Source organism: Corynebacterium stercoris (assembly GCF_024160105.1).
GTDB classification, from domain to species: Bacteria; Actinomycetota; Actinomycetes; order Mycobacteriales; family Mycobacteriaceae; genus Corynebacterium; species Corynebacterium stercoris.
In genome coordinates this window covers 56,210-113,131 of sequence record NZ_JAMFTQ010000001.1, presented here as the reverse complement: position 1 = coordinate 113,131, position 56,922 = coordinate 56,210, and the positions used below count along the sequence as shown (strand labels likewise).

Genomic DNA, 56,922 nt, shown 5'->3' with positions numbered 1-56,922 from the left:
CAACGAGGCAGTCAAGCCCGCTGCCCAGGTGGTGCCGGGCGACCACGTCCGGGTGTGGAAGGACCACCGCTACTTAGAGTTCGACGTCACCGCAACGGTGCGCAAGCGCGTCGGCGCCCCGATTGCCAAGCAGTGCTACGTGGACGTCTCGCCGCCGCCCCCGCCGATGGACATCTTCGCCACCATGCCGAAGCGCGACCGCGGCGCGGGCCGGCCGACGAAGAAAGAGCGGCGCGAAACCGACCGCCTGCTCGGCCGCTAGCGCGCCGCACGCAGCCGCTCCAGGCGCTGCGTGAGCTTCGCGCGGCGCAGTTTAGGCCGGTTGCCGGCGTCCCACGTCCGCTCGATGTGCTCCTGCCCGAAGCGGTTGAGCAACACGTCGTCGACAAGCCTCACCTGGCCCGGCACGAAGGGGTAGTTCAACGAGTTGGCGACAGCCTCGAGATCGGCCGGGTTGAGCAAGTCGCGCAACTGCGCCACCCGCTCGATGCCGTGCGTGCGCAGCAACTCCATGAGGAAGCGGTAATCGTTGGCGCGCGAGAGAGGATAGTGCGAACCCAGCAGCAGGGTGAGGATGCCGGGGAGCGTCTCCGGGGTCAGCTCCGCATCGCCGGCACCGGCAGTCGCAGCCAACTGCGGTTCCGGCTCCTTCGGCGCGGGCGCGGTGATGTCGGCGATCTGGTCGAACTGCTGGTCCGCCAGCTCGATGAGACCGGCCGCGAGGGTGAACGCCCGGTCCACGCGCGGATCCAGGCTGCCGCCGGAGCGCTTGTAGCGGATGTCGTGCTCGAACTCCGCCCACGCATGCTGCAGCACCGTGCGCAGCTGCATCTCGAAGACGGTGCCCGCGTAGAGCTCCAAGCCCTCGGATTTGTCGGTGACGCGCAGCACCAGGTGGTGCGAGCCGTAGCCGAAACCGCCCGCGATGCGGGTCTCCTCCGCCTTGTCCACGCTGCGCAGCACATCGAACTGGTCGGCCAAGAGCCGCTGCACCGCCGGGATCTCGGTGGAGTGCAGCACGGTTACGCGCGCACCGATGATGTCGCGGATGTCGTTCCACGGATCCGGGTACATCGGGGCGCCGTCGGCGGTGAGCTTGCGCGCTTTAGCTTTCAGCGACGGCCAGGTTTTCACGCGCACGTCGACGCGATCGAAGGTGATGCCGGCGTCCCGCATCAGCTCGTGCAGCGCGCCGCGGAACGTGGTCGCGATGTCCGGGTGGGCGTCCAGCCAGGCGAAGTACGTCGAGCCGAGCCGCGCGATCGTGGCATCCGGGACTCGGGGAGCGTTCATTCGAGTCCCCCTTAGAGCTTGCTCGACTCGGTCAGGCTCGCTGAGACTAGGAGTGCCGCGGGCAGGGTCGCCAGCACGTCCGCCACCGGCACCGCGCCGCTGAAGGTGCGGCCGGTGAGGCGGTCGGTCCACTCGCCGTCGGGCAGCTGCACTGTGGTGTCGCCCCAGCCGCCCCGGGCTTCAAGCTCGAGCGGCAGGCGGGTCGCCAGCGCGATCACGCTCAACCCCTTCGCGCCGCCAACGGAGGCGTCGCCGCGCGCGATACCCACGAGGTGGTCGTGCGCCTTGCCGACGGCGAAGACCGCCTGGTGCTCGCCACGCAGGAACACGTCCGAATATTGCCGGCGCAGGTGCAGACCTTCACGGACAATGATCTGCTTCGCAAGATCCGCGATGCGGCCGTCGAGGCCCGGGTAGCAGCCCTCGCGCGCCTCCTCCGGCTGCTCCTCGGTATCGCCGTAGAGGTAGCTGGCCAGGTCGAAGTCCTCCGCCTCGCGTGCCTCCAGGTATTGGGTGAGGGACTGCACGCGCGCCGTGTAATCCACGAACCGGCGGTTATCCGGATCCACCAGCGAAAAGTCCATGAATTCCTGGCCCTGGTAGGTATCCGGCACGCCCGCGCCGGCGAGCTGCAGCACCTTGCGGCCCAGCGAGACCTGCACGCCGCCGCGGTGCAGCCGCTGCACGTGGGTGGTAATCAGGCCCGTGACCGGACCCATCAGCAAGGCGTCGATCCAGTCGGTCACCGCCTGCTCGTAGGCCGCATCCTGGTCGAACCAGCTCGACTTCACACCCGCCTCGCGCACGGCCTTGACCGCGTAGAGGTGCAGGCGCTCCTGCAGCGCCTCGGTGATCTGGCCGTCGGCAGGCCATACGCCGAGGATGTTCTGCATCAGGAAGTGTCCGGTCGCGGTGTCCGGCGGCGGCACCATGGCGGCCACTTGCCGCACCAGCTCCGCGAAATCGTTGGGCATCTCAGTGAGCTCGATCATCCGGGCGCGGGTGTCCTCGGTGCGCTTGGTGTCGTGCGTGGTCAGCGACGTCATTGCGCGCGGCCACAGCTGCGCGCGCTCTTGCTGCAGCAGGTGGAACTCCGCGACACCCACGCCGAAGCGCCCGGGCGCCCCGCCGACCTCCTGCAGCGCCACAAGGCGGCTCGCGCGGTAGAACAGCGTGTCCTCCACGCCCTTCGCCATCACGGCGCCGCACACCTGCGCGAAGCGGGTCTTCGCCTCGCCCTCCGCGAGCATCGCGGCCGCGATCAGGTCCAGGGCATCGCTTCTCGACGGAAACTTCCTGGCCATCTCCGCAATCACCGACGAGGTAATACGGGACAGGGAGCGGTAATCCGCGCGGTAGACCGGCATTGCCGCCACCAGCTCGATCACGGTCGAGGTGAGGTCTTCGTCGGAGACTTCCTGGCCCGCAGTGGAGAAGTTGTCGCGGCGGATTGCGCGCACCAGCCTGCGGATCTCCGCGCCGAGCTCGGCACTTGCCACCTCACGCTTGAGCTGGTGCTCGGCGGCCTCAATGGCAGCCTCGTCCCAGGTGGAGCCGGACTGCTGCAGGGCCAGCATGCTCAGGCTGTCCTCGGCGGAGCGGTCGACGAACACTCCGTCGAGTTCGCGCATCGCGTCGTAGCCGGTCGTGCCGTCCACGCTCAGGCGCGGGTCGAGCGGTTCCGTGACGCCGAGGATTTTCTCCACGACCAGCCAGCGGTCCTCCCCGATGAGGTCGCGCAGGCGCGTCAGATAGTCGAAGGGGTTGGTCAAGCCGTCCGGGTGGTCCACACGAATGCCGTCGATCAAGTCCTCCGCGATGATCTGGCGCAGCGCGCGGTGCGTGTGCTCGAAGACCAGCGGGTCCTCCTGGCGGATGCCGGCCAACCCGTTCACGGAGAAGAAACGGCGGTAGGAAATAACGCCGTCGCGCCAGTACATGAGGCGGTACGCCTGGCGCTCGTACACCTCGCGGGGGTCGTCGTCGAGGGATTCGTAGCTGCCCGGGGCGAGCGGGAAGTAGTGGTCGTAATACTTCAGCACATCCTCGCCGTCCGGCGCGGCCCCCTCCGGGAACTCCTCCGGCCCCAGGTGCGCGAGCTCGAGCTTGTCCTCGTCGCCCTCGGTGCCCAGCACCGGCATGCCGAGTTTCCCGCCCGCACCGTTGTCCTCGTGCCAGTCGATGTCGAAGTAACACTCGAACTCGGAATCCCGGCCGTGTTTCAGCACATCCCACCACCACCGGTTTGTGCGGGGCGTTTCCACACCCAAGTGGTTGGGCACGATGTCGAGGACAATGCCGATGCCGGCCTCATGTGCTGCGTCGGCAAGCGTACGAAGCCCTTCGATGCCGCCGAGCTCGGGGTTGACCTGCGTGGGGTCGGTAACGTCGTAGTTGTGGTTGGATTCGCGCACCGCGGCGAAAATGGGGGAGAGGTAGATGTGCGACACGCCGAGTGCGCGCAGGTACGGGATCTGCTCGGCCGCGTCGGCAAAACCGAAACCGCGTCCCGAGGGGTCGGCTTGGGGGCCGCGGAGTTGGACGCGGTAAGTGGACGTGATCGGCCGACGCATGATTTTGCAGGCTCCTTGTTGTAGAGAATCGTGCCGCGCTTTACGGCGCGCGGCGCACCCGACCAAGCGTAGCTACAGGTTCGCCGCCATGGCGCTTTCCTGCTTGACGACGAGCGGAAACCCCAGCGAATAGCGCAACACGCCGCGCGCGCCGAGGAGCGCCACCACCTCATCCTCCGGGGAGGTGAAGACGAAGAGCTCGCGCTGATCCCGCGAGTAGTACGTGAGCGGGGATTGGGTATCCCACACCGCGGCGAAGTGCGCGTTGATGGTGGCGAAGGTGAGCGGGTGCGCGAGCCAGCTCGCCGGAGGGGAGTCTAAGCCCCGGACCTCGACACCCTCCGGGGCCGCGGGACCCAATGCGACGGAGGCGGGCCGGACGTGGAACTCGATGCCGGTCGCGCGCACCGCGGTGGTGCGCAGCGCGCGTGCGGCCGCGTTCCACGCCATGTGGGCGCTCGCCCCCAGCTTGCCGATCTGCTGGTGGGTGAGCCCCGAGCACTCCGGGCTGTCGAAGACGCACACCAGCCCCGGCGACAGGCTGATGTAGGCGGTGGAGGCTCCGAAGCCGGGCGTGATCCAGGCGCGGGAGCCGGAGGCGGTGAGATCGTTGCGCAGCGCCAAGCGGGGGCGCAGCGCGTCGAGGGGCGTGAAGGTTCGGGTACGAACGAGGGCGGGTGGTGGTGTTGGGCGCATAAGTATTAGACGCGCCGAACACCGCCTCGGTTCCCTCCGACGGGGAAATTCAGCCGCTAGCTCGAGATGCCGAGGGCATCGAAAAGCTGCTGGGCGGACCAAATCTCAATGTCCTGGCCCTTGTCCTGCAGCTCCCGTGCGCGCTTTTCCTTCGACGTCATCGTCGCCCACTCGCCGGCCACCAGGATGGTGGTCTTCTTGGTCACGTTCTTGCCCACCTGGCCGCCGAGCTCCGCGATGCCGGACCACAGTTCGCCCTTGTCGTAGGGCTCGAAATCCCCGGTGAGGGTGACGTTCTGGCCGTAGAGCGGGGAGTTGGGGTCGGCCTCCGCGTTGACCTCCGGCACCTCGTCCGGTGTCGCAACCGCCTGCCACGGAGCCTGGTTGTGGCGCTGGGTTTTCGGCTTTTCCGGGGCAGCGTCGCCACTCGGACCGCCCTGGTTCGAGCCCTGGGGCGCAGTCACCGCATCGATGGCGGCCCGCATGCCGCCGTCGGCAACCCTGCTCGCCTGCAGTGCGCGGGTGGCGCCGGAACGGTCGCGCAGCACCGGGGTGACGCGTGCGTCGTCGATCGAGCCGAGCGCGAAGCCCGTGTTGTGCACGAAGCTCATCAACGAGCCCTCGTGTGCGGCGCGGCGGGCGAGGCCCACCATGATGCCGGCGCACGCAGCGGCATCGGCGGCCGCGTCGTGGTGCTTGTCCAACCCCACACCGAAGAATTCGGCGAGGGTGGGTAAGCGGTGGTTCAGCACGTCCAGCTTTGTCGCGCGCGCCTGCGCCAACGTGCAGGCGAACATGATGGGCGGGATGGCGCGGCCGGTGGCAACGCAGGCGTTGCGCAGCGCGGTCGCGTCGAACTGGGCGTTGTGCGCCACCATCGGCAAATCGCCGACGAAGGCGGTCAGTTCCTCGATGAGGTCCCCGACGTTCGGCGATGCCGAGACCGACTCGCGGGTGATGCCGTGAATCCGCACGTTGTAGGGGTCGAATTCATCGAGGCCCGCCGGCGGCATGCACAGCCACGACACGCGCTCGATTTCCTCGCCGTCGACAACCTTCACCATGCCGATCTGGCAGATCGACCCCCACTGCTGGTTCGCGGTCTCCACGTCGAGGGCGACGAAGCTGAAGCCGGGAATGCCTGCGTGGGCGTCGACAAGCTCGGCGGCGGGACCCTCGCCGCGGGATGCGGCAGCAATGAGCTGCTCGAGCGCGCCCGGCCCCTCACCGTCGCCCGGCGCGAAGCTGATGCGCACCGTACCGTCGCCGGTGTCGATGTCCGCGTAGGACGCGTTCCACGCATCGCCGGCGGTCACGTGCACGCCGCGCACCGTGTCGATTGGGATGGTGCGGGGCTCGCCGTCGCCGGTGAGCGAGGCGGCGAGCGGGGTCGGGCTGATGGTCACCGCATCGTTGGTCACCGTGATGGTGGCACCGTGCGCTGAGATCACGTCGAGGAGCTCCTTTTCTTGTTCAGGGTTAGTCGCGGACCGGCGGCTCAACCTGCTTCAGCACAGCGGTCGAGCGAGCTGCCACGGTGATGGTGTCGCCGGCGGAGAGCACCGCCTTCTCCATCGGGTAGCCGAGGGGTTCGGTGGTGTCGACGATGATCTCCCAGCTGCCGCCGAACTGCTGCGGCGGCACGGTGAACTCGATGTCCTCGAAGTGGGCGTTGAACATCAGGACGAAGGAATCGTCGCTGACCTTGCGTCCGCGGCGGTCCTCCTCGGTGATGGCGTCGCCGTTGAGGTACACCATCAGGGCCTTGCCGAAGGCGTAGTCCCAGTCGGACTGGGTCATGAGCTGGCCGTCCGGGACCAGCCAGGCGATCTCGCGATCCACCACGTCCTCGCCGAGCGCGCCGCCGGAGAGGAAGCGGCGGCGGCGGAACACCGGGTGCTTCTTGCGGATTGCGATGAGGCGCTTGGTGAAGTCGTGCAGGTCCTGCGCTTCTTCCAGGCGATCCCAGTCCATCCAGGCGATTTCGTTGTCCTGGCAGTAGACGTTGTTGTTGCCGCCCTGGGTGCGGGCGAACTCATCGCCGTGGGCAATCATCGGGGTGCCCTGGGACAGCAGCAGGGTGGTCAGGAAGTTGCGGCGCTGCTGGGCGCGCAGTTGCTGGATCTTCGGGTCCTCGGTCGGGCCCTCCTCGCCGCAGTTCCAGGAACGGTTGTGGCTCTCACCGTCGCGGTTGTCCTCGCCGTTGGCCTCGTTGTGCTTCTCGTTGTAGCTGACCAGGTCGTTGAGGGTGAAGCCGTCGTGGGCGGTGATGAAGTTGATGGATGCCGACGGGCGGCGGCCGTTGTGCTGGTACAGGTCAGAAGAACCCGTCAGGCGGGAGGCGAACTCGCCGAGGGTGGATGCCTCGCCGCGCCAGAAGTCGCGCATGGTGTCGCGGTATTTGCCGTTCCACTCGCTCCACAGCGACGGGAAGTTGCCCACCTGGTAGCCGTTCTCGCCCACATCCCACGGCTCGGCGATGAGCTTGACCTGGGATACGACTGGGTCCTGCTGGACGAGGTCGAAGAAGGTGGCCAGGCGGTCCACGTCGGAGAACTCGCGCGCCAGGGTGGAGGCGAGGTCGAAGCGGAAGCCGTCGACGTGCATCTCGGTGACCCAGTAGCGCAGCGAGTCCATGATCAGTTGCAGGGAGTGCGGGTCGCGCACGTTGAAGGAGTTGCCGGTGCCGGTGTAGTCCATGTAGTGGAAGCGGTCGCCGTCGACGAGGCGGTAGTAGGCCTCGTTGTCGATGCCGCGGAACGCGATGGTGGGGCCGAGGTGGTTGCCCTCGGCGGTGTGGTTGTACACCACGTCGAGGATGATCTCCATGCCCGCCTCGTGGTAGGCGCGCACCATCTGCTTGAACTCCGCCACCGCGTCACCGGGCTTGTCGGAGGAGGCATAGTTGTGCTCCGGCGCGAAGAAGCCGAAGGTGTTGTAGCCCCAGTAGTTGCGCAGCCCCAGGTCGCGGAGGCGGTCATCCTGCAGGAACTGGTGCACCGGCAACAGCTCCACGGAGGTCACGCCCAGGTCGGAGAGGTACTCGATCATCGCGGGGTGCGCCATGCCGGCATAGGTGCCGCGCAGGTTCTCCGGGATGTCCGGGTGCAGCTGCGTCATGCCCTTCACGTGGCACTCGTAAATCACCGCTTCCTCGTCCGGGATGTTCGGGGAACGGTCATCGCCCCAGTCGAAGAACGGGTTGATCACCACGGAAAGCATGGTGTGGCCCAGCGAGTCCTCCTCGTTTCTGCCCTCGCCCGGCTCAGCCGCGTGGATGTCGTAGGAGAACAGGGAAGAGTGCTGGTCAAACTCGCCGTCGAAGGCACGTGCGTAGGGGTCTACCAGCAGCTTGGTGGCGTCGCAGCGCTTGCCGTTGTGCGGGTCCCACGGTCCGTGCACGCGGTAGCCGTACCGCTGGCCGGGGGAAACACCAGGCAGGTAGGCGTGCCAGACGTAGTTATCCACTTCTTGGAGCTCGACGCGGGTCTCCGCGCCGTCCTCGTCAATAAGGCACAGTTCCACCTTTTCGGCGACAGCGGAGAAGAGGGCGAAGTTGGTGCCTGCACCGTCGTAGGTCGAGCCGAGGGGATACGCAGAGCCCGGCCACGTCTCCGGCGCAGGCGCCTGCGCAGCGTCCTGATTGGTAGTTTCAGTCATGCCGACTAATCGTAGTGCACCGCGGGCGAATCACCGTGTTGAGCAGCTAGGCCACGCAGCATGAGCCGCACCGCGGCCGCGTGCTCCGCTGCTGCGTCGCGCTCGCCCGCCGCAGCGCCAGCCTCACCCGTCGCCTGTGCGAGCTGGCGTCCGGACTGCTGCACCGCGGCGGCCCCCAGCGTCAGGTGAATGAGGCCGTGCGCGGCGGCGCGCACATCGCGTGCCGACGCTTGGTTTCCGGCCACGCCGGCAACAACCCGCGTGAACGTCTCCGACAGCGCGCCGCCGATCTGCGCCTCGGGCTGGCCGATGGCGGTAACCACCACCTCCGCGCCGTCCTGCACCCCGAGCACCGCCCGCCTGAGCGCGGCGCAGAGTGCTTCCGGGTCCGCGGGTGGGTTCTCCACGACGGGCGCGGCAATGGCCGCGGCCATCGACGCGATCAGCTCCTGCTTGTTCTCGATGTGCCAGTACAGTGCACCGGGCGCGACGCCGAGGGTGGTGGCGAGGCGGCGCATCGAGACGTCGGCAAGCCCGTAGGTGCCCAAGATCTCGAGTGCGGCGGCGGTGATTGCCTCGCGGGACAGTTGCATGAGGCCTCACTGTAGTCCCCGCTCCCTGTGCGCGAGCCGGGTTCGGTTACAGGTGACCTCACAGAAACCCTCCAGACCTTTAGCAAGATGACTGTACTCAAGCTCCAGCTTGGCGTTGTTAGAATGCCCGGTGTACAACTCCCTGAGGTCGAGCCACGGCTCACCTCAAGTGACCACGCCCGGGCCGCGGAGGCAAGACGCGGCCCGGGCTTATTTGAGGAGAGATATTCGTGACGCTTACCACCACTCCGATGAAGGCTGCTGCGGCAGCGGTGACCGCGCTTGCGCTCACCTTCTCGCTGAGCGCGTGCGGCGAGAAGCAGGAGACCGCAAGCGGCGGCCTGTCTACGGCCGCAACCGCTCCGGGCGCTGCGACCGCTGAGGAAGCTGCTGGCGAGGCTACCGAGGCAGTGGAGAACGAGGCCTCCGACGCGGAGACCACCGAGGAGAATACGGCTAAGGACAAGGACAAGAAGGAGCCGGCTGCTTCCTCCTCCGCGAAGCCGAAGACCACCACCAAGGCGAACAACAGCGGCAACAACGCGGGTGCCGCGGCGGTGCCGACGATTGCGAACCCTTTCGAGAACGGCCAAGTCGAGGTGCCGACGTACGAGCCGATCGCGAACGGCCAGGCCGGTTCTGAGGCTGACCGCAAGCAGATGGAGGACGTGGTGCGCAAGGTGACCAACCCGGATTCCTTCGCCACCTGGACCCGCACCATCCTGGACAACTCCTGCGCAGCCGTGCGCGAGCCGGCGCTGGAGGAGTTCGAGCGCCAAGGCCTCACCCTCGACATGGTTGAGCAGATGATGCGCGCCCAGGAGGCGCAGGGCGGCACCATCAACATCCCGAAGACCGACGTGAAGGTCACCGACGTGCGCATCGACGGCAACCGCGCGTCCGCTACGGTGTCCACCTCGAACTCCGAGGGCAACGCGTCCCAGGTCCAGCTCTTCGCCAAGGAAGACGGCCGCTGGAAGGTCTGCAACGGCTAATGGCATCTGAGGCGCCCCGTTACCCGCGCGCGTTCGGCGCGGGTGCGGGGCTTTTGGCTGGTGGTCTCATCCTGGGACTGATCGGCGGCGTGGCGTGGGGCTTCGTGCGCCCCACCTATACCGTCTCCTTTCAGGACGGGGCCGCGGTAGTTGACCCTGCGGCAAGCGCGCCGAGCGCGGATTTTGCCGCGATCGGCTGGCTCGCGATAATCACCGCTGTCCTGGGCATGATCTTGGCCGCGGTTGCCCTCCTGCAGACTCGCAAAGGCGAGGTTGCGGGCGGATTCAGCGAGCTCGTCTGGCTCATCCTGGTCGCCGGGGCCACAAGCTTGACGACGTTCGCGGTCGGCGAGATGACCGTTCGCGCCCTCTACCCGGTGCCATCGCACAGCGAGACACCGACAACTGAGCCGTTCGCGCTGGCCCCCTCGGTGGAACCCCACGTGGCGCTCCTCGTCGCCCCGCTGGTGGCGGCGGCGATGTTCTGGATGGCGAATTTCTTCGAACTGACCCGGCTCACCCGCGAGCAGGCGCGGGTGGAGGCCCGATCCGAAGCGCCTGCACTGGGGGCCTAAACTAGAGCGGGTAACGTCCCACCAATCACGCCCACCTGCTGCGGGAGGCTTCACATGCTGCACTTGACGGATCTGCGGGGGCAAACCCCGTCCACTGCTGAACTTCGCCGGGTGCTGCCCCGCGGCGGTGTCGACGTCGCCAGCGTGCTGCCCACTGTGGCCCCGATCGTCGAGGCTGTGCACGAGGGCGGCGCGGCGAAAGCGCTGGAGTACGGTGAGCGTTTTGACGGCATCGTGCCAGCGTCGGTACGCGTGCCCGCCGAGGTGATCGCGGAGGCGGAGGCCAGCTTGGCGCCGCGTCTGCGCGAGGCGCTGGAAGCGGCGATCGACCGCATCCGCGCTGTGCACGCCGACCAGAAACCCGCGGAGCACACGACCACGCTCGCACCGGGCGCGACTGTGACGGAGCGCTTCATCCCTGTCGCCCGTGTCGGCCTGTACGTGCCGGGCGGCAAGGCGGTGTACCCCTCCAGCGTGCTCATGAACGTGATCCCGGCGCAGGAGGCGGGAGCGTCTTCGATGGTGGTGTGCACCCCGCCGCAGACCGACTTCGGCGGCTGGCCGCACCCGACGATCCTGGCGGCGTGCGCGCTCCTCGGCGTCGACGAGGTGTGGGCGGTCGGCGGCGCGCAGGCTGTGGCGCTCATGGCCTACGGCGACGACACGGCGGGCCTTGAACCGGTGGACATGGTCACCGGCCCCGGCAACATCTTTGTCGCTGCGGCGAAGCGCCTGGTCAACGGCGTGGTGGGCATCGACGCGGAGGCCGGCCCGAGCGAGATCGCGATCATCGCCGATAAGGACGCCGACGCCGACTACGTGGCTGTCGACCTCATCTCCCAGGCCGAGCACGACGAGCAGGCGGCGAGCGTGCTCATCACCGACTCGGAGGAGCTTGCGGGCGCGGTGGACGCGATCGTCGAGAAGCGGGCGGCGGGGACGCTGAACGCGGAGCGCGCCGCCTCTGCGCTCGGCGGGTCGCAGTCGGGCATCGTGCTTGTCGACGATCTGGAGGCCGCCATCGCCGTCGCGAACGCCTACGCCGCGGAGCATCTTGAAATCCACACTGCGAACGCCGCGGACGTGGCGGCGCGAATCACGAACGCGGGCGCGATCTTCGTGGGCCCGTACTCGCCGGTGCCGCTCGGTGACTACGCGGCGGGCTCGAACCACGTGCTGCCGACATCCGGCACCGCCCGGTTTAACGCGGGGTTATCCACCCACACCTTCCTCAAGCCGGTGAACTTCATCGAGTACGACAAGGCCGCGCTGGGGGAGATCAGCGAGCACATCATCGCGCTTGCCGACGATGAGCAGCTGCCAGCCCACGGCGAATCCATCGCCGCGCGCTTCGCAGGCGAGACGGAAGCATAAGGAGTCACCGCGATGGAATTTCAGCAAGGAACACTCGCGGCCGGCACGAGCATCGACGCGCTTCCGCTGCGCGAAGAGTTGCGCGGCCAGCAGGCCTACGGAGCCCCGCAGCTCGGGGTCCCGGTCGCGCTGAACACGAACGAGAACCCGTACCCGCCCTCGCAGGCGCTCATCGACGATCTGGTGGCAGAGGTGACCAAGGTCGCCTCCACCCTCAACCGCTACCCGGAGCGCGACTCCGTGGAGCTGCGCGACGCGCTCGCGGCGTATCTCACGCGCCACACCGGCGTGGCGGTGACCAGGGACAACGTATGGGCCGCGAACGGGTCGAACGAGATCCTCCAGCAGCTGCTGCAGGCCTTCGGCGGTCCCGGCCGCAGCGCGATGGGCTTCGTGCCCAGCTACTCGATGCACCCGATCTTGTCCTCCGGCACGCAAACCGAATTCATCGGCATCCCGCGCGGTGCGGACTTCCGCATCGACATGGACGCGGCACTTGCCGCGATCGCGGAGCACGCTCCCGACGTCGTCTTCATCACCACGCCCAACAATCCGACAGGCGATGTCACGGCGCTTGACGATATTGAGCGCATTATCCAGGCCGCGCCGGGCATCGTGATTGTGGATGAGGCGTACGCGGAGTTCTCTCCGTCGCCGTCTGCAGCGGTGCTGCTTGAGCGCTACCCGGAGAAGCTGGTCGTTTCGCGCACGATGAGCAAGGCCTTCGACTTCGCGGGCGGACGCCTCGGCTACTTCGTCGCGGCCCCGGCGTTCATCGAGGCTGTCATGCTGGTGCGCCTGCCGTACCACCTCTCTGTGCTGTCGCAGGCGGCGGCGATTGTGGCGCTGCGGCACGCAGACGACACGCTCGCAACCGTCGAGAAGCTCGCTCGCGAGCGCGAACGAGTCCAGAGCGCACTCCTCGATTTCGGCTACGATGTCGTGCCGAGCGAGTCGAACTTCCTGTTCTTCGGGCGTTTCGACGACGCGCACGAGGCGTGGCAGCAGTTCCTCGACCGGGGCGTGCTCATCCGCGACGTCGGCGTGCCCGGCTACCTGCGCGTGACCATCGGACTGGATTTGGAAAACGACGCCTTCTTGGGCGCGGCGAAGGAGATCATCAATGGCTGACCGCATCGGCGTGGCGCGCCGCACCACCAAAGAATCCGACATTGAGGTGGAGATCAACCTCGACGGCACCGGCCAAGTCGACGTGGACACGGGCCTGCCGTTCTTCGACCACATGCTCGGCGCGTTTGGCGCGCACGGCGCGTTCGACCTGAAGGTGCTTGCGAAGGGCGACATCGAGATCGACGCGCACCACACGGTGGAGGACACGGCGATCACGCTCGGATGGGCGCTCGCGGACGCGGTCGGCGACAAGGCCGGCATCCGCCGCTTCGGTTCGGCGCTGCTGCCGATGGATGAGACGCTGGTCGAATCCGTCATCGACATTTCCGGCCGCCCGTACTTTGTCATGCACGGCGAGCCGGAAAACATGGACTGGCAGATTATCGGCGGGCACTACGCCACGGTGATTAACCGCCACTTCTTTGAAACGTTGGCGTACAACGCCCGGGTAACGCTGCACGTCAATGTGCGGTATGGTCGCGATCCGCACCACATCACGGAAGCCGAGTACAAGGCCGTGGCCCGCGCACTGCGCGAGGCGGTGGAGAAGGATCCGCGGATCACGGGCGTACCCTCGACGAAGGGTGCGCTCTAAACACGACGAGGGAGGTACGACGCACGTATGGCAGGAGCACGGTGGATCACACGTTCCCGGGCGCCGCTGACGAGCAGCGAGGTTGAGGCGCTGACCAACCCTTGGCGGGCCCGCGGGTTGCTGCCCGTGCTCGTCGCCGTCGGAGCCGCCTTCGGCGCGTGGGCGATGCTGCTGCCGGTGGTCCCCACCGCCGTGCTCGATGCCGGGCATTCCGAGACCCTCGCCGGACTGAGCACCGGCGTGTTCATGCTCGCCACCGTGCTCACCCAAATCTTCACCCCGTGGCTGTTGCGCACCGTGGGCTACCGCCGCGTTATGGCAGTGTCCTCGCTGCTGCTCGGCGCGCCCGCGTTCGGCTACATGCTGGGCATGGACCAGACCGTACTGCTCACCGTCAGCGCCATCCGCGGCGTCGGTTTCGGCGCGCTCTCGGTGGCGGAGGCCGCGATCATCGCCGAGCTCGTCCCGCTGCGCCTATTGGGCCGGGCGACCGGCGCACTCGGCCTCGTCGTCGGCGCCGCGCAGATGGTGGCGCTGCCGCTGGGCCTCGCGCTAGTGGATGTGCTGGGCTACAACGCCGTGTACGCGATCGGTGCCGGTGTCGGCTTGATCGCGCTCGTCGCATCCTTGCTCATCCCGTCCATCCCGCCGCCGGAGGCGGAGCCGCAGGCCGCGAACGCGGTGCACGTGCCCACCTGGCACCTCGTGCTGGTGCCCGCACTGGCGCTCATGTTTGTCACTACCGCGTACGGCGCGATCACGAACTTCCTGCCGGCATCCATGCGCGAGTTGGATCCGGTGCGCGGCGCCGCACTCGGCGGCGTGATGCTCGGCGTGCTCAACCTGGCGGTAATGATCTCCCGCTACTACGCGGGCCGGGTCATGGACCGCAAGGGCCAGCCCGGCACCGTCCTCATCCCGTTCCAGGTGTGCGCCGCGGTGGGCGTGCTCATGATGGCCGTGATCCTGGCGCTGCAGCTGCCGGTGTGGACCATGGTCATCGCCGTGTTCTTCTACGGCGCGGGCTTCGGCGCAGCGCAGAACGAGTCGCTGACGCTGATGTTCTACCGCCTGCCCCGCAACAGGGCCTCCCAGGCTTCGGCAATCTGGAACATCGCCTTCGACGGCGGCACCGGCATCGGCTCCACGTTCTACGGCATGGTGCTGACCACGATGGCGTTCGCGCCGATGTTCGGCCTCGCCAGCGGTGTCATCCTCCTCGGCCTTGGGGTGACGCTGCTGGACCGCCAGCTCGGCCGCCACCGCGTGGTGGAAGTGAACAACCTCGCCGTGCGCCTGAAGTCCGTCCAGCCGCCGCGCCGCTACAAGGCGGGGGAGCGCGCCGCGAGGCCGCCGCGCCCGGGGCGCTAAACTCTCGCAGCATGACAGCTGCATCTTCCGCCGCCGGACGCCTCCCGCGCGTCGCGCTCCTCGACTACGGCGCAGGCAACATCCGCTCCGCCCAGCGCGCCTTGGAGCACGTCGGCGCGCACGTGGAAGTCACCCAGGACCCGCATGTCGCGGTGGAAGCTGACGGCTTGGTCGTGCCCGGGGTGGGCGCGTTCGCCGCCTGCATGCGCGGCCTGAATGCGGTACAGGCGCCGCGCATCGTGGGCCAGCGCCTCGCGGGCGGTCGCCCGGTGCTGGGCATCTGCGTTGGCATGCAGGTGATGTTCGAGCGCGGTGTGGAGCACGGGGTGGATGCGCAGGGGCTGGGGGAGTGGCCCGGTACCGTCGAAAAGCTCGAAGCCCCGGTGCTGCCGCACATGGGCTGGAACACGCTCGAGATCCCCGAGGGCAGCGCGATGTTTTCGGGGCTCGACGCCGATACACGTTTCTACTTTGTGCACTCCTACGGCGTGCGCGAGTTTCCGCTGGAGGCCGACGAGTACATCGAGTACCCGCGCATCGCCTGGGCCGAGCACGGGCCGAGCAGGTTCATTGCGGCTGTGGAGAATGGCCCGTTGTGGGCCACGCAATTCCACCCCGAGAAGTCCGGCGACGCGGGCCTGGCGCTGCTGGGAAACTGGGTGCGCACCCTGGCGTAGCTTCAGGCGGGGGATAAGCTGGGACGCATGACGTTTACTCTGCTGCCAGCTGTTGACGTGGTGGACGGGCGCGCCGTCCGCCTGGACCAGGGCGAGGCCGGGACCGAGAAGGTCTACGGCGCTCCGCTCGAGGCGGCTCTCGAGTGGCAGGAGCAGGGCGCGACTTGGCTGCACTTCGTGGACTTGGATGCGGCGTTCGGACGCGGCTCCAACCACGAGCTGATGGCCGAGATCACCCGCACCCTGGACATCGATGTCGAGCTCACCGGCGGCATCCGGGACGACGAATCGCTCGAGCGCGCCCTGGCCACCGGCGCGCGCCGCGTGAACATCGGCACCGCCGCGCTGAAGAACCCGGAGTGGACGGTGGACGCGATCCGCCGCTACGGCGACCAAATCGCCATCGACATTGCGGTGCGCGAGGAAGACGGACAGTGGCGCACCAAGGGCAACGGCTGGACCAGCGACGGCGGGGACCTGTGGGAGGTGCTCGAGCGTTTCGACGCCGCCGGTTGCGCCCGCTTCGTGGTCACCGACGTGAGCAAGGACGGCACCCTCGCCGGGCCCAACGTGGACCTGCTGCGCGATGTCTCCGCAGCGACCGACGCCTCCGTCACCGCTTCCGGGGGCATTGCCACGCTTGACGACGTCACCGGGCTGGCCGCGTTCCAAGACGAGGGCATCGATTCCGTAATCATCGGCAAGGCGCTGTACGAGCGCCGCTTCACGCTGCGCGAGGCGCTCGACGCGGTTTCGGCGTTACAGTAAGCCCTATGCTCTCCCAGTACGCCGAGATTGCGCTCGCTGCCGCCGATGAGGCGCGGGATATCTTCGTCGACAAGCTCGGTGCTGCTCCAGCGCTGGTGAAGGGCAAGGGGGATTTTGCGACGGAGGCGGATCTTGCCATTGAGCAGCTACTGCGCGAGCGGCTGGGGGAAGCCACCGGCATCCCTGTGTTCGGCGAGGAGCAGGGCGGCAAGCTGGACCCGGAGGCGTGCTGGGTGGTCGACCCGATTGACGGCACGTCGAATTACAGCTCCGGCAACCCGAACTGCGCGATCCTCATCGCCCTGATTCAAAAGGGTCAGCCGGTGCTCGCGGTGACCGATATTCCGTTGCTGGGCATGCGCCTGCACACGGTAGGGGACGGGCCGGTTATGTTGAACGGCGAGGTGCTGCCCGCGATCGGGCAGGAGACGGCCGCGGCGGCGCAGATCGGTGTCGGCTCGGTGGGTTCCGATGACAGGCAGCGATTCCCGGCGCAGGTGCGCCTCGATCTGGTCGGCGCGCTCGCCGAGACCGAGCTGCGCCCGCGTATCTGCGGGTCTGTTGGCGTGGACCTCGCGTTTGTGGCGCTCGGCATCTACCAGGCCGCCGTGAGCTTCTCGCCGCACATCTGGGACAACGCGGCAGGCGTGCTGCTCGGACGCAACGCGGGCGGCGTGGTCACCGACGTCACCGGGGAAGAGTGGCGCATCGGCGCGGCCGGCGCGATCTCGGGTACGCCGGCGGCGCACCGCACGGCCCTGAGTACGATGTTGCGCGTACAGTAACCGCGCGCGGCGGCGAGCGCCGCGGCCAAAAAGGAGTTGCACACATGGCTGTCGCCATCCGAATCATCCCGTGCCTCGACGTGGACAACGGCCGCGTGGTCAAAGGCGTGAACTTTGACAACCTGCGCGACGCCGGCGACCCGGTGGAGCTGGCCAAGCGCTACGGCGAAGAGGGCGCGGATGAGCTGACCTTCCTCGACGTGACCGCGTCCAAAGAGGGGCGCGGCACGATGCTCGAGGTGGTGCGCCGCACCGCGGAGCAGGTGTTCATCCCGCTCACCGTCGGCGGCGGTGTCCGCAGCGCCGACGACGTGCGCGAACTGCTGCGCGCCGGTGCGGACAAGGTCAGCGTCAACACCGCCGCGATCGCGCGCCCAGAGCTGCTGCGCGAACTGGCGTCGGAGTTCGGCTCCCAGTGCATCGTGCTCTCCGTCGACGCGCGCCGCGTGCCCGCAGACGGCACGCCGCAGCCCTCCGGGTTCGAGGTGACCACCCACGGCGGCACGAAGTCCGCCGGCATCGACGCCATCGAATGGGCGCGCACCGGCCAGGACCTCGGCGTGGGTGAAATCTTGCTCAACTCCATGGACGGCGACGGCACTAAGGGCGGCTTCGACCTGGAGCTTCTGCGCCTCGTCCGCGACGCCGTCCACATTCCCGTCATCGCTTCAGGCGGCGCGGGCGCGGCCGAGCACTTCCCGCCGGCGGTCGCCGCCGGCGCCGACGCGGTGCTCGCGGCATCCATCTTCCACTTCGGGGAAGTCTCCATCCCCGAAGTGAAGCAGGTGCTTGCCGACGCAGGGTACGAGGTGCGCTAGATGGCAGTGAGCGATTACGTGCTGGATGCGAGCGTCGGCACGCGTTTGAAGCGCAATGAACAGGGCCTAGTGCCGGCGATCGTGCAGGCGGCGGACACCGGCGAGGTGCTCATGCTGGCGTGGATGGATGACCACGCGCTGGCGCACACCCTGGAGACGCGCCGGGGAACGTACTATTCGCGCTCCCGCGGCGAGTACTGGATCAAGGGAGAGACCAGCGGCAACGTGCAACACGTGGAGTCCGTGGCCTTGGACTGCGACGGGGACACCATCCTGCTCAAGGTCTCCCAGACCGGCGGCGCTTGCCACACCGGGGACCGCACCTGTTTCGACGCCGACGTGCTCATGGATCAGCCATGAGCGGTAACAAGGGCCTGAGCCGCCTCGGCGCGGCGTTGACCGGCGCGGGTGCCGCGGCATTGTGGGCGTTCTCCCGCGGGACCTGGGTGAGCGCGGTCTACGAGGACACGTTGGCGGGCGGCGGCACCGCCATGATCTCCGGTGCCGAGTGGTCTGCGGAACTCACCGCGGTGGCGCTCTTGCTGCTCGTCGGCACTATTGGACTGCTGAGCCTGCGGCGCGTCGGCCGGCGCATCGTCGGCGCAGTGAGCGCCCTGGCGGCGCTCGGCGCGGCGGTGTCCCCGGCGACGCTCCTTCTCCGCGGCGCTGATCCGGAGCGCGCGCACGCGATCCTCTCGTCCGGCTCGGACGGTTCCGCCACCGGCGCGACCACGGCCGCGATTTCGGAGTGGGCGGATATTACTGCCGTCGATACAGCGAACCTGTTTCCCGTGCTCACGCTCCTCGGTTGCCTGCTCGCCGTCGTCGGCGGCGTGTGCGCTGTGGCGCGCCCGGGCGAGGATGCCCCGAAGATGAACAAATACGAAAAGGAGGCCGTGCGCCGCGAGCACATCCGCGAGGACCTCGACGCCCGCCCGGACTCGGGCCGCGTCATGTGGGACGCGCTCGACGCGGACATCGACCCGACCGAGGATGCGTCGCGGGGGTAATTTCCTCTCGCAGGTAGCGGGCCACTAACCTAACTCCTTGAATGCCCTTGACCCTGCACGACGCTTCAGCGGGAGGTGGTCATGCTCGCACCAAGCTCGGTGAACGAGGTTGTCGCCGCCGTCTTGCGCGACGTTGCCAAGCGTGAAGCATGCGTGCCGTTTCAGGAGATCAAGGCCAAGTCCCGCGCCCTGCCGGACCCCACCCGTGACGTTCGCGCCGCGCTGTTGCGCTCCGGCTGCGGCGTGATTGCGGAGATCAAGCTCAACTCGCCCGTGTACGGCCCCACCGGTGTCGCGCGCCGCGAGATCGCGGATGTGGCCCGCGCTATCGAGGAGGGCGGTGCCCACCTCATCGCGTGCCAGACCGAGCGCCTGCGTTTCGACGGCTCCCTGCACGACATGGCCGCCGCCCGCGCCGCAGTCGCGCTGCCCATGGTGTGCCGCGACGTGATCGTGGACCCCTACCAAATTCACGAGGCCCGGTGTTACGGCGCCGACGCGGTGCCCTTGCAGGTGGGCATTCTCGAGCAGGCCCGCCTCATTGCGTTGATTGACCGCGCGGAGTCCCTCGGCATGGCAGTTATGGCCGAGGTTCGCACCCCCCAGGAGGCGGACCGGGCGCTTGACGCTGGAGCCAGCATCATCGCCGTCAACTCCTGGACCTTCGACACCAACAACCTTCGCCCCGGCACGTTCGCTGAGATCGCGCCGGGGCTTCCCAGTGACGTGATCAAGATCAGCCTCGGCGGTGTCACGAGCGTCCGCGACCTCATCGACGCCGCCTCCAGCGGCGCCGACGCCGTCCTCGCCGCGGAGGCCATCATGAGCGGCGACGATATCTTCGCCGCCACCCGCAAGCTCGCCGCCGCCGGCCAGCACCCGTCCTGCCCCTCGCGGCGATAGCGCGGAGAGCCGGGTGCGTTAGGGCATACTGTTCTGCGTGCAAACGATGATCCTGGCCAACATCCCGTCGCCGCCGCAGGGCGTGTGGTACCTCGGTCCCATTCCCATCCGCGCGTACGCGCTGTGCATCATGACCGGTATCGCGCTAGCGATGTGGATTGGCATCCGCCGCTACGAAGCCCGCGGAGGCAACCCCGACACGGTGTGGGACGCCGCGGTTGTGGCCATTCCTGCCGGCATCGTCGGCGGCCGGTTGTACCACGTGATCACGGATTACGACAAGTACTTCGGTCCCGGAAAGAACCCGTGGCAGGCGTTCAACATTTCCGGCGGCGGCCTGGGGATTTGGGGTGCCGTGATGCTCGGCGCACTCGCGATTTGGCTGCTCATGCGCCACAAGGGCCTGCCGCTGGCGCCGCTGACGGACGCACTCGCGCCCGGCGTGATTCTGGCGCAGGCCGTCGGCCGCCTCGGCAACTGGTTCAACCAGGAGCTTTACGGCGCGCCGACGGACCTGCCGTGGGCGCTGGACCTCTACTACCGCGTCGACGAAGCGGGCAACTACGCGCCGCTCACCGGCCGATCCACCGGCGAGGTCATTGCCAGCGTGCACCCGACGTTCCTCTACGAACTGGTCTGGAACGTGCTCATCTTCGCTTTGCTCATCTGGGCCGACCGCCGCTTCCGCCTCGGCCACGGCCGCGTCACCTGGCTTTATGTTGCCGGTTACACCTTCGGCAGGTTCTTCATCGAGCTCATGCGTACCGACGAAGCGAACCTCATCCTCGGGCTTCGCGTGAACACGTGGGTGTCTGCTATCTTGTTCATCCTCGCTGTGGTGATGGTCCTGCGTTCGAAACCGGGCAGGGAAACTCCGGAGGAGGTCGATCCGGGATATAGCCAAGGTCGCGAGGCCGCCAAGCACGAGAACTAGAAAGCGATTAGGTTAGGGGGACGTGGACAGAAGAACCAAGATCGTATGTACGCTCGGCCCCGCAGTGGCCAGCAAAGACGCAATTCTGGGACTTGTTCGTGACGGGATGGACGTTGCTCGCCTGAACTTCTCCCACGGTGACTACCCAGACCACGAGCAGAACTACCGCTGGGTCCGCGAGGCCACGGATGAGACCGGCCACGCCGTCGGCATCCTGGCTGACCTGCAGGGCCCGAAGATCCGCCTCGGCCGCTTTGAGGGCGATGGCAAGACCTACTGGGAGACGGGCGAGATCGTCCGCATCACGGTTGATGATGTTGAGGGCACGCACGACCGCGTCTCCACCACCTACAAGAACCTCGCGCAGGACGCGAAGCCGGGCGACCGCCTGCTTGTTGACGATGGCAAGGTCGGCCTCGTCTGCGTCGAGGTCGACGGCAACGATGTTGTCTGCCGCGTGACCGAGGGCGGCCCGGTTTCCAACAACAAGGGCGTTTCCCTCCCGGGCATGGACATTTCCGTGCCGGCGCTCTCCGAGAAAGACAAGGAAGACCTCCGCTTCGCGCTGCGTCTCGGCGTGGACATGATCGCGCTGTCCTTCGTGCGCTCACCATCCGACGTGGATCTGGTCCACGAGATCATGGATGAGGTTGGCCGCCGCGTGCCGGTCATCGCCAAGCTGGAGAAGCCGGAGGCAGTGGACGCGCTCGAGTCCATCGTGCTGTCCTTCGACGCCATCATGGTCGCCCGAGGTGACCTAGGCGTGGAGATCCCGCTCGAGCAGGTGCCGCTTGTGCAGAAGCGCGTGATCCAGATCGCCCGTGAGAACGCGAAGCCGGTCATCGTGGCTACCCAGATGCTCGATTCCATGATCGAGAACTCGCGCCCGACCCGCGCCGAGGCGTCCGACGTCGCGAACGCCGTGCTCGATGGTGCCGACGCTGTCATGCTCTCCGGCGAGACCTCCGTTGGCGTTGACCCGCATAACGTTGTCCGCACCATGGCCCGCATCGTCCGCTCCGCAGAGACGATGGGCACCGTCCCGCCGCTGAACCACATCCCGCGCACCAAGCGCGGCGTGATCTCGTTCTCGGCGAACGACATTGCGAACCGCCTCAATGCGCGCGCGATTGTCACCTTCACCACCTCCGGTGACACCGCCCGCCGCGTGGCCCGCCTGCACCCGGAGCTGCCGCTGCTGGTGTTCACCCCAGTTCAGCAGGTGCGTTCCCAGCTGGCCGTGACCTGGGGCGTGGAGACCTTCCTCTGCCCGGAGGTCCACAACACCGACGACATGCTGAAGACTGTCGACGCATCCCTGCTGGCTATCGAGGAATACAACCCGGGCGACACCATGGTTGTCGTCGCCGGCATCCCGCCGGGGGTTGCTGGCACCACCAACACAATTCACGTGCACCAGCTCGGTGAGGACACGCGCAACCCGCAGTTCTAAAACGAGCGTCGGAAAGCACCGCTCGGCTCTTGCCAGCGGTGCTTTTTCGTGCGATACTGCAGCCATGCGCCTCCCGTTTACCCTGGAGCAAATCATCGGGGCCGTCGCCGCGCTGCTCACCGCGGTGGGCATTGTCGCAGCGTTGGGCACGTCGCTTACCGACGGCAGCTCCAAGGCCACCTCCGCAGAATCAACCGAGACCACGCTGCCGCACCCGGGCATCGGCAGCGGGATTCCCCAGCCGTTCCCAGGCGTGAACGGTGGCACCGGGCCCGCCGTGCGCCCGGGCGACACCCTGCCAAACCGCGATCTTGTCGCTGTGAGCGAGCGGAGCTGGGACTCTTGGGAGCGGGTCGCGGGGAAGCCGAACGCCGTGCGCATCTTCTACTGGGGCGGCGCGCCCGCCTGCTCAGGGGAGTACGTCGAGGTGGAGGAGACCAGCGCAAGCGTGAACGTGCGACTGTTCGCCGGCGCGCCGAAGGGCGGGCCTGACGCTTGCATTGCGGTTGCGGTGGCCCGCAGCATGGTGGTGACCCTCGATGTATCTCTCGGGGATCGCGTCGTCACCCAGACCCGAGGGGTGAAGCCGCCCCGCCGCGACATCATTCCGATGCCTACGGTGCCGGTTGTGGTGGCCACCCAGTAGCGAATCCGCTGCCTGCATAGTTCCGTACACTCGGGCCAATGGCTGGCATTGAGATCCGCGACGCGCACCTGCATAACCTCAAAAACGTCGACGTGGATATTCCGCGCGGCAAGTTGGTGGCGGTGACCGGGGTGTCCGGATCGGGAAAGTCGTCGCTGGCGTTCGGCACGATTCACGGCGAGGGCCAGCGCCGCTACTTCGAATCGGTGGCGCCGTTCGCGCGGCGGCTGATCGGCTCCGCGGTGGACCCGCAGGTGGGCCAGGTGGAGGGTCTGCCGCCGACCGTCGCGCTCGAGCAGTCCACCTCCGGCGGCGGGGCACGCTCGACGGTGGGCACGGTCTCGGCGCTGTCGAACAGCGTCCGCCTCCTCTACTCCCGCGCCGGCGACAACCCGCACGGGTTGTACTCCGACTCCTTTTCTCCGAACACCCCGGAGGGCATGTGCCCGACCTGCCAGGGCACCGGCGTGGTGCACGAACCCACGGAAGCGACGATGGTGCCGGACCCGACGAAGTCGATCGAAGAAGGCGCCATCGCCGCGTGGCCCGGCGCGTGGGCGGGGAAGAACTTCCACGACATTTTGCAGACGCTGGGCTACGATCTGGATTCGCCGTGGAAGGACCTGCCGGAAGCGGATCGGCATTGGATCCTGTTTACGGAGGAACGCCCCGTCGTCACGGTGAAGCCCCTGCGCGGCGCGGACCAGATCCAGCGCAACTACGAGGGCACGTGGCGCTCGGTGGCGAGTTACCTCACGAACACCCTGGCCGAGACGCAGTCCGACACGCTGCGCAAGCGTGTCTTGTCATTCATGGAGTCGCGCACGTGCCCCACGTGTCACGGCCGCCGCTTGAACCCGCGGGCGCTTGAGGTCACCTATGCGGGGCTGCCCATCGATGAACTTGGCGCCCTGCCGCTCGACCGCGTCCACGAACTCCTCGCCGCGCAATCGCCGGATCCGAACACCGCCGAGGCGCTCCTGCTCAAGCAGATCCTCCCGGCCCTGCAGTCGGCGCTCGATCTCGGGCTGGGGCATCTGAGCCTGGATAGGCCATCGCGGAGCCTGAGCGCGGGCGAGCTCCAGCGCATCCGCCTCGCCGCGCAGCTGCGCTCGGGTCTCTTCGGCGTGGCCTACGTGCTCGACGAGCCTTCGGCGGGCCTGCACCCGGCGGAGCGCGGCGCGGTGCTGGACATTTGCCGCCAGTTCGTGGCCGCGGGTAACTCCGTGCTGCTGGTGGAGCACGACATGGACCTTGTCGCCCAGGCCGATTGGCTCGTCGACGTCGGCCCGCTGGCCGGTGAGCGCGGCGGCGAGGTGGTCTATTCCGGGCCGGTGGGGGAGTACGACGCGGACACACCCACGGCGCGCGCCCTGAACAACAGGGAGCTTTCGCTTAACGACGCCGCCCGCAGCCCGTTCGCGTCACTCTCCCTGCAAGGTGTTCACGCGCGCACGATCGACAACCTCGACGTGGAGTTCGGCCTCGGCCAGTTCACGGCGGTGGCGGGCGTGTCCGGGTCCGGCAAGTCCACGCTGGTGAGCACGGTGCTGGCAGGTGTCTTGCGTGAGGGTGCATCAGCAGTGACTGATGAGGATGAGGCGGACGATGCTGGCGGGGACACTGCATTCAGCGTCGGTGCACGCGCGGGATTCGACGAGGTCAGCCGCGTTGTGCAGATCACGCAGAAGCCGATTGGCCGCACGCCACGCTCGACTTTGGCTACGTACACGGGGCTTTTCGACGGCGTGCGCAAGCTCTTCGCTGCCACAGATGAGGCGGAACGGCGCAAGTGGACCGTCTCGCGCTTTTCCTACAACGTGAAGCAGGGCCAGTGCCCGACGTGCGGCGGCGCAGGCAAGATCGAGGTGGAGCTGGTCTTTCTGCCCGGCTCCTACACCACCTGTCCGGATTGCGGCGGCGCGCGCTACAACGACGAGACGTTGGAGGTGACCTGGCAGGGCATGAACATCGCTGAGGTGCTCGACCTCACCGTCGACGAGGCGGCTGACGTGTTCGCGGAGGAGCCCAAGGTCCTGCGCGCCGTGGAGACCCTGCAGGCTGTCGGGCTGGGCTACCTGCGTCTCGGGCAGGGCGCTCCGGAGCTCTCGGGTGGTGAGGCGCAGCGCATCAAGCTGGCCACCGAGCTGCAGCGGTCCCGGAATTCGCGCCGCGGACACACTGTGTATCTCCTTGACGAACCCACCACCGGCCTCCACCCAGCGGATGTGGAGCTCCTCGTCGCCGAGCTGAATTCGCTTGTCGACGCTGGCCAAACCGTGATCGTGGTCGAGCACAACTTAGACGTCCTCGCCCAGGCGGACCGCATCATCGAGATGGGTCCGGGCGCCGGCGCCGAGGGCGGTCGCATCATCGCCGACGGAACCCCGGCGGAAGTGGCTGCGCAAAACACAGCGACGGGACGGGTCCTGCGCTAGCGGACCTGCGCCCGCGGACTTCCGCGGGGCGGTAGCCGCTCCGCGATCAGCGATGATCCTGATCGGCGGCAGGGCAGTCCGCCGGGCGGACAACCATGAAGCAGGGGTTGAGAGATGTCCGCCGCGCGGACAACCATGACGCGAAGGTTCAGAGTGCTCCGCCGGGCGGGCTTCCGCCGCGCGGACAACTGTGAAGCGGGGTTGAGGGATGTCCGCCGCGCGGACAACCGGGAAGCGGGGGTTGAGAGATGTCCACCGCGCGGACTCCGCCGCGCGGACAACTATGAAGTAGCGGTTGAGAGAGTTCCGCCGGGCGGACAACCGTGAAGCTGCGGTTGAGGGATGTCCGCCGCGCGGACAACTGTGAAGCAACCGTTGAGAGAGTTCCACCGCGCGGACTTCCGCCGCGCGGACAACCGTGAAGCGGGGGTTGAGAGATGTCCACCGCGCGGACTTCCGCGCCGCGGACAACCGTGAACCAGAGGCTAAGACTATTCCGCCGCGCGGAATCCGCCCCACCACCAGCGTTGCCATTCGTCGGCGGCGGGGTGCGAGGGAGGCGTGATCACGTCGTGGCCAACCCGGATTTCGCTGACCGGGCTGATGCCGTGGAGGGAGTTTAGGAACCACAAGGGGCGCTCGGCGGCGAGCTCAAGAGTGAGTGCGCGGCGCTCCACCACAAGACCGAGGGACCGCGCCCGCTCGGCCACTTGATGCATGGTTACGCTCGGCAACCGCACACCGTCCGGAACTACGAGCGCGTCCCCATCCCACGCAACCAGTGCCCCGGTGGTAGTTTCCAGCATCGCGCCGGTGCGATCCGCGATCACGGTGTCGTCGGTGCCCTCGCGCTGGTAGCGGGAGCGGTAGGCCCGCAGCGCACCGAAGTCGGGGCCCTTCACTGCAGGCTGCGTCCGCGGGTCGGGGGCTGCCAAAGACGGCTCGACAAACGTCAACGTTGTAAACGGGCGAGGGGGAGGGGCGGGGCGAACGTCGAGAAGCAAAAGCCCCTGCGAGAGCGCGATGCGGGGAAAGAGTTCCCCGGCGCCAAGCAGGGGCAGCATCGCGTCGACGAAGCCTTCGGGCAGCGGGCCGGCGTTGCGGGTGAATCGTGCGAAGTGCAGGTCGAGGCCGTTGGCGCGGCCGGAAGAATGGCGCCACGAGTCGGCGACGTCGAGCGGCCCGTCCGGGACGTCGCGCGGGACGAAGCGGCCGTGCCAGGCGAACTTACGCATCCCACGCCCCCAGCACGGACCGCGCTTTGAGGTCGCGCTCGGCGAGCTCGGCATGCGCGTCGCTGGCCAGCACAATCGCGCCGCCGGCGCCGACGGTCAGCTCGTCGCCAACGCGGACAGCAGTGCGGATGACCACGCTGAGATCCGCCTGGCCGTCGAAACCCAGGTATCCGAGCGCACCGGAGTACACGCCACGCGGCCCGGTCTCGAGACGCTCGATGATTTCGCAGGTGCGCAGCTTCGGCGCGCCGGTCATGGAACCCGGCGGGAATGCGGCGCGGAGAAGGTCGATCAGGGAAGCGTCGGCGCGCAAACGCCCCGTCACGGTGGATACGAGCTGGTGGACGGTGGCGAAGCTCTCAACAGCCATGAGCTTCGGTACCTCGACGCTGCCGGGTTCGCAGACGCGGCCGAGGTCGTTGCGCAGCAGATCGACGATCATGAGGTTCTCCGCACGCGATTTCGGGTCGCGTGCCAGCTCGTCTGGGTCCGCCGAGCGCGGCACAGTGCCCTTGATCGGCTTCGCCTCGACCGCGCTGTCGCGGACGGTGAGGAAACGCTCCGGCGAGGCGCTCATGACCTCCACCTCGCCGAACTGCAGGTGCGCCGCGTACGGCGCGGGGTTGTTGGCCCTGAGCTGCGGATACACGTCGCCAGTCGCGCGTGTCTCGTACGTATCCGTCAGGCACACCTCGTAGCTCTCGCCCGCGCGCAGCTCCTCCTGCGCCCGCTCGACCCGCTCGCGGTAATCCGGCACTCTCCAGGAACCCCCGCTTATCGACGCTCCCTCAACCCCAACCTCAACACCATTCAGCGCAGCAGCGAGCCGACCCAGCAGCCGCTCGGTTTCAACGTTCGCCTCGCCAGTGTGCAAGCAGCACAGGTGCGCGACTTCCGCCTCGTGGTCGTACACAATCCACGACTGCGGCCGCACGAAGTATGCGTCAGGGTACGACGACCGGTGCCGCCCGAGATCCGCTCCGGGCAGGGTGAGCTGCGCGCACTCGTACCCCAAGTAGCCCACGACCCCGCCCGTGAACGGCAGGTCGGGCGGGTTCGCGATACCCGCGGCAAGCTCCTCGTCCAGCGCCGCGAGCACGTCCGGCTCGTCCCCCAGGCGGTACCGAATGACCCGGCTCAGGCTGCCCGCCGCGTCCCCGATGATCGAGTACCGCCCACGCGGATCAGCCGAGTCCAGCCAAAACGCGTGATCGGACTCGCCGATTGCGCGGAGCGCATCAGCGACACCCTGGCAATCGATCGGGCCAGCAACTGCGCGGTGCTCCAGGTACCAGTGCTTTTCGACGTTTGTTTTCTGCCGCTCGGCGGGTAAAAGAGCGTCGGCAAGCGGGGCAAGCGCGATGAAGTTGCGGACCAGCTGCTCGCCGTATTCGGAGAGGACGGACTCGGGGTGGAACTGCACGCCCCAGTGTGGCTGACCTGTGACTTCGAGACCTTGGATGATGCCGTCCTCGCTGCGCGCGTGGACGGTGATGCCGGGGGTTTCCTCGATATGCAGCGAGTGGTAGCGCACCACGTCGAAATCCTGGGGGATGCCGGTAAAGATGCCCTCGCCACTGTGGTTGATCTGGCTGATGAAGCCGTGCCGCGGCTCAGGCGCGCGAGTGACCGCGGCGCCGGCGAGGACTGCGAGGCCCTGGTGACCGAGGCACACGCCGAGAACAGGGACGCCCTCGGCGGCCTGGATCACCGCGCGGGAGCCGCCGAAGTCTGCGTCACGGTCGGGGCTGCCGGGGCCCGGGGAGATGACGACGTGGGTGAACTCTCCGGCGGTGACACGCTCCGGGATGCGTTCGGCCGCGACCTCGTCAGCGGTAATCACTTGCGGCCACTGGCCGGAGGCGCAGTGGATCAGGTGCGCGAGGTTGAACGTGTACGAGTCCCGGTTATCAACGAGGAGGATCACGGGGCGCTCGTGCTTTCGAGCAGCTCGCTCAAGTTGCGGGGAAACACAAGGGGAGCATACCCCGATGGAATGAGAGACCTGTGTGCACCGGTCTGATCCCGACCCCGTGCTAAGCGGCGGGATTAAAACCCAACCGTCTCATTGATCAGGGTGACCTTGCGGTTGCCCAGCGGTTCCTTGAGCGTCACCGGCCACTCAATGCGTACCGCGATGTCGTGGCACAGAAAGGGAGCGTCCACTTTGGGTCGGCTCCCGTAACGGATGACAACCTCAGTAGGACTCTCCTCGGCGTTGGCCACGACAACCGAGCATTTCGGGTCGCCCATTGCAATGGGGACCACGATGGTTGTCTCGTCCATAACGGTGTACCCCTTGTCCGCCGGCTGCGAGGACGCGTCCAGCTGAGTACCAAAGCCGAACAACAGGCCCAAAACGGCGGCAAGAATGGCAAACGCTGGCCCGGCGAAACGCTGGGCCAAATCAACAAAGGCGCGGGGATTCACGCATGCAGCGTACCCCGCGCCTTTATCTATTTCCCGTTAAACGTGATCCCGGCGTTAGTGGATGGGAGTCGGCTCGATCTTCCAGACCTCTTCCGCGTAGTCGCGGATGGTGCGGTCGGAGGAGAAGCGGCCGGACTCGCAGATGTTGATCCAGCACTTGCGTGCCCATGCGTCCGGGTCGGCGTAGTAGTCCTGCGCCATGCGGTCGCGGGTCTCGCGGTAGGAGGCGTAGTCACCGATTACGTAGTACACATCCGGCTCGCCGTAGCCGAAGCCGTCGAGAAGCGAGGTGCGGATGTCGTGGAAGGCGCCGGTTCCCTGGTCGTCGAGGGTGCCGTCGGTCAGCGCGTCAAGGGTGCGCATCAGGCCTGGGGTCTCCTGGGCCACCATGCGCGGGTTGTAGTTGCGCTTCAGCTCAGGCAGCTCCTCCTCGAAGGCGCCGAAGATGTAGGCGTTCTCGTTGCCCACGGCGTCGACGATTTCCACGTTTGCGCCGTCCATGGTGCCCAGGGTGAGCGCACCGTTCATCATGAACTTCATGTTGGAGGTGCCGGAGGCCTCCTTGCCGGCGGTGGAGATCTGCTCAGAAACGTCGGAAGCCGGGATGATCTGCTCAGCCGGGGAGACGTTGTAGTTCTCCACGAACACGACGTGGATGAACTGGCTGACCTCCGGGTCGTTGTTCACCAGCTCGCCGATGGCGTTGATGAGCTTGATGATGCCCTTGGCCATCGTGTAGCCCGGGGCGGCCTTCGCGCCGAAGATGAAGGTGCGCTTCGGCACGTCGCGCTCGCCGTCCTCCTTGATCCGGAAGTACAGGTCGAGGACGTACAGGGCGTTCATCAGCTGGCGCTTGTACTCGTGCAGGCGCTTGATCTGGGCGTCGAAGATGGAGTCCGGGTCCACCTCCACGCCCTGGCGCTCCGAAATCCAGGCGGCGAAGTCGCGCTTGTTCTCGGTCTTGATCTCGCGCAGCTCGCGGAGCACCTCGGCGTCGTCGGCGAAACCGCGCAGGTCCTTCAACTTGGACAGGTCGGTGACCCAATCGTCGTTACCCGCGAGGCGGTCGAGCAGCGCGGACAGGCGCGGGTTGCACATGCGCAACCAGCGGCGCGGGGTGACGCCGTTGGTCTTGTTGTTGAAGACCTCCGGCTTGATGTCGTTCCAGAAGCCCAGGGTGTCGCGCTTGATGATCTCGGTGTGGATCGCCGCCACGCCGTTGATGGAGTACGCCGCGTAGCAGGCGATCCACGCCATGTGGACGGTGCCGTCGTGAACCGGGGAGAAGTGGTGGGCAACGTCCGGGGCGACGCCGCGGGCCTGCATGTCGAGGCGGTAGCGGCGGTCGATCTCCTGCACGATCTCCCAAATGCGCCAGAACAGCTGCTTGAAGATGGACTCTTCCCAGGTCTCCAGCGCTTCCTGCAGCACGGTGTGGTTGGTGTAGGCGAAGGTCTTCGAGGTGACCTCCCAAGCCTCCTCCCAGCCCATGCCGTGCTCGTCGAGCAGGATGCGCATGAGTTCCGGGATGCCCAGCACCGGGTGGGTGTCGTTGAGCTGGATGGAGTTGTACTTGTGGAAGTCGCGCAGGTCCGTGCCGTGGTGCTCGATGTAGTTGTCCACCAGCTCCTGCAGGGATGCGGAGACGAAGAAGTACTGCTGGCGCACGCGCAGCAGCTTGCCGGCGTAGCTGGAGTCGTTCGGGTACAGCACGCGGGTGATGTCGTGCACTGCCTCGCGCTCCAGAATGGCGTCGGTGAAGCGCTGGGAAGAGAACGCGTCGTAGTCGAACTCGTGCATCGGCAGCGCGTCCCACAGGCGCAGGGTGCCCACGTTGTCAGTGCCGTAGCCGGTGATCGGCATGTCGTACGGCACGGCGCGGACCTGCATGTCGTCGAACTTCACGAAACGCTGCTGAGTGCCGCGCTGGATGATGAAGGGGTAGAAGGACTCCTTCCACGCATCCGGGTGCTCCTTCTGGAAGCCGTCCACGAACTCTTGGCGGAACAGGCCGTAGCGGTACAGCAGGCCGTAGCCGGTCAGCGGGTAATCCTGCGTCACTGCGGAATCGAGGAAGCAGGCGGCGAGGCGGCCGAGGCCGCCGTTACCCAGCGCCGCATCGTGCTCTGCCTCGAGCACGTCGGAAAGGTTGTGGCCGTACGCCTGGGTCAGCTCTTCGGCTTGCTCGACGAGGCCCAGGTTGGTCAGGTTGTTCAGCAGTGCTCGGCCCTGCAGGAACTCGGCAGAGAAGTACGCGGCCTGGCGGGTGGCGGCGTAGGTCTTGCGGGTCTGCTCCCAATTATCGGCCAGCTGCTCGACGACGGCTGCGGACAGGCCCGTCCAGAACTTCTTCACCGTGGACGTCTCTGGGGAACGGCCGGAGAAACTCTTGACATGGCCACCGAGGGTCTGCTCGAGCGGCGGGGTCGGAGTGGGGTTAGCAGGCGTAGTCATGTCTCAAACCTTTCTCGGGGTTTCAACTCGCGGCCCAGCCTACAGCCGCCGGCGGACTCTCTCAGCGCAGCGGGGCTCAGTTGCTTTCCGACGCTCCCAGATACGCCAACACGGAAGCCGCCGCCGCACCGGTCGCGGCAGCGATCGTCGGCTCGTACTCGGGCAGGAAGGTCGGCATGTGGTTCACCGGAATGTCCTCGGTGACGCGATCTGCCGCGACAGCTGCATCCCACTGCTCCCGCGGGGTGCAGCCCACCAGCCAGAAGCAGTAGGGCACACCGAACGCGGCGGGGAGCGCCGGGAAGTCCTCGGATACCGTCGTGGGCTCGGCGATGATGGATTCCTCCCCGAACGCCTCGTCGAAGGCGGCGCGCACGGTGGCGAAGCTCCGTTCGTCGTTAGTCAAAAGCTCCCCGTGCGCGAAGAACTCGATTGCGGGCTCCTCCTCGCAGCCGGAGGCGGCGACTTCGGCGCGCACCACGCGCTCGATGGCGGCATAGACCTTGGCCTTCGTGGCGTCCGAGTAGAAGCGGCAGTTGAGCACCAGCTCCGCGTGACCCGGGATGATGTTGTTCGTGGTGCCGGCGTGCATGCTGGCGACGGTGACCACGGAGAAATCGGCCGGGTTCACCTCGCGGCCCACGATGCCCTGGAGACGGGCGATAATCATCGCCGCGGTGAACGTGGGATCGATGGCAGCGTGGGGCATGGAGCCGTGCGCGCTGCGGCCGGGAATGCGGATGCGGATGGAATCGCACGCCGCGAACTGCGGACCCGGCTTGGACATCACGGTGCCCGCGCGCCCCGGCATCACGTGCTGGCCCAGGCACACCTCTGGCTGGGGTACGCGGCTCGTCAGGTCGTCCGCGACCATCGCTGCGGCGCCTTCGGCGGTCTCCTCGCCAGGTTGGAACAGGGCGATGAAGGTGCCGGACCACGCCTCGCGGGCGCGGTCGAGCACGTCGCAGGCGCTGATGAGTGCGGTGGTGTGGATGTCGTGGCCGCAGGCGTGCATCGTGCCGGTGGCCGCGGCGTACTCCACGCCCGTCGCCTCCTCCACGGGCAGGCCGTCGAAGTCGGCGCGGAAGAGCACCGTCGGGCCCTCGCCGTTGCGGAACACCGCGCAGATGCCGTAGCCGCCGATCGGTGCAACGACCTCGCAGTCGAAGCGCTGCAGCTCCTCCAGGATCCGCGCGTGGGTATTCTCTTCCCGCATGGAGAGCTCGGGGTTGCGGTGGAACCACTCGTAGAGCTCGCGCTGCCACGCCTCGTCGACGGGGTAGGAAGCAAGTACGTCTGCAATGTTCATTAGGCGTTGCCTCCCGTCAGCACCGGGTTGTAGAGCAGCACGTTGCGCGCCGGGGCGCACTCGGCGGCGATGCGGATATCCGCAGCAATGCGGCCCTCGTCGCGCAGCTCGAAGAGATTGGTCACAATCCTGTCGCGCACGTCGAACGGGGAGAGCGTGTTCACGTAGATCTTCGTGCCGCCCTCGAATCCGGCGACGGTGGAGATGCGCCACTTCACGTTCACACGCCACGGCATCGGCAGATCCAAGTCGACCGGGCGGTAATGCCACTCCTCGTTGCAGGCCACCTCGGGCCCGGTCGCGGCGTGCATGGCGTGGAGCAGGTCGCTAAAACCGCGGACTTCCTCAGGGGTCTGCTTCCACGGCTCGCAGGTCGGCGACTTCGAGTAGATGCTCGCGGTGGGGTAGCGGTGGCCGATGCCGGCGACCAGCACCGCGTAGTCGTTCTCCGCGATGATGAGGTTGTGCTGGGAGGCATAGTTCACGCCCCACTCGTTGTAGAGGTTGATGTTGCGGCGCAGTTTCTCAATCTCGCGCTCGGACTGCACACCCCGTTCATCGATAGTCACCAGCTGCTTGTGCAGGTGGTCGAAACTGGCGCCGGCGGGGGAGAGCCAGTTCTGGAACACCACCACGTACGGCGCGTAGCGGTTCGCTTCCAGCAGGTCGCGCAGCGCGTCGACGGTGAAGGCGGTGAAGGCGTAGTGCTCCTCCGGGGTCAGCGTCCCGGAGCTCGCGAGCTGGGAATCATCTTTCGCGTCGTCCACGAAGTGGCGCCTGCCGATGATCACGTCGTGGCCGCCGCCGAAATACGCCGGCACCACGGCAAGCAGCTCGTCCTCAGTGGAGGCGTCGCCAAGACCGGAAGCCCGCATGCGGGTGCGCGCGATCTCGTAGACGTGCTCGCGCCCGGCCGGGTCTGCGAGGTAAGCGTCCATGTGCTCGAGCTGCGCCTCGGACATCTCGAACCCGTAGTTCTGCGCCCAGTAGTCGTAGGACACGATCTCGAACAGGTTGGGCACCCGGCGGAATTCCGCGCGGGTATCATCCAGCTGCCCGGGAAGCAGGTTGCGCAAAATCTCCCAGTTGCCGTCTTCGCCGCGCACCATGCGGGCCTTCTCCGGCGGAGTGGCCAGCTGGTTCGCCTCGCAGAAGTTGCACGAGTTCGTGAACGCCTCAGGCGTAAGCGCCTCCGGCTCCTTCACCCGGCGGGACAGCGGCCGATTGCCGCGCCCCGGCACCGTCCACACCTGCGTGCCGGAAAACGGGCTGACTTGCTTGATCGTCCCGTCCGCCATGGTGGACAGGGCATTTCTCGCTGAGTAGGCGGGGAAAGGCATGCCTACCAGCCTACTCGGGCTAGCCTGGGGCGCATGCCAGCAATTCAGTTCGATGTCCTCGCTCCCGCACCGGCCGCGGAGCAGGTCGGCGCCGCGTTCCAGCGCGCCCTCGACATCCTCGTCCGCCGCGGCAAGCTCACCGCGGGCACCGCGCGGCACGAGGGCACAGTGCGTATCGACGACGGTGTGCTTTCACAACTCGCCGAAACCTACGAGCACGACCGCGGCACCGATCCGTCGGAGGACGGCGCGGAAGTGCACCGCTTCCGCATCGAGGCGGAGGGCGCGTCGAGCGTCAACAGTCTCGCCATGGGGCTGTCCCGCATCCTCACCCCGAAGGCCGATTTGCCGCGGGATCCTGCCGCGCTCGAGCAGCAGGACCAATTCGAGCGGCCGTCGATCTACCCCTGGACTGTTGAGGTGTTGAGGTAAGCCACCGCAATCTCTGCGCCGGCGCGGCGCAGCTGCTCCGCGGTGTCGGCGATATCCTCCAGCGTCACGGCGATGACGTCTTGGCCGGCGACTTGATCCGGCGTCTCCTCAAAGCGGCCCGCGGCGATGGCCACGGTGGCCTGCGGGTTGTGCTCGGCGACGAGATCGCACACCGTCTGGGCGACCTTGCCGGTTGCGGTCTGGGAATCGAACTTGCCCTCGCCGGTGATGACCAAGCCGGCATCCTTTACAGCGTCGGCAAGCCCGTTCGCCTCGGCCACGACGCGCGCGCCGGGCGCGAGCTGCACGTGGTCGGTATTGCCGTGCAAGAGCGTCGAAAGCCACGTGATGCCGATGGCCACGCCGCCCGCCGCGCCCATCCCAGGGGTGTCCGGGTCGATCCCGCAGACGTCGCACAGTACCTTGAGCCCCTCGTCGAGCACGGCGACGTCGTCCTCGGTCGCGCCCTTCTGGGGTCCGTACACGGCGGCCGCGCCCTGCTCGCCGCAGGCGGGCACCTGGGAATCGGTGAGCAGCACCCATTCGACCGCGCCAGCGGGGATGTTCATCTTCGCGGTGTCGAAGTCGGCGAGGTTGCGCAGGCTCCCGCCGCCGGGTTCGAGCTGGTAGCCGCGGCCGTCGATCGGGTTTGCGCCGAAGGCGACGAGGATGCCGGTGCCGCCGTCGACAGTCGCGGAGCCGCCGAGGCCCAGGACGATGCGGGTGGCGCCGCGGGTTTGCGCATCGGCGATGAGCACGCCGGTGCCGTACGTGTCGCCGGTCAGCGGAACCGGGTTGTCCTTCACCGCCGGCAGGCCGGAAGCCGCAGCCACGTCGATGAATGCGGTGGTGGTCGCCGCGTCGTAGGTGTAGGTGGCCTCGGTGAGGCGACCGGCCGCATCGGTGGTGGGAAGGGTCACGCGCTCGCCTTCGAAGAGGGCCGAGGTGCCTTCGCCGCCGTCGGCCATCGGGGCGAGGTGGATGTCCGCGTCGCGGATGATGCTGCGCACGCCTTCGCCGAGCCATTCGGCTGCCTGTTGCGCACTTGCCGTGCCCTTGTAAGAATCGGGGGCGATTACCACCTTTGTCGAACGCTCGGTGTCGAGAGGGGCGGAACTCTGATTGCGCATGGTCACACAGTGTAGCGTCCGCCGGGGTGCACTTTGGCGACGGCTGAATGAATAAACCCAAACAGCATGCATAGTTTGCATATGTGCTGTACGATCTATCGCGTCCCATTCGCAGAACTATCGACACGGAGGCCAACCATTATGAGCGCCATTGAACAAGAGGTCGCTGGCTACTACGACAAGCTGCTGAAGCGTAACCCCGGCGAGCCGGAGTTCCACCAGGCGGTTGCCGAGGTCCTCGACTCACTGAAGATCGTCCTTGCAAAGGACCCCCACTACGCCGACTACGGCCTGATCGAGCGTCTCTGCGAGCCGGAGCGCCAGATCATCTTCCGAGTTCCGTGGATGGACGACAACAACGAGATCCGCGTGAACCGCGGCTTCCGTGTGCAGTTCAACTCCGCACTCGGCCCCTACAAGGGCGGCCTGCGCTTCCACCCGAGCGTGAACCTCGGCGTGATCAAGTTCCTCGGCTTCGAGCAGATCTTCAAGAACTCCCTGACCGGCCTGCCGATCGGCGGCGGCAAGGGCGGCTCCGACTTCGACCCGAAGGGCCGCTCCGAGGGCGAGGTCATGCGCTTCTGCCAGTCCTTCATGACGGAGCTGTGGCGCCACATCGGCGAGTACCGCGACGTGCCGGCTGGCGACATCGGCGTGGGCGGCCGTGAGATCGGCTTCCTCTTCGGCCAGTACCGCCGCCTGGCTAACCAGCACGAGTCCGGTGTGCTCACCGGCAAGGGCCTCGAGTGGGGCGGCTCCCTGGCCCGCAAGGAGGCCACCGGCTACGGCTGCGTCTACTTCACCGGCGAAATGATGAAGGCGAACGGCGAGTCCATCGACGGCGCCAAGGTGATTGTCTCCGGTTCCGGCAATGTGGCCATCTATGCCATCCAGAAGGCGCAGGAGCTCGGCGCGACCGTGGTCGGGTTCTCCGATTCCTCCGGCTGGGTCGAGACCCCGAACGGCGTTGACGTGGAGCTGCTCCGCGATGTGAAGGAAGTCCGCCGCGAGCGGGTCTCCGCCTACGTCGAGGAGGCCGAGGGTGCGACGCTGCACACCGACGGCTCCGTATGGGACCTCTCCGCTGACGTGGCGCTGCCGTGCGCGACGCAGAACGAGCTGAACGGCGACCACGCCCGCAACCTGGTCGCCAACGGCGTGAAGTACGTGGCGGAGGGCGCGAACATGCCGTCCACCGCAGAGGCGATCGAGGTGTTCCGAGAGCACAAGATCAACTTCGGCCCGGGCAAGGCGGCCAACGCCGGCGGCGTGGCCACATCCGCGCTGGAGATGCAGCAGAATGCCTCCCGCGACTCCTGGTCCTTCGACTACACCGACGAGCGCCTCCACGGCATCATGAAGAACATCTTCAAGATGTCCTCCGAGACCGCCGCAGAATACGGCCACGACGGCGACTACATCGTCGGCGCCAACATTGCCGGCTTCAAGAAGGTCGCGGACGCGATGCTCGCCCAGGGCGTCATCTAAGCTTCCGTCGTAAAGCACCAAGCCCCTGCGCGCCTCCCGGAGAGGCGCCGGGGGCTCGCTTACTGTAGGGGCCATGTACCGCGTTTTTGAAGCCCTCGATGAACTCGTTAGGACCGTGGAGCAGGCCTACGGCGTGCCCATGACGTCGAACTGCATGGTGCCCCGCAACGAGATGCTCGCGCTTTTGGACGATGTCCGCAACGCCATCCCGGCCGAGCTCGACGATGCGCAGGATGTCCTGGACAAACAGGACGAGATTCTGCGCGGGGCCCAGGAGCGCGCCGACACCGTGATCATGGACGCGGAGGACGAGTCGCGCCGCTTGGTCGACGACGCGCATTCGCAGACGGAGAGCATGCTTTCCGACGCCCAGGCCCGCGCCACCATGCTCGTGGCCAACGCCGAAGAAGACTCGGACCAGATGGTCACCCGTGCGCGCGAGCAGGCGGAGGCGACCGTCGATAAGGCGCGGCGCGAAGCCGACCGCCTCGTTGAGTCCGGCAACCAGGAATACCAGCGCAGCGTCGAAGAGGGCCTCGCGCAGCAGGAACGCCTCATCGCCGAATCCGAGGTCATGCGCCGCGCCGACGAGGAAGCGCACCGCCTCGTGGAGCAGGCGCACTCCGAGTCCGCCCGCCTGCGCGCTGAGTGCGACGATTACGTGGACGCGAAACTCGCCGAGTTCGAAGAATCGCTTTCCTCGGTCCTGCGCACCGTGTCCTCCGACCGCTCCGCCCTGCGCCGCGGTGCCGGCGCGTCGGGCGTGCAGCGCGCCGAGGCTGCGTACGACGCGAAGTACGACGCGAAGTACGACGCGACGTACGAGCGTGATCGCTACAAGCGCCGCGACGAGTACTAGTTCCCGGCGCGGCGCGCGGTAGTGTAAGGGGTGCTATGTCTGAGAATCCCTTCATCATTGATGTCGCCGAAGCTATGCGCGGCGACGGGATGCCCGTAACCGTGTCGCAAACCGGGCCCTCGCCGTCCCGTATCGGACCCGAGATGATCGCCATCCCTGCCGGTGAGCAGGTTGAGGTTGAGGCCACCGTGATCCCGCTGGGCCACGGCGTGATGGTGGATGCCACCGCCCGCGCCCAGCTCACCGGGCAGTGCGTGCGCTGCCTGAAAACCCTCCACCCGGTGGAGACGCTTCGGGTGCAGCAGGTCTTCTCCGCGTCCGAGGACTTCATCACCGGTGATGCCGAGGTGGATGAGGATCTCGGCTCGGGCGACGAGATCATGCGTGTGACCGACGACCGTGTCGACCTTGAGCAGGCGTTTGTCGATGAAGCGGGCCTGACCTGGCCTTTCAACCCGACCTGCCAGCCGGCGTGCGACGGCGACACCGATGTGCCGGCACCGGACGGGGTTTCGGGTGAGGAGCAAAACCGCGTCGACCCGAGGTGGGCGGCCCTGGAGAAATTTCTGTGAGCCGCTCCCGCAAAAAGAGGCAACTGACAGGAGATGAGGCGTGGGCGAAGGCATTCGGTGCCGTCGACCACGACCCGCTCATTGCGGTGCTCGGTGTTGATGTTGAGCCGGATCTCCTGCGCCTTGCGCTGACGCACCGTTCCTTCGCCAACGAACACGGCCCGCTGCCGAACAACGAGCGCCTCGAGTTCGTCGGCGATGCGGTCCTCGGCCTCTCGATTGCGAACGAACTGTTCGACCGCTTCCCCTCGAAGCCCGAATCCGACCTCTCGCCGATGCGCGCCCGCGTGGTGTCGCGCTACGCTCTGGCGGATGTCGCCCGCGAGATCGGCCTCGGCGAGCACGTCTTGGTCGGCCGCGGCGAAGAGGTCACCGGCGGCCGGGACAAGGACTCGATCCTCGCCGACACCACCGAGGCGCTGCTTGGTGCGATTTACCGCCAGCACGGCTTCGAGGTCACCCGCGACGTGATCCTGAGGCTCTTCGCCGGCAAGCTCGATAACGCCCACTGGACCCAGGACTGGAAGACCGTGCTGCAGGAGCGCGTGGCGGAACTCGGCGGCGAGCCGCCGGTCTACGTCGCCACGTCAGAGGGCCCCGAGCACGAGCAGGTGTTCACCGCCGAGGCGCTCATCGACGCCGTCTCCCGCGGCAAGGGCCGCGGCCAGAACAAAAAGACCGCGGAGCAGAACGCCGCGCGCGAGGCCGTATTCTTCCTCAAGGAGCACCCCGAGGCCGTCGCGCTGGCGAAGCGGGCGGGGGAGTAGCGCGGTGCCGGAGCTGCCCGAGGTTGAGGTGGTGCGCCGCGGCCTGGATCGCCACATCGTGGGGCGCACCTTCGACACGGTCGAGGTCCTTCACCCGCGCGCCGTGCGAGGCAACGCCGTGGACCTCACTGAGGTGCTGCCCGGCCTCGCCGTCACCGGCACGGGCCGCCGCGGCAAGTACATGTGGCTCACGCTTTCCGACGGAGCTTCCCTAGTCGTCCACCTGCGCATGAGCGGCCAAATGCTCGTCGGCACGCCTGGTGCCCTGACCAGCCCGCACCTGCGGATACGCGCGCTGATGGGGGACGTGGAGCTCGACTTTGTTGATCAGCGCACCTTCGGCATGTGGCAGTACACCCCGCTTATCGACGGCATCCCCGAACCCGTCACCCATATCGCACCCGATCCCTTCGAGGCTGACTTCGACGCGCACCAGACGGCCCGCGCGATGCGCCGCAAGAACTCGCCGCTGAAGTCGGTGCTGCTGAACCAGGAGGTGGTGAGCGGCATCGGCTCGATCTACGCGGATGAGGCGATGTGGGCTGTCGGGCTGAAGCCGTGGCGCACCGCCCGCACGATGCGACAGCGCGACGCAGTAGCGGTCCTCGAGGCATCCCGCGACGTGATGGAGAGGTCTCTGGAGCAGGGCGGCACGAGCTTCGACTCCTTGTACGTCAACGTCAACGGCTCCTCCGGGTACTTCTCGCGCTCGCTCAACGCCTACGGGCAGGCAGGCAAGCCGTGCGCGCGGTGCGGTACCCCGATCGAGCGCGTCGTGGTGGGGCAGCGCTCCAGCTACTTTTGTCCTCGCTGCCAGGTGGGCTGAACCTTTCGCTAAACTGCCCGGCATGGAATCCGCCACCTCATTCATTGACGGAACCCTGAACGGCATTATTTGGAATATCGTTCCGTGGTTCCTGATCGCGGCCGGTGCTTACTTCGGCCTGCGCACGCTCTTCGTCCAAGTCCGCATGCTGCCGGACATGTTCAAGGCCATCACGGAAACGCCGAAGGGCAAGGACCGCCAGGGCCGCGACCTCGACGAGGAGTACGGCGGCATCTCCGCCTTCAAGGCCTTCACCATCTCCGCAGCCTCCCGCGTGGGTACCGGCAACGTGGCTGGCGTGGCGCTGGCGATCTCCGTCGGCGGCCCGGGCGCTGTGTTCTGGATGTGGATGCTAGCGCTCGTCGGCGGCGCTACTTCCTTCGTCGAGTCCACCCTGGCGCAGCTGTGGAAGACCAAGGACGAGAAGGGCAACTACCACGGCGGCCCTGCGTACTACATGACGCGCGGCCTCGGTTGGGCTCCGCTGGCTGCGGTGTTTTCCGTGTTCCTGGCACTGACCTACGGATTCGTCTACAACGCGATCCAGACCAACTCCATCGTGGAGGCTGTGGGCGGCTCTTTCGGCAACGATTCCCTCGCGCTGAAAGGCACCGTCGCCGCCGTGCTGGCCATTCTCACCGCGCTCGTGATCTTCGGCGGTGTGACCCGCATCGCCTCCTGGACTCAGGTCATCGTGCCGTTCATGGCCGGCGCCTACATCCTGATGGGTGTGTGGGTGCTCATCGTCAACGTGAATGAGATCCCGGGCATGATCTCCCTCATCGTCGGCCACGCGCTAGGATTCAAGCAGGTCGCGGGTGCGGCCATCGGTGCCGCGTTCATGCACGGCATGCGCCGCGGCCTCTTCTCCAACGAGGCTGGTATGGGCTCCGCCCCGAACGCCGCGGCGACCGCAACCGTGTCCCACCCGGTCAAGCAGGGTCTGGTGCAGACCCTCGGCGTGTACTTCGACACCCTCATCGTCTGCACCATCACCGCCTTCGTCGTGCTGCTCGGCCCGGCCGTGAACTACGGCATGGACGACGTCCAGGGCGCGGCACTGACGCAGTCCGCGCTGGCGGATTCACTGGGTGACTGGGGTGCCCACGCCATCACTATCATCCTGTTCTTCCTGGCGTTCTCTTCGATCATCGGCAACTACTACCTCGCGCAGGCCAACCTCGAGTACCTCACTGACTCCAAGACCGCGATGACCGTTTTCCGCCTCGCGGTGATCGGCTTCGTCATCTTCGGCGCCTTCGGATCCGTCCCGCTGGTGTGGGCGCTCGGCGACACCATGGCCGGCCTGCTCGCCATCTTCAACATCATCGCCATCGTCCCGCTCGGCGGCATCGCCATCAAGCTGCTGCAGAACTACAACGAGCAGCGCAAGCAGGGCATGGACCCGGTGTTCCACCGCGACATGCTCCCGGAGATCAAGAACGTCGAATACTGGGACGGCTCGGACCCGGTCACCCGCCGCAGCGCCGAGGACCGCCTGATCGCCCGCGACGCGAAAGCAGCCGGCGAGGACAACGACCTCGGCGGCCTCGAGGGAGGGTTCAAGCAGAATGCCTAGCACCCGCATGACTGCACACGTCCACGGCCACGTCCAGGGCGTCGGCTTCCGCTGGTGGACCCGCTCCCGCGCCCTCGAACTCGGGCTCACGGGATACGCGAAGAACCTTGCCGACGGTCGCGTTGAAGTCGTCGCCGAAGGCGACGAAACGAACGTCGAAAAGCTCCTGGAGTTGCTCCAAGAGCAGCCGAGCAGCGCGCGCCGGCCGGGTTCGGTGGAGCACGTGCAGGCGCAGTACGGTGAGCCGAAGGGCGCGGAAGGTTTCGAGGAGCGCTAGTGGACCCGCAGGCGTTTAAAAACGCGATGAGCCAGCTCGCCGCCGCGGTGACCGTGGTGACGACCGGCACCAAGGAGGCCCCGCACGGCACCACGGTGAGCGCGTTCATGTCGCTGTCGCTCGAACCTCCGATGGTGCTGGTCTCGCTGGACCAGCGCTCGTCGCTGCTCGCACAGCTCGAGGTGGGCTCGCCGATCGGCGTCAACGTCCTCTCGACAGAGCAGGGCGACTTGGCGCGGACGTTCGCCACTCGCGGGATCGACCGCTTCGCGGGTGTTGACTGGTGCATGGCCGACGGCGCACCGAAACTCGACGGCAACCACACCTGGGTCGCGGGCACCGTCGCGCGCTTGATCGAGGCTGGCGACCACGTGCTCGTGCTTATCGATGTCTGCTGCGCCGAGGTGAACTCCAACCAGCCGCTGCTGTACTGGCAGCGCGAGTTTGGCACTCACGGCTCCCTCGACGCTGTGCGAGGGCGCGCACACGAGGTCGAAGTGGAGCCGAAAGACTAAGCGACGATCTTCCCCAGCACCTCAGCCAGCTGGGCGTTGTCGCCGGAGTCCTGGCTGTGGAAGCGGGCGGCGATGAACGCCTCGCGAATTTCGGGGTCGAGGAACACCGCCGGGTTCAGCTGGTGGCCGGCGTTGTGGGTGAGCTGGGTGAAGAACACTGCTTGCGTGCGGGTATTGCCCTCGCGGAACGGGTGAATCACATTAATCTCACCCCAGAACTCGGCGAGCTCGGCCACGAACTCGTCCCGGGAGAGTCCCTGCAACAGGTTCTTCTTTGCTAATCGACGGAACTGGGTCTCCGCCGCCTCCGTCATTACCGGCCCCGCCGGGTAATAGGCGTGGCCGGCCTTCGTCATCCACCTGTCGGTGGGCGCAACCCGCTCTTCACCTGCCCACTCGTACACATCCTGGAAGATGTGGCGGTGAATCGCCTTGAAGTGGGCGTAGTCGAAATTGCCGGGGATGGGGTTCGCGGCGAGCTCGTCCAGCCGCACCGCAGCGATGGCGGTTTCCAGCTCGAAAAGCGCAGCTGGATCGGCGATACCGTACGGTTCGTCGCCGTTGCCTAGAAGATTTCTAAGAACCTGCGTCCCCGGGATGTAGTAGTCATCCCATGACCTGAACTGTGGCTTGGGGCGCGCCATTACCGTGCGTAGAGCTCACGAATCAGACTAATCGCTTCGTCAGCGTCGATTGCCCCGGAAGCAGCGAGCTCACGGATCCGATCCACCTCAGGATTGGTGACCGTGTGACCAGCGGCCGCGAGCACCCCGTCGCTGAAACGCAGGATGTCCTGAACGTCCGTTTGTCCGATTATCTGTGTCATATTCTCCCCCTTACGCGTCCGTTCATTCTACCGGCTCACCGCGGCGAGGAGAAACCCCAAAAATGGGTAGCATCATCACCAGTCACACCAGTTAGTGGAAGGAACGGGCAATCGTGAAGAAGCCGCTCATTACTGCTGTCGCCGCTGCTACCGCACTCACCGGGGCTGTGGCGGCTCCCGCCCAGGCGCAGCTCTCTAGTAGTCTGTCGTCGCTTTCCTCGCTGTCGTCGTTAAGCAGTGCTCCTGGAAAGCGTTTCGATCCCGGCCTGCCGTGGGACACCGCGCTGGCGTCGCTGGACGGCACCTACCGCAAGATCAACATGGGCCGCCTCAGCGCGGGCCGGCTGCCGCTGCTGCGCGACGCGTCGCTGGACGCCGAGGCGCAGGCGTGGGCGGAGGAGCTGTCCCGCACGAACAGCTTCCGCTACATCGAGGGCCGGGAGCTGCAGAACATCGCGATGATCCCGCAGGACCAGAATCCGGGTAAGGCGTACGAGATCTGGCGCGAGGACCCCGCGGCGGCGGGTGCGATGTTCGCGCCGCAGGCGAGGCGCGTCGGCCTCGGCGCGGCGCACGGCTGGGTCGAGGGTCAGGGCTGGGTCTACATCATCGTGATGCTGGGGCGGTAAACTCCCAAAAATGCACCTCAAATCGCTGACCCTCAAGGGCTTCAAGTCCTTCGCGTCAGCGACCACGATGAAGTTCGAGCCGGGCATCTGCGCCGTCGTCGGCCCGAACGGCTCCGGCAAGTCCAACGTCGTCGACGCGCTGGCCTGGGTGATGGGTGAGCAGGGGGCGAAAAACCTGCGCGGCGGCTCGATGCAGGATGTCATCTTCGCGGGCGCGGGCGACCGTAAACCGCTCGGCCGCGCCGAAGTCACGCTCACCTTCGATAACACGGATGGTCATCTGCCGATCGGCTACACCGAGGTGGCGATTACCCGCCGCATGTTCCGCGACGGTGCGAGCGAGTACGAAATCAACGGCGCCAAAGCGCGCCTCATGGACATCCAGGAGCTGCTCAGCGACTCCGGCATCGGCCGAGAGATGCACATCATCGTCGGCCAGGGCAAGCTCGCCGAGATTCTCGAATCGCGTCCCGAGGAGCGCCGCGCCTACATCGAGGAAGCTGCTGGCGTGCTGAAACACAGGCGTCGGAAAGAAAAGGCGCAGCGCAAGCTCACCGGCATGCAGGCGAACCTCGACCGCCTCACCGATCTCACCGAGGAGCTGGGCAAACAGCTCAAGCCGCTCGCGCGCCAGGCCGAGGCCGCGAAGCGCGCAGCGACGGTGCAATCCACGCTGCGCGACGCGCGCCTGCGGCTCGCCGGGTACGAGGTGGTCACGCTCCGGGCGTCGCTTATCGACGCTTCCAGGCACGCCGACATCCTCGCTGAGCAGGTCGAATTGGCTACCGCGGAGCTGGAAGAAGTGACTGCGACGCAGGACGAGATCGAAGCGGCGCAGGCAGAAATGCAGCCGCGTGCGGATGAGGCGCAGCAGGTGTGGTTCGCACTCTCCACGCTCAAGGAGCGCGCCAACGCGACGGAGCGCATTGCTACGGACCGCGCACGCAACGCCGGGTCGATCGCCCCGTACGCCGGCCAAGACCCGGAAGACCTGCTCGCCCGGGCGCGAGCCGCAGACGCGCAATTCGCGGAGGCTTCCGCCGCCCACGACGATGCGCGAAACCACCTGGCGGCGGCCCGTGGGGCTGTGCGTACCGCGCAGCGCGTGTTCGACGAGGCGGAGCGGGAGCACCGCGCGACGCTGCGTGCCATAGCTGACCGCCGCGAGGGCGTGGTGCGTCTGCTTGCCCAGGAAGAATCCCTCGTTGCCGCGGTTAATGCCGCCGAAGAGGAGGCCGCGCGCTTGGCAGAAGCGCTCGAGGACACCCGCGCTCGTGTCGAGGACGCAGCCGGCGACACAGAGGAAGCCTCCGAAGCGCTCGCAGCGCTGCGCGAGGACCGCGAACCGCTGGAGACCGCACGTGTCCGCGCCGCGGCGGAATCGCAAGCGGCGGAAAAGCGCCTCGAGCAACTCCGAGACGCCCAGCGCGAACGCGAGCGCACGGTGTTTTCCCTCGAATCGCGCATCGCCACCCTCCAGGAACAGGTCCCGCGGGTTTCGGGGCGCGACGCGCTGGGGGAACAGGCGGAGGCCCTTGCTGAGCTGCTGGACATCGAACCCGGTCTCGGTGCCGCGGTCGCGGCGGCGCTCGGCCCGTTCGCGGACGCCTTGGTCACCGCGGGCGACTTGGAGAGCTCGGCGCTCATCGATGCCCTCGCGCAGGCAGACCGCTCCATCGTCTTCGAGTCCGCCAGCGGATCGTCTTGGCGGCTGGACGCGGATGCCAAGGTGGACTGGCTGCTCGACCACGTCACGGTGAAAGCGCCGGTCGTCGGCGCTGTGACGCGGCTTCTCGTCGATGTCGTTGTGGCAGAGAACGCGGCTGCGGCCCGCGCCATCGTGGACCAGGATCCGCGGCTGCGCGCCGTGACCCGCGAAGGTGTCCTCGTCGGCGAGGGGTGGCTCGCGGCAGGCTCCGCGCGTGCGACGACGGTCGAGCTCGGCACCCAGGTCGACGCTGCCAACGCGGAACTCCAGGAAGCGAAAGCAAAGCTCGAGGAGCTCTCCGGCACGCTACAGGGTGCCGCCGAAGCTGCCGACGATGCCCGCGTTGCCGCAGCCAGCGCCACCGCCGCGCTCCGCGACCACGACCGCACAGTCGAAGCGCTCACCCGCGACCGGGACCGCCTCCAATCCCAGCGCGGCGCCGCCGAACGCGAGCACGCCAAGGCCGCGCAGCGGGTGACTGAGGCGGAAGGGCGTTTGAATGAGCGTCGGCAAGCGTTGGCCCAGACCCGCGACCGCCTGGCGCGCGTGGATGCGGACGAGACGCCCAGCGAGGAACCGTCGACCGAGGAGCGCGACGAGGCGCAGGAGGCGTTGACCGAGGCCCGTGCGCTCGAAGTCGAGGCGGTGCTGGCGGAGCGCACGGCGAAGCAAGCGGTCGAGCAGATCGCCGGCAGGGGAGATGCGCTGCGCAGGCAGGCGGAGCACGAGCGGCAGGCGAAAGCGCGCCACGAAGCGGCTGTCGCCAGGCGCCGCGCGGAAATCGAGCTCGCCGAGGTTGTCGCTGAGCGCGCAGGGAGGCTCACCGAGCGTATCGACGACGCGCTTTCCCGCGCCGCCGCCGAACGCGACGCGTTGACCAGCGAAGTGACGAAACTGCGTACACGTCAGCAACAAGCGCGCAGCATGGTGCAGGGCGCGCGCCAGCACCTCGCGCGCGTGACGGATTCAGCGCATGCGTCGGAGATCGCGCGTTCCCAGGCGCAGGTGCGTATCGATGAAGCCGAAGCCAAGGTCACCGAATCCCTGGGTATCGCGGTCGCGGATTTGATCGCGGAGTACACCCCGGAGCTGGACTTCGACGTCGAAGCTGAGCGGGCGCGACTCGCCCAAGCGGAGAAGGACCTGCGAGCGTTGGGAAAGGTCAACCCCCTCGCGTTGGAGGAGTACAAGGCACTGGAGGAACGCTACTCCTTCCTGTCCACGCAGCTCGACGACGTGATCCAGGCCCGCAAGGACCTTGAGGGCGTGATCGAGGATGTGGACGCGCACATTCTCCAGCTGTTCACCGATGCGTGGCGCGACGTGGAGCGCGAATTTCCGAACGTCTTCGCCACGCTCTTCCCGGGCGGCGAAGCGCGGCTGATCCTCACCGACCCGGACGACATGCTTACCACCGGCATCGAGGTGGAGGCGCGCCCGCCGGGTAAGCGCGTGAAACGGCTGTCGCTGCTCTCAGGCGGCGAGAAGTCTCTGACCGCGCTCGCGTTCCTTGTCGCGATTTTCCGCGCCCGCCCCAGCCCCTTCTACGTGCTTGACGAGGTCGAGGCAGCGCTTGACGACGTCAACCTCCGTCGCCTCATCGCCCTTTTGGAAGAGCTGCGGAAAGACTCCCAGCTGATCGTGATCACGCACCAGAAGCCGACGATGGACGTCGCTAACGTGCTCTACGGCGTGACCATGCGCGGCGACGGCGTCACGCGCGTGCTCTCGCAGCGGATGCAGCCCGCGGGTGCTCCGCGGGCGGAGGCATAGGCGGGGCTACTGCACGCGGGTGAGCTTCAGCGCGCCCTTCGGGCCGGCAACGTACGCGGTGTCGAGCTTGCCGTCCTTCTCCACCACGGCGAAGTGGGTGCCCTGGGCGAATGCCTCGAAGATCGCCGCTTCGTACTCAGTGGCACCCCCGCAGTACATTTCGGTGGTCGCTTGGGCTTGGAAGGTGTACTCGGCGGAAGATGGCTTCGGTGTGATGCCAACGCCGAAACCGTTGCACGCCTTAGTAGCTGTCACGAAAACACCGTCGCGCTCTTTGAACGCGATCGGCGTCTTGTCATAGTCCGGCACCGGCAGCCAGGTCGAACGCAGGATTTCGTTGACCTGCTCCGGAGTCGCCCTGACAGCGGCAGCGGGTAGAGGCTTCAGCACCTTTGGGGTTGCGAGGCGGGAATACTCGGAGCTGCCGTCGGCACGCAGCGAGGAGCTTTCGGACGAGCCGGACTGGCTCACACCGAGGCCGATACCGAGCGCCGCAGCGAGCGCGACGATGGCGGCGATGATCGCCTGGATGGGGATGACGGGCATTGGCATAGCGGGTTCCTTCGTGAGCAGGTGAAGAGCAAGTCCTTGCTTGAGAGATCGATAAGCAGGGCTAGGTCGTTTCTAGCCTACGAAAGAGCTACCCACGCTGGGGCGATGCCGGGTGATGGAATGTGCTGGCACACTGGAACGCATGACGACGAACGCAAGCATCTGGATCGTTGTTGCCATCATCGTCCTCGCGCTGGTCATCATCGGCGTGATTGTGGCGGGCAACCAGCGCAAGAAGTCCAAGACCGTCTCCTTCGAGAAGCCGGTGGAGGAGGAGCCGAAGCAGCTCACCCAGCAGGATAAATCCGGCAACTACCAGGCCAAGGGCGGCTTCAACTTCGCTCAGGCAGACGCGCAGCCGAAGCAGCCCGAGCCGGTGCGCCGCGAGGCTCCGCGCAAGGAGGCCGCTGCGGGTGGCGCCGCGACTTCCGGGCCCATTACTAACGACGACGTGCAGCAGGCCATCCGGCAGGAGCCGCCGAAGCCGTTCCCGGAACCTGAGCAGGAGACGAAGCAAGCCGCCGCGCCGGTTGAGCCGATTGAGACGGCTGAGCCGGAGGTTGCAAGCACGCGGGTTGCGCCTGCTGTCGCGCCGGATGACCCAGCCGTCGAAAAGCCCGAAGCCTCGGAAACGAGTGACATTTCGCTGACGCACGACGCTGCCGACGCGGTTGAGGAGCTCAACGCGGACGAGCCGGAGGTTCCGGCGGTTGAGGTCGCGGAGCCGGCTCCGGTTGCGGAGGAGCTGTCGCCCGAGGGCCAGCAGATCGTCGAGGAGGCGATGGCGGACGAGCTCGCGGCCGAGGCTGAGGAGCTTGCCGTCGGCGATGAGGTAGTCACCGAGGAGCGCGTGCGCGAGGAGGCCGAAGAGGCTGCCAACATTGCCGCCGTGACCGCGGAGGTCGCGGAAGAAGCGCGCCAGGACGGCGCCGTTGTCTCTGACGAGGCGATTGTTACCGAGGGAACGCAGAGCGCTGCTGTGCAGGCGGAGATCGATGAGATCGCGCCGGCGGCTGGCCGCATCGGCAAGCTGCGTGGCCGTCTGTCCCGCTCCCAGAACGCGATCGGCCAGGGTCTGCTCGGCATCCTGACTGCAGGTGATCTGGATGAGGACGCGTGGGAGGAGATCGAGGACACGCTGATCATGGCGGACCTCGGCGCGGAGCTGACCATGAAGGTTGTGGACAACCTGCGCGAGAAGATCGCCGAACGCGGTGTGTCCAGCGAGGCGGAGGCGCGCGCAATGCTGCGTGAGACTTTGGTCGAGGCTGGCCGCCCAGACATGGATCGCTCCATCAAGGCGATGCCGAACGACGGCAAGCCGGCCGTGATTCTGGTGGTTGGCGTGAACGGCACCGGCAAGACCACGACCACCGGCAAGCTCGCTCGCGTACTGGTCTCGATGGGCCACACCGTTGTGCTCGGCGCAGCGGATACGTTCCGTGCGGCTGCTGCCGACCAGCTTGAGACCTGGGGCCGCCGCGTCGGTGCGTCGACCGTTCGCGGCAAGGAAGGCGCCGATCCGGCATCCGTGGCCTTCGACGCCGTGGCAACCGGTGTTGAGCAGGGTGCCGACGTGGTGCTCGTTGACACCGCCGGCCGCCTGCACACGTCCACCGGCCTGATGGACCAGCTCGGCAAGGTCAAGCGTGTGGTGGAGAAGAAGAGCAACGTCGACGAGGTGTTGCTGGTGCTTGACGCGACCGTCGGCCAGAACGGCATCACCCAGGCCCGCGTGTTCCGCGACGTCGTCGACATCACCGGCGTGGTGCTGACCAAGCTCGATGGCACCGCTAAGGGCGGCATCGTGTTCCAGGTGCAGGAGGAGCTCGGTGTGCCGGTCAAGCTTGTTGGCCTCGGCGAGGGCGCCGACGACCTTGCACCGTTCGAGGTTGAGAGCTTCGTGGACGCCTTGCTCGGGTAGTTCGTCGGTTGGCATTTGCGGGCCGGGATCCCCACTGCGGGGTCTCGGCCCGTTTTGGTCTCGACAGCTTCCGGCGTGCCTGCCGGTTTTCGGCGTGCCTTCCGGTTTCCGGCGTGCCTGCCGGTTTCCGGCGTGCCTGCCGGTTTCCGCCGTGCCTGCCGGTTTCCGGCAGATTGTCACGAAATGTAGCGACCTGGGGAAACAGGTGCGCCTCTGAAAGATTTTGCAGAATCTTTCTGGGCGGGGGTGGAGCTCTCAGACATCCACGGCAGCGATCAGCGTTTAGAGGGTGCGCGAGGTCACCCGCTAGGCTGGGACAAGTTACAACAAACGTAATCGCTACAGCTAGGAGTGCTCGACGTGTTTGAGTCTTTGTCCGACCGCCTGCAATCGGCCCTCGGTGGCCTGCGAGGAAAAGGCAAGCTCACTGAGGCCGACATTAACGCCACCGCTCGCGAGATCCGCATCGCGCTGCTGGAGGCGGATGTTTCGCTGCCGGTCGTCCGCACCTTCATTAAGCGGGTTAAGGAGCGCGCGCTCGGCGCCGACGTTTCTGAGGCGCTGAACCCGGCGCAGCAGGTAATCAAGATCGTCGACGAGGAGCTCACCGCAATCCTCGGCGGCGAGACCCGCCGCCTCAACCTAGCGAAGAACCCGCCGACTGTGATCATGCTTGCGGGTCTGCAGGGTGCCGGTAAGACGACGCTCGCCGGCAAGTTGGCGAAGCACCTGGCCAAGCAGGGCCACACCCCGATCCTGGTGGCCTGTGACCTCCAGCGCCCGGGCGCGGTGCAGCAGCTGCAGATCGTCGGTGAGCGCGCAGGCGTGCCGACGTTCGCTCCAGACCCGGGCACGTCCCTGGACACCCACGACCACGACATGGGCACCTCCCACGGCGACCCGGTCGCAGTGGCGCAGCAGGGTGTTGAGTACGCGAAGCAGAACAAGAACGATGTGGTCATCATCGATACCGCCGGTCGCCTCGGTATCGACGAGACCCTGATGACGCAGGCCCGCAACATCCGCGATGCCGTCAATCCGGATGAGGTTCTGTTCGTCATCGATGCGATGATTGGTCAAGACGCGGTCACTACCGCGCAGGCCTTCGCCGATGGTGTCGATTTCACCGGTGTCGTGCTGACGAAGCTCGACGGCGATGCCCGCGGTGGTGCCGCGCTGTCCATCCGCGAGGTCACCGGCAAGCCGATCCTTTTCGCCTCCACCGGCGAGAAGCTCGAAGACTTCGACGTCTTCCACCCGGATCGCATGGCCAGCCGCATCCTGGGCATGGGCGACCTGCTGTCGCTCATCGAGCAGGCTGAGCAGACGTTCAACGAGCAGGACGCGGAGGCAGCGGCCGGCAAGCTGGCATCGGGTGAGCTCACGCTCGAGGACTTCCTCGACCAGCTTTTGATGATCCGCCGCATGGGTCCGATCGGCAACCTGCTCAAGATGATGCCGGGCGGCAAGGCAATGAACGAGATGGCTGACATGGTCGACGAGAAGCAGCTCGACCGCATCCAGGCCATCATCCGCGGTATGACCCCGCAGGAGCGCGAGGATCCGAAGATCCTGAATGCTTCTCGACGGAAGCGTATCGCCAACGGTTCCGGTGTCACCGTCGCGGAAGTCAACCAGCTGGTGGATCGTTTCTTCGAGGCGAAGAAGATGATGAGCCAGATGGCGAACCAGTTCGGTCTACCGGGTGTGCCGGGCATGGGCGGACGATCTGCAACGAAGAAGAAGCCGAAGGGCCGCAAGGGCAAGAACGGCAAGCGTAAGCCGCCGAAGCGTCAAGGCGGCGGCATGCCGCAGATGCCCGGAATGGGCGGGATGCCGGGAATGCCCGGCATGGGCGGAATGCCTGGTATGCCGGGAATGCCTGACATGAAGGAGCTGGAGAAGCTGCAGGAGCAGCTGCCCGCCGGCATGCAAGGCATGGACCTAAACAACCTGGACTTCGAGCAGGCGATGAAGCGGATGGGCAAGCGCCGCTAGCCCACACCGCCGCTAGCCCTTAGGGCCGGTAAGCCACGCCGAGTTGGTCGAAGACCTTGACCAACTCGCTCCACAGCAGCTGGGTGAGGCTGCGCGCGTACGCGTTTGAGATGTGGTTCTGGTCTCGGTAGACATACACGTTGCCGATCTGCGGCGGGCAGGTCTCGCCGGGGCAGTACCAGTGGGCGGTGTCGATGCTGAAGAGATTCTGCATCCCGTCGAGGTAACCCGCCGCGGGATCCGGCCCCGGGTACGCGGCGGCGGCCGGCATGGAGCAGCTCTCCTCGGTGCCGCCGGCGACGATGCACAGGTTCGGGTCCATGGGGTTGCCGAAAGGGTCGAAGAACCACGGGTTGTCGCGAAGCCCCAGGAAGGGGATGCCCGCGTCGGCGAAGTTCGCCCACAAGTTGGCGTACGCATCCGGCACCGTGTCCGCCGCGGAGCCAGCCGCACCCGCGCGGCCGCCTGGGCGCGTCGAGGTGGAAATGACAAGATCGGGCTGCATCTCGACGATCGTCGAGTAGACGCGCTCGCCCCATTCGGCGCATACCTCAGACACGATCTCGAAGCGGTCGACACCACCGATGACCAGCGGGCACTCTTGGCGCACGAACGGCACCACCTTGAAGCCGTGCTCCTTGCCCAAGATGTCCAGCGGAATGCCGAACGGCTCGATGTGGGAGCCGCCCACCATCACCACGGTGGTTTCGGCATCTAGGTCGCCGAAGGTGCAGTCGGGGCGCGGCATCTCGTCGGGCGGCGCGGGCAGGAAGATCATGCACTCCTGCTCGCCGATCGGCGGATAGATCCCGCCAATCAGATGCGGGTTCGGCTGCGGCTTCGCCTTCGGCACCTCGGCGTCGATGAGGGCCGTCGCCCCGGGGTACTTGGCGGGATCGAGTGGTTTGTCGGCGTTGTTGATCCGCGCGTCCCACACCGGTTGCACCGCGAGTCCGCACGCGAAGAGCACGGCGACGATCGCGCCGCCCACCGCTCGGCCTGCACCGGCGGGAGTGCGAAGCGCCGCGCGCGCGTCGACGACGGGCGTGTCGAAGCTCAGCGGGCGCTTGCGGTGCTGGCGCAGCGGCTGCTCGACCAGCGCGTGCGTGACGTGGGCGAGCGCCAGGGAAGCCAAAATGACCGCGACACCAATCGCGGGCGGCGGAGTCTCGAAGCCGCCGGAGGCGGTGACGACGATCAAAAGCGGCCAGTGCCACAGGTACAGCGAGTAAGCAATGCCGCCCAACCACGTCATCGGCTTGGATGCGAGCATGGTGGATACCGGGTTCGCGTTGCCGGCGAGGATCACCAGCGCAGCGCCGGTGATCGGCAGCAGCGCCAACGGGCCGGGGAACGCCAGCGAGGTGGGAATGATGATGCCGGTAGCGGTAATCATCACCACGCCGGTGAGCGCGGCGACCCAGGAGCCGCGCTGCGGGAGGTACCAATCCCGGGGCACGAACGCGAGGAGCGCGCCGAGCGAGAGCTCCCAGGCACGGGAGAACGTGGAGTAGTAGTTGGCGGGCGTGCCCTCGAAACCGAAACGCGAGGCGTAGGCGAACGATGCAACGGTGATGATGCCCAGCACCGCAACAGCCCAGCGCTGCGCGTTTGCCTTGCTCACCTTCGCGGTGCTGACGAGCCAGGCAATGAGCGTCGCAAAGCAAATGCCGAAAATGTAGAACTGGCCCTGCACCGACATGGACCACAGGTGCTGCAGCGGGGACGTGGTGTCGCTCGCCGCAGCGTATGCCGCGTTTTGTGCCGTGAGCTCCCAGTTCTGGAAGTAGAGGAGGGAGGCGGTGAACTGGCGCGCGAGCTCCTCGTTGAGCAGCTCCGGCGTCAAGGCGAGGATCCCGATGAGCGTGGCGCCAAGCACCACCACTAGCGCGGGGACGAGGCGCCGAACGGTGCGCCAGAACGGCCACCACGGGTTGAGGCTGGGGAAGGGGCGCATCGCGTAACGCAGCTGCCCGCCCAGGAAGAAGTACCCAGAAAGGAAGAGGAACACGTCCACGCCGCCGGAGACGCGGCCGACGAATACGTGGAAGATCACCACCAGCGCGATGGCGTAGCCGCGCAGCCCGTCCAGGTCCACGCGGTACGCGCTGGACCCCGTGGGGGTCGTTGAGCGCGGTGCCTGCGGGGACGTCATGGAACTCTGCGTCGTCTTTCAAATGCGTGGGGAGGGGTCTAACTGTGGGAACCTTACCGCCGCGGTTGCAAAGGGCGTGAATATACCCGGTTTGGGGGTGCGGCGCTCGCCGGGTACACTCTTCGAGGTTGACCGGGCCGGCCGAGATGTGCCGCCCGTCAGCGCACAACTAAATACCTGCGTCAGCAGTTGGTGCCGAGTACGCCTCGCCCAGCTCAGTCACGCGCAGGTAAATCCCAAGGGTTGAACCGGTTCGTCGAAAAACGGCGAATGCCTGCACTGCCCAGTGACCTAGTGAAGGAAGTACCACCATGGCTGTAAAGATCAAGCTGCAGCGCCTCGGCAAGATCCGCAACGCGCAGTACCGCGTTGTCGTCGCTGATGCCCGCACCCGCCGCGATGGCCGCGTCATCGAGAACATCGGCATCTACCACCCGAAGGAAGAGCCGTCCGTCATCCGCATCGACTCCGAGCGCGCGCAGTACTGGCTGGGCGTCGGCGCGCAGCCGACCGAGCCGGTGGAGCGCCTGCTGAAGATCACCGGTGACTGGCAGAAGTTCAAGGGCATCGACGGCGCAGAGGGCACCCTGAAGGTTGCCGAGGAGAAGCCGTCCAAGCTCGAGCTGTTCAACAAGGCCCTCGAGGAGGCCAACAACGGCCCGACCGCCGAGGCCATCACCGAGAAGCGCAAGAAGGCAAAGGAAGAGGCTGAGCTGAAGGCTGCTGCCGAGGCTGAGGCCGCAGCCGCCGCAGAGGCTGCCGAGTCCGCAGAGGCTGAGGCTTCCGAGGAGGCCGCTGAGGAATCCGCCGAGTAAATCGGACCCTCCCACGTGAATGCCCGGCGTTTTCGCTGGGCATTTTTGCTTTTCGACGTTCGTTTTACGGCGCTCTCGAACCGCCGCAGCCTGCTGGTAGCCTGAGCCGCATGGAAATCCGGATCGGCAGGGTAGTGAAGTCCCACGGCGTGCGCGGCGAAGTGGTTGTGGAGCCGCTGGCGGAGGATGAAGATGTCTACTTCGCCGTCGGCGAGGTGCTGCACGGCCGACAGACCGGCAAGGAGCAGGACCTGACCGTCAAGGCGGTGCGCCCGCACCAGCAGCGCCTGCTGGTCACCCTGGAGGAAATTCCGGATCGCACCGCAGCGGACAGCCTGCGCGGCATGCAGTTCTACGCTGCCCCGCTCGAGCGCGAGGACGACTCGGACGAGTACTACGACCACGAGCTCATCGGCCTGAAGGTGCGCCACGCAGGCGAGGAAATCGGCGAGGTCACGGGCGTGATGGATACGCCGAACCGCAAGATCTTGGAAGTGGATTACCGCGGCAGAGAGGTGCTCATCCCGTTCGTGATGGACATCGTGCCGGAGATCGACCTCGACGAGGGCTACTTGGAGATCACCCCGCCGGACGGCCTGCTGGACCTGTAGGGCAGCGCTATGCGGATCGACGCGATCACCATTTTCCCCGAGTACCTCGAGCCGCTGCGCCACGCGCTGCTGGGCAAGGCGATTGAGCAAGGGATCCTCGAAGTCGGGGTGCACGACCTGCGCGATTGGGCCACCGGCAACCACAAATCCGTCGACGCGCCGCCGCTCGGCGGCGGGCCAGGCATGGTGATGAAGCCTGAGGTCTGGGGCCCCGCGCTCGACGACGTCTGCGCCGGGCGCGCCGGGGACACTCTGACCACCGCAGCTGCGCACCGCAACGACAAACTGCGCCACGACCAGGTCGCCGAAGTGGCGGCCAGGCCCTACGAGGCCGCCGACGTGCGCGAGGGCGAGGACCCGTCCATGCCGCTGCTCATCGTGCCCACACCGGCCGGCACGCCTTTTACTCAGGCGCAAGCCCAAGCGTGGTCGCGCGAGGAGCACATCGTGTTCGCCTGCGGGCGCTACGAGGGCATTGACCAGCGCGTCTTCGACGATGCCGCGCAGCGCTACCGGGTCCGCGAGGTCTCCATCGGCGACTATGTGCTGATCGGCGGGGAAGTCGCGGTGCTGGTGATCGCCGAAGCGGTGACCCGCTTGATCCCCGGCGTGCTGGGCAATACCGAGAGCCACGAGGAGGACAGCTTCTCTGACGGGTTGCTGGAGGGTCCGAGTTACACAAAGCCGCGCGTGTGGCGCGGCCTGGAAGCCCCTGAAGTGCTCACCTCGGGCGACCACGCAAAGGTGGAGGCGTGGCGCCGCGAGCAGTCACTCAAGCGCACCCGCGCAGTGCGTCCGGATCTGCTCGCGCGGGCGGAACTCAGCGAGGCTGACACGTTCCTGCTCGATGCCAGAGACGTGGTCACCCGGTTGGATGTGATTCTGGACGCAACGCGGTGGAACGCAGGCGTCGAAAAGCGTCTGCGAAGGGCGTTGAAGAAGGCCGGCTACGTGGTGGAGCGCGTTGAGCTGGGGGAGCCGCGGGGTGCAAACGTGTGCTTCGAGCCGCCGATGCTGGAGCAGAGCTATGAGCTGGAGCACGGACACCCGCCAATTGATCCGGTGCGCACGCTGACGGTACAGGGCCGGACGGCGCTGGAGCTTCCTGCTGCGACGAAAGCTGTCGTTAACGCGCTGCCGAAGGATGTGCAGTGGTACGGCACGACACGCGAGCTGTGAGGGTGCGAAAAATCACACGCTTCTGCGTTGTGAGCAGCATGGATGCCTGATCTACCTTAAAGGTAGCACTAAGAGAAAGGTTTCCCATGCTTGCGTCCATACTGGACCCCACATCGGGGATTGCCATCGCGCTGCAGATCTTGGTGATCCTGAGCGCGCTGCTGCTGGGTACGCGCTACGGCGGTCTCGGCCTCGGCCTGATCTCGGGCATCGGCCTGATGATCATGGTCTTCCTCTTCGGCCTGCAGCCG

General features: G+C 66.8%; 52 protein-coding genes (2 of these 52 only partly in view). 35 read left to right on the top strand and 17 right to left on the bottom strand.

Annotated elements, in window-relative coordinates:
- Positions 1–262 carry the 3' portion of an RNA-binding S4 domain-containing protein gene (locus tag M5J20_RS00535; RefSeq protein ID WP_253575355.1) on the top strand. 116 nt of this gene lie to the left of the window's left edge, so only the last 262 of its 378 coding nucleotides appear in the window; its start codon lies off the left edge, out of view; it ends in the stop codon at positions 260–262.
- Here M5J20_RS00535 and M5J20_RS00530 read toward each other — a convergent pair.
- From M5J20_RS00530 to M5J20_RS00505, 6 genes are all read right to left on the bottom strand, one after another.
- A complete protein-coding gene (locus M5J20_RS00530) occupies positions 259–1,293 on the bottom strand; it encodes a GTP pyrophosphokinase (RefSeq protein WP_253575354.1) in 1,035 nt (344 codons plus the stop codon). The genes M5J20_RS00535 and M5J20_RS00530 overlap by 4 nt on opposite strands.
- A gap of 11 nt (positions 1,294–1,304) precedes the next feature.
- Complete coding sequence (treY, locus tag M5J20_RS00525) at positions 1,305–3,866, bottom strand: malto-oligosyltrehalose synthase (RefSeq protein WP_253575353.1); 2,562 nt, start codon at positions 3,864–3,866, stop codon at positions 1,305–1,307.
- A 72-nt stretch (positions 3,867–3,938) separates the two neighbouring features.
- Positions 3,939–4,562, bottom strand: a complete 624-nt coding sequence (locus M5J20_RS00520) for a hypothetical protein (RefSeq protein WP_253575351.1) — start codon at positions 4,560–4,562, stop codon at positions 3,939–3,941.
- A gap of 56 nt (positions 4,563–4,618) precedes the next feature.
- Complete coding sequence (locus tag M5J20_RS00515) at positions 4,619–6,013, bottom strand: exonuclease domain-containing protein (protein ID WP_253575349.1); 1,395 nt, start codon at positions 6,011–6,013, stop codon at positions 4,619–4,621.
- A 28-nt stretch (positions 6,014–6,041) separates the two neighbouring features.
- Positions 6,042–8,222, bottom strand: a complete 2,181-nt coding sequence (gene glgX, locus M5J20_RS00510) for a glycogen debranching protein GlgX (protein ID WP_253575347.1) — start codon at positions 8,220–8,222, stop codon at positions 6,042–6,044.
- Between the two features lie 5 nt (positions 8,223–8,227).
- Positions 8,228–8,815: a TetR/AcrR family transcriptional regulator gene (locus M5J20_RS00505; protein ID WP_253575345.1), complete on the bottom strand. Its 588-nt coding sequence runs from the start codon at positions 8,813–8,815 to the stop codon at positions 8,228–8,230.
- 230 nt (positions 8,816–9,045) lie between these two features.
- Between M5J20_RS00505 and M5J20_RS00500 the strand changes: the two genes are divergently transcribed.
- The 17 genes from M5J20_RS00500 to M5J20_RS00420 all read left to right on the top strand — a co-directional run bounded on the left by M5J20_RS00500 (position 9,046) and on the right by M5J20_RS00420 (position 25,288).
- Positions 9,046–9,810, top strand: a complete 765-nt coding sequence (locus tag M5J20_RS00500; protein WP_253575344.1) for a hypothetical protein — start codon at positions 9,046–9,048, stop codon at positions 9,808–9,810.
- Complete coding sequence (locus tag M5J20_RS00495) at positions 9,810–10,385, top strand: hypothetical protein (RefSeq protein WP_253575343.1); 576 nt, start codon at positions 9,810–9,812, stop codon at positions 10,383–10,385. Before M5J20_RS00500 ends, M5J20_RS00495 begins: the two co-directional genes overlap by 1 nt.
- Before the next feature lie 54 nt (positions 10,386–10,439).
- Positions 10,440–11,759 (top strand): histidinol dehydrogenase, encoded by a 1,320-nt coding sequence (gene hisD, locus M5J20_RS00490; protein WP_253575342.1) that lies wholly within the window; start codon positions 10,440–10,442, stop codon positions 11,757–11,759.
- A gap of 12 nt (positions 11,760–11,771) precedes the next feature.
- Positions 11,772–12,890, top strand: a complete 1,119-nt coding sequence (locus tag M5J20_RS00485; protein ID WP_253575341.1) for a histidinol-phosphate transaminase — start codon at positions 11,772–11,774, stop codon at positions 12,888–12,890.
- Positions 12,883–13,485: an imidazoleglycerol-phosphate dehydratase HisB gene (hisB, locus tag M5J20_RS00480; protein WP_253575340.1), complete on the top strand. Its 603-nt coding sequence runs from the start codon at positions 12,883–12,885 to the stop codon at positions 13,483–13,485. The genes M5J20_RS00485 and hisB overlap by 8 nt, the downstream gene beginning before the upstream one ends.
- Before the next feature lie 27 nt (positions 13,486–13,512).
- The gene (locus tag M5J20_RS00475) at positions 13,513–14,856 is read left to right on the top strand and encodes an MFS transporter (protein WP_253575339.1); all 1,344 of its coding nucleotides are present in this window, start codon (positions 13,513–13,515) and stop codon (positions 14,854–14,856) included.
- A gap of 11 nt (positions 14,857–14,867) precedes the next feature.
- Entirely contained in the window at positions 14,868–15,533 is a 666-nt protein-coding gene (gene hisH, locus M5J20_RS00470) for an imidazole glycerol phosphate synthase subunit HisH (protein ID WP_253575338.1), read from the top strand.
- A gap of 27 nt (positions 15,534–15,560) precedes the next feature.
- Positions 15,561–16,301: a bifunctional 1-(5-phosphoribosyl)-5-((5-phosphoribosylamino)methylideneamino)imidazole-4-carboxamide isomerase/phosphoribosylanthranilate isomerase PriA gene (gene priA, locus M5J20_RS00465; protein ID WP_253575336.1), complete on the top strand. Its 741-nt coding sequence runs from the start codon at positions 15,561–15,563 to the stop codon at positions 16,299–16,301.
- Between the two features lie 5 nt (positions 16,302–16,306).
- A complete protein-coding gene (locus tag M5J20_RS00460; RefSeq protein ID WP_253575334.1) occupies positions 16,307–17,086 on the top strand; it encodes an inositol monophosphatase family protein in 780 nt (259 codons plus the stop codon).
- Between the two features lie 44 nt (positions 17,087–17,130).
- Complete coding sequence (hisF, locus tag M5J20_RS00455) at positions 17,131–17,904, top strand: imidazole glycerol phosphate synthase subunit HisF (protein WP_253575332.1); 774 nt, start codon at positions 17,131–17,133, stop codon at positions 17,902–17,904.
- Entirely contained in the window at positions 17,905–18,264 is a 360-nt protein-coding gene (gene hisI / locus M5J20_RS00450) for a phosphoribosyl-AMP cyclohydrolase (protein ID WP_253575330.1), read from the top strand.
- The gene (locus M5J20_RS00445) at positions 18,261–18,914 is read left to right on the top strand and encodes a TIGR02234 family membrane protein (RefSeq protein WP_253575328.1); all 654 of its coding nucleotides are present in this window, start codon (positions 18,261–18,263) and stop codon (positions 18,912–18,914) included. The genes hisI and M5J20_RS00445 overlap by 4 nt, the downstream gene beginning before the upstream one ends.
- An 81-nt stretch (positions 18,915–18,995) precedes the next feature.
- Positions 18,996–19,817, top strand: a complete 822-nt coding sequence (locus M5J20_RS00440) for an indole-3-glycerol phosphate synthase TrpC (RefSeq protein WP_253575326.1) — start codon at positions 18,996–18,998, stop codon at positions 19,815–19,817.
- 37 nt (positions 19,818–19,854) lie between these two features.
- On the top strand, positions 19,855–20,751 hold the full coding sequence (lgt, locus tag M5J20_RS00435) for a prolipoprotein diacylglyceryl transferase (RefSeq protein ID WP_253575324.1): 897 nt from the start codon (positions 19,855–19,857) through the stop codon (positions 20,749–20,751).
- A gap of 22 nt (positions 20,752–20,773) precedes the next feature.
- Positions 20,774–22,204, top strand: a complete 1,431-nt coding sequence (gene pyk, locus M5J20_RS00430) for a pyruvate kinase (RefSeq protein ID WP_253575322.1) — start codon at positions 20,774–20,776, stop codon at positions 22,202–22,204.
- A gap of 64 nt (positions 22,205–22,268) precedes the next feature.
- Positions 22,269–22,850, top strand: coding sequence for a hypothetical protein (locus M5J20_RS00425; protein ID WP_253575320.1), 582 nt, complete (start codon positions 22,269–22,271; stop codon positions 22,848–22,850).
- A gap of 38 nt (positions 22,851–22,888) precedes the next feature.
- The gene (locus M5J20_RS00420; RefSeq protein WP_253575318.1) at positions 22,889–25,288 is read left to right on the top strand and encodes an excinuclease ABC subunit UvrA; all 2,400 of its coding nucleotides are present in this window, start codon (positions 22,889–22,891) and stop codon (positions 25,286–25,288) included.
- A 491-nt stretch (positions 25,289–25,779) separates the two neighbouring features.
- Here the strand turns inward: M5J20_RS00420 and M5J20_RS00415 are convergent, their stop codons facing one another.
- From M5J20_RS00415 to M5J20_RS00390, 6 genes are all read right to left on the bottom strand, one after another.
- A complete protein-coding gene (locus M5J20_RS00415; protein WP_253575316.1) occupies positions 25,780–26,523 on the bottom strand; it encodes an aminotransferase class IV in 744 nt (247 codons plus the stop codon).
- Complete coding sequence (locus M5J20_RS00410; RefSeq protein WP_253575314.1) at positions 26,516–28,450, bottom strand: chorismate-binding protein; 1,935 nt, start codon at positions 28,448–28,450, stop codon at positions 26,516–26,518. The genes M5J20_RS00415 and M5J20_RS00410 overlap by 8 nt, the downstream gene beginning before the upstream one ends.
- A gap of 122 nt (positions 28,451–28,572) precedes the next feature.
- Positions 28,573–28,953 (bottom strand): hypothetical protein, encoded by a 381-nt coding sequence (locus M5J20_RS00405; RefSeq protein ID WP_253575312.1) that lies wholly within the window; start codon positions 28,951–28,953, stop codon positions 28,573–28,575.
- A gap of 54 nt (positions 28,954–29,007) precedes the next feature.
- Positions 29,008–31,407, bottom strand: coding sequence for a glycogen/starch/alpha-glucan phosphorylase (locus M5J20_RS00400; protein ID WP_253575310.1), 2,400 nt, complete (start codon positions 31,405–31,407; stop codon positions 29,008–29,010).
- 76 nt (positions 31,408–31,483) lie between these two features.
- Complete coding sequence (locus tag M5J20_RS00395) at positions 31,484–32,716, bottom strand: amidohydrolase (protein ID WP_253575308.1); 1,233 nt, start codon at positions 32,714–32,716, stop codon at positions 31,484–31,486.
- Positions 32,716–34,056 (bottom strand): DUF4921 family protein, encoded by a 1,341-nt coding sequence (locus tag M5J20_RS00390; RefSeq protein ID WP_253575306.1) that lies wholly within the window; start codon positions 34,054–34,056, stop codon positions 32,716–32,718. The genes M5J20_RS00395 and M5J20_RS00390 overlap by 1 nt, the downstream gene beginning before the upstream one ends.
- A 33-nt stretch (positions 34,057–34,089) precedes the next feature.
- Between M5J20_RS00390 and M5J20_RS00385 the strand changes: the two genes are divergently transcribed.
- Complete coding sequence (locus tag M5J20_RS00385; protein WP_253575304.1) at positions 34,090–34,488, top strand: hypothetical protein; 399 nt, start codon at positions 34,090–34,092, stop codon at positions 34,486–34,488.
- Here M5J20_RS00385 and M5J20_RS00380 read toward each other — a convergent pair.
- A complete protein-coding gene (locus tag M5J20_RS00380) occupies positions 34,458–35,618 on the bottom strand; it encodes a glycerate kinase (protein ID WP_253575302.1) in 1,161 nt (386 codons plus the stop codon). The genes M5J20_RS00385 and M5J20_RS00380 overlap by 31 nt on opposite strands.
- 141 nt (positions 35,619–35,759) lie before the next feature.
- Between M5J20_RS00380 and gdhA the strand changes: the two genes are divergently transcribed.
- From gdhA to M5J20_RS00340, 8 genes are all read left to right on the top strand, one after another.
- Positions 35,760–37,106 (top strand): NADP-specific glutamate dehydrogenase, encoded by a 1,347-nt coding sequence (gene gdhA / locus M5J20_RS00375; RefSeq protein ID WP_253575300.1) that lies wholly within the window; start codon positions 35,760–35,762, stop codon positions 37,104–37,106.
- 73 nt (positions 37,107–37,179) lie between these two features.
- Positions 37,180–37,965 carry a DivIVA domain-containing protein gene (locus tag M5J20_RS00370; protein ID WP_253575298.1) on the top strand — a complete coding sequence of 262 codons (786 nt, stop codon included), beginning with the start codon at positions 37,180–37,182 and terminating at the stop codon, positions 37,963–37,965.
- Between the two features lie 35 nt (positions 37,966–38,000).
- On the top strand, positions 38,001–38,537 hold the full coding sequence (locus M5J20_RS00365) for a YceD family protein (protein ID WP_253575296.1): 537 nt from the start codon (positions 38,001–38,003) through the stop codon (positions 38,535–38,537).
- Positions 38,534–39,304: a ribonuclease III gene (gene rnc, locus M5J20_RS00360; RefSeq protein WP_253575294.1), complete on the top strand. Its 771-nt coding sequence runs from the start codon at positions 38,534–38,536 to the stop codon at positions 39,302–39,304. The genes M5J20_RS00365 and rnc overlap by 4 nt, the downstream gene beginning before the upstream one ends.
- A gap of 4 nt (positions 39,305–39,308) precedes the next feature.
- Positions 39,309–40,130 (top strand): bifunctional DNA-formamidopyrimidine glycosylase/DNA-(apurinic or apyrimidinic site) lyase, encoded by an 822-nt coding sequence (mutM, locus tag M5J20_RS00355; protein ID WP_253575292.1) that lies wholly within the window; start codon positions 39,309–39,311, stop codon positions 40,128–40,130.
- 22 nt (positions 40,131–40,152) lie between these two features.
- On the top strand, positions 40,153–41,709 hold the full coding sequence (locus M5J20_RS00350) for an alanine/glycine:cation symporter family protein (RefSeq protein WP_253575290.1): 1,557 nt from the start codon (positions 40,153–40,155) through the stop codon (positions 41,707–41,709).
- Positions 41,702–41,986, top strand: a complete 285-nt coding sequence (locus tag M5J20_RS00345) for an acylphosphatase (RefSeq protein WP_253575288.1) — start codon at positions 41,702–41,704, stop codon at positions 41,984–41,986. Before M5J20_RS00350 ends, M5J20_RS00345 begins: the two co-directional genes overlap by 8 nt.
- On the top strand, positions 41,986–42,501 hold the full coding sequence (locus M5J20_RS00340; RefSeq protein ID WP_253575287.1) for a flavin reductase family protein: 516 nt from the start codon (positions 41,986–41,988) through the stop codon (positions 42,499–42,501). Before M5J20_RS00345 ends, M5J20_RS00340 begins: the two co-directional genes overlap by 1 nt.
- On the opposite strand, the gene M5J20_RS00335 is transcribed toward M5J20_RS00340, so the two are convergent.
- Together M5J20_RS00335 and M5J20_RS00330 are read right to left on the bottom strand one after the other, a co-directional pair.
- The gene (locus M5J20_RS00335) at positions 42,498–43,145 is read right to left on the bottom strand and encodes a Fic/DOC family protein (protein WP_253575285.1); all 648 of its coding nucleotides are present in this window, start codon (positions 43,143–43,145) and stop codon (positions 42,498–42,500) included. The two genes, M5J20_RS00340 and M5J20_RS00335, sit on opposite strands and share 4 nt — an antisense overlap.
- A complete protein-coding gene (locus M5J20_RS00330; RefSeq protein WP_253575283.1) occupies positions 43,145–43,327 on the bottom strand; it encodes a hypothetical protein in 183 nt (60 codons plus the stop codon). Before M5J20_RS00330 ends, M5J20_RS00335 begins: the two co-directional genes overlap by 1 nt.
- A gap of 113 nt (positions 43,328–43,440) precedes the next feature.
- Between M5J20_RS00330 and M5J20_RS00325 the strand changes: the two genes are divergently transcribed.
- Together M5J20_RS00325 and smc are read left to right on the top strand one after the other, a co-directional pair.
- A complete protein-coding gene (locus M5J20_RS00325) occupies positions 43,441–43,956 on the top strand; it encodes a CAP domain-containing protein (RefSeq protein ID WP_253575281.1) in 516 nt (171 codons plus the stop codon).
- 10 nt (positions 43,957–43,966) lie between these two features.
- Positions 43,967–47,437: a chromosome segregation protein SMC gene (gene smc, locus M5J20_RS00320; protein ID WP_253575279.1), complete on the top strand. Its 3,471-nt coding sequence runs from the start codon at positions 43,967–43,969 to the stop codon at positions 47,435–47,437.
- A gap of 6 nt (positions 47,438–47,443) precedes the next feature.
- Here the strand turns inward: smc and M5J20_RS00315 are convergent, their stop codons facing one another.
- The gene (locus M5J20_RS00315; protein ID WP_253575277.1) at positions 47,444–47,989 is read right to left on the bottom strand and encodes an META domain-containing protein; all 546 of its coding nucleotides are present in this window, start codon (positions 47,987–47,989) and stop codon (positions 47,444–47,446) included.
- Positions 47,990–48,131: 142 nt separating this feature from the next.
- Between M5J20_RS00315 and ftsY the strand changes: the two genes are divergently transcribed.
- A complete protein-coding gene (gene ftsY, locus M5J20_RS00310; RefSeq protein ID WP_253575275.1) occupies positions 48,132–49,913 on the top strand; it encodes a signal recognition particle-docking protein FtsY in 1,782 nt (593 codons plus the stop codon).
- Positions 49,914–50,273: 360 nt separating this feature from the next.
- Positions 50,274–51,911, top strand: coding sequence for a signal recognition particle protein (ffh, locus tag M5J20_RS00305; RefSeq protein WP_253575273.1), 1,638 nt, complete (start codon positions 50,274–50,276; stop codon positions 51,909–51,911).
- Positions 51,912–51,930: 19 nt separating this feature from the next.
- On the opposite strand, the gene M5J20_RS00300 is transcribed toward ffh, so the two are convergent.
- Positions 51,931–54,066, bottom strand: a complete 2,136-nt coding sequence (locus tag M5J20_RS00300) for an acyltransferase family protein (RefSeq protein ID WP_253575271.1) — start codon at positions 54,064–54,066, stop codon at positions 51,931–51,933.
- A gap of 311 nt (positions 54,067–54,377) precedes the next feature.
- Between M5J20_RS00300 and rpsP the strand changes: the two genes are divergently transcribed.
- The 4 genes from rpsP to M5J20_RS00280 all read left to right on the top strand — a co-directional run.
- On the top strand, positions 54,378–54,881 hold the full coding sequence (gene rpsP / locus M5J20_RS00295) for a 30S ribosomal protein S16 (RefSeq protein ID WP_253575269.1): 504 nt from the start codon (positions 54,378–54,380) through the stop codon (positions 54,879–54,881).
- 110 nt (positions 54,882–54,991) lie between these two features.
- The gene (gene rimM, locus M5J20_RS00290) at positions 54,992–55,492 is read left to right on the top strand and encodes a ribosome maturation factor RimM (protein ID WP_253575267.1); all 501 of its coding nucleotides are present in this window, start codon (positions 54,992–54,994) and stop codon (positions 55,490–55,492) included.
- Positions 55,493–55,501: 9 nt separating this feature from the next.
- Positions 55,502–56,671 carry a tRNA (guanosine(37)-N1)-methyltransferase TrmD gene (trmD, locus tag M5J20_RS00285; RefSeq protein ID WP_253575265.1) on the top strand — a complete coding sequence of 390 codons (1,170 nt, stop codon included), beginning with the start codon at positions 55,502–55,504 and terminating at the stop codon, positions 56,669–56,671.
- A gap of 86 nt (positions 56,672–56,757) precedes the next feature.
- Positions 56,758–56,922 carry the 5' end (the start) of an anaerobic C4-dicarboxylate transporter gene (locus M5J20_RS00280; protein WP_253575263.1) on the top strand. Its footprint extends 1,221 nt past the window's final position, so 165 of the gene's 1,386 nt are visible here — the first part of the coding sequence; the start codon lies at positions 56,758–56,760; its stop codon lies beyond the right edge, outside the window.

Excerpts from the sequence above, each read along its gene's own strand:
- M5J20_RS00530 (WP_253575354.1), bottom strand. The coding sequence starts at position 1,293 with ATGAACGCTCCCCGAGTCCCGGATGCCACGATCGCGCGGCTCGGCTCG.
- treY (WP_253575353.1), bottom strand. The coding sequence starts at position 3,866 with ATGCGTCGGCCGATCACGTCCACTTACCGCGTCCAACTCCGCGGCCCC.
- M5J20_RS00520 (WP_253575351.1), bottom strand. The coding sequence starts at position 4,562 with ATGCGCCCAACACCACCACCCGCCCTCGTTCGTACCCGAACCTTCACG.
- glgX (WP_253575347.1), bottom strand. The coding sequence starts at position 8,222 with ATGACTGAAACTACCAATCAGGACGCTGCGCAGGCGCCTGCGCCGGAG.
- M5J20_RS00505 (WP_253575345.1), bottom strand. The coding sequence starts at position 8,815 with ATGCAACTGTCCCGCGAGGCAATCACCGCCGCCGCACTCGAGATCTTG.
- M5J20_RS00495 (WP_253575343.1), top strand. The coding sequence starts at position 9,810 with ATGGCATCTGAGGCGCCCCGTTACCCGCGCGCGTTCGGCGCGGGTGCG.
- hisD (WP_253575342.1), top strand. The coding sequence starts at position 10,440 with ATGCTGCACTTGACGGATCTGCGGGGGCAAACCCCGTCCACTGCTGAA.
- M5J20_RS00485 (WP_253575341.1), top strand. The coding sequence starts at position 11,772 with ATGGAATTTCAGCAAGGAACACTCGCGGCCGGCACGAGCATCGACGCG.
- hisB (WP_253575340.1), top strand. The coding sequence starts at position 12,883 with ATGGCTGACCGCATCGGCGTGGCGCGCCGCACCACCAAAGAATCCGAC.
- M5J20_RS00475 (WP_253575339.1), top strand. The coding sequence starts at position 13,513 with ATGGCAGGAGCACGGTGGATCACACGTTCCCGGGCGCCGCTGACGAGC.
- hisH (WP_253575338.1), top strand. The coding sequence starts at position 14,868 with ATGACAGCTGCATCTTCCGCCGCCGGACGCCTCCCGCGCGTCGCGCTC.
- priA (WP_253575336.1), top strand. The coding sequence starts at position 15,561 with ATGACGTTTACTCTGCTGCCAGCTGTTGACGTGGTGGACGGGCGCGCC.
- M5J20_RS00460 (WP_253575334.1), top strand. The coding sequence starts at position 16,307 with ATGCTCTCCCAGTACGCCGAGATTGCGCTCGCTGCCGCCGATGAGGCG.
- hisF (WP_253575332.1), top strand. The coding sequence starts at position 17,131 with ATGGCTGTCGCCATCCGAATCATCCCGTGCCTCGACGTGGACAACGGC.
- hisI (WP_253575330.1), top strand. The coding sequence starts at position 17,905 with ATGGCAGTGAGCGATTACGTGCTGGATGCGAGCGTCGGCACGCGTTTG.
- M5J20_RS00445 (WP_253575328.1), top strand. The coding sequence starts at position 18,261 with ATGAGCGGTAACAAGGGCCTGAGCCGCCTCGGCGCGGCGTTGACCGGC.
- M5J20_RS00440 (WP_253575326.1), top strand. The coding sequence starts at position 18,996 with ATGCTCGCACCAAGCTCGGTGAACGAGGTTGTCGCCGCCGTCTTGCGC.
- M5J20_RS00425 (WP_253575320.1), top strand. The coding sequence starts at position 22,269 with ATGCGCCTCCCGTTTACCCTGGAGCAAATCATCGGGGCCGTCGCCGCG.
- M5J20_RS00420 (WP_253575318.1), top strand. The coding sequence starts at position 22,889 with ATGGCTGGCATTGAGATCCGCGACGCGCACCTGCATAACCTCAAAAAC.
- M5J20_RS00415 (WP_253575316.1), bottom strand. The coding sequence starts at position 26,523 with ATGCGTAAGTTCGCCTGGCACGGCCGCTTCGTCCCGCGCGACGTCCCG.
- M5J20_RS00400 (WP_253575310.1), bottom strand. The coding sequence starts at position 31,407 with ATGACTACGCCTGCTAACCCCACTCCGACCCCGCCGCTCGAGCAGACC.
- M5J20_RS00395 (WP_253575308.1), bottom strand. The coding sequence starts at position 32,716 with ATGAACATTGCAGACGTACTTGCTTCCTACCCCGTCGACGAGGCGTGG.
- M5J20_RS00390 (WP_253575306.1), bottom strand. The coding sequence starts at position 34,056 with ATGCCTTTCCCCGCCTACTCAGCGAGAAATGCCCTGTCCACCATGGCG.
- M5J20_RS00385 (WP_253575304.1), top strand. The coding sequence starts at position 34,090 with ATGCCAGCAATTCAGTTCGATGTCCTCGCTCCCGCACCGGCCGCGGAG.
- M5J20_RS00380 (WP_253575302.1), bottom strand. The coding sequence starts at position 35,618 with ATGCGCAATCAGAGTTCCGCCCCTCTCGACACCGAGCGTTCGACAAAG.
- gdhA (WP_253575300.1), top strand. The coding sequence starts at position 35,760 with ATGAGCGCCATTGAACAAGAGGTCGCTGGCTACTACGACAAGCTGCTG.
- M5J20_RS00370 (WP_253575298.1), top strand. The coding sequence starts at position 37,180 with ATGTACCGCGTTTTTGAAGCCCTCGATGAACTCGTTAGGACCGTGGAG.
- M5J20_RS00365 (WP_253575296.1), top strand. The coding sequence starts at position 38,001 with ATGTCTGAGAATCCCTTCATCATTGATGTCGCCGAAGCTATGCGCGGC.
- M5J20_RS00350 (WP_253575290.1), top strand. The coding sequence starts at position 40,153 with ATGGAATCCGCCACCTCATTCATTGACGGAACCCTGAACGGCATTATT.
- M5J20_RS00345 (WP_253575288.1), top strand. The coding sequence starts at position 41,702 with ATGCCTAGCACCCGCATGACTGCACACGTCCACGGCCACGTCCAGGGC.
- M5J20_RS00335 (WP_253575285.1), bottom strand. The coding sequence starts at position 43,145 with ATGGCGCGCCCCAAGCCACAGTTCAGGTCATGGGATGACTACTACATC.
- M5J20_RS00330 (WP_253575283.1), bottom strand. The coding sequence starts at position 43,327 with ATGACACAGATAATCGGACAAACGGACGTTCAGGACATCCTGCGTTTC.
- smc (WP_253575279.1), top strand. The coding sequence starts at position 43,967 with ATGCACCTCAAATCGCTGACCCTCAAGGGCTTCAAGTCCTTCGCGTCA.
- M5J20_RS00315 (WP_253575277.1), bottom strand. The coding sequence starts at position 47,989 with ATGCCAATGCCCGTCATCCCCATCCAGGCGATCATCGCCGCCATCGTC.
- ftsY (WP_253575275.1), top strand. The coding sequence starts at position 48,132 with ATGACGACGAACGCAAGCATCTGGATCGTTGTTGCCATCATCGTCCTC.
- M5J20_RS00300 (WP_253575271.1), bottom strand. The coding sequence starts at position 54,066 with ATGACGTCCCCGCAGGCACCGCGCTCAACGACCCCCACGGGGTCCAGC.
- rpsP (WP_253575269.1), top strand. The coding sequence starts at position 54,378 with ATGGCTGTAAAGATCAAGCTGCAGCGCCTCGGCAAGATCCGCAACGCG.
- rimM (WP_253575267.1), top strand. The coding sequence starts at position 54,992 with ATGGAAATCCGGATCGGCAGGGTAGTGAAGTCCCACGGCGTGCGCGGC.
- trmD (WP_253575265.1), top strand. The coding sequence starts at position 55,502 with ATGCGGATCGACGCGATCACCATTTTCCCCGAGTACCTCGAGCCGCTG.